Below are 57,671 nucleotides of genomic sequence, written 5' to 3'. Positions count from 1 at the left end.
GTCGCGGTCGGCGGGTGGCTCGCGGGCACGGGCCTCGCCTCCGTCGTCGCCGACACCCGATCCCAGGTCCGTGCCCTGCTCGCCGAGGCGGGCGTCCCGGACCGCGCCGCGCCGGCCGCCTCCGAGCCGGCACGGACCCCACCGACCAGCACCCGACGAAAGGACTGAGCCTTGTCCCACGACACCAGCTCCCACGAGAACGGCGGCCGTCCGGCCGACCGGCCCGAGGCGACGGAGGAGGGGGGCGCGGAGCAGCTGCACTGGGCCGTCTGGTCCGTGTTCGCCCGCCCCGCCGGCGGCGCCGGGGCCCGGACGGCCGGCGACGACGCCTCGGCGGCCACCGAGTTCGACGGCGTGGTCGAGCAGCTGGCGGCCGAGGGCGTGACGCTGCGCGGCGCCTACGACGTCTCGGGGATGCGCGAGGACGCCGACGTCCTCACGTGGCTCCACGGCGACGACCCCCAGGCGCTCCAGTCGGCGGTCCGCCGGCTGCGCCGCACGGAGCTCCTGGCCGGCACCGGGCAGGCCTGGAACGCGATGGGGGTCCACCGGGACGCCGAGTTCACCCGGAACCACTCGCCGTCCTTCGCCCGCGGCGTCGCCCCGGAGGACTGGGTCTGCGTCTACCCGTTCGTGCGCTCCTACGAGTGGTACTACATGAACCCCCAGCGCCGCGCCGAGATGCTGCGCAACCACGGCATGGCCGCACGCGACTACCCGCAGGTCCTCGCGAACACCATCGCGTGCTTCGGGCTCAACGACTACGAGTGGCTGCTCGCGCTGGAGGCCCCCGAGCTGGTGGACCTCGTCGACGTCATGCGGGCCTTCCGCAACACGGAGGCCCGGCTGCACGTGCGCGAGGAGACGCCGTTCTACACGGGCCGCCGGGTGGGCGCCGAGGAGCTCGCGGAGGTGCTCCGATGAGCGCCGAGAACGCCCTGTCGCGGGCCCGGGCGCACGCGCCCGAGCAGTACGACGCCGTGGTCCTCTCGTCCTTCGGGGGGCCGGAGGGGCAGGACGACGTCCTGCCGTTCCTGCGCAACGTCACGCGGGGCCGCGGCATCCCCGACGAGCGGCTCGAGGAGGTCGCCACCCACTACCGGGCCAACGGCGGCGTGAGCCCCATCAACGACCAGAACCGCGCCCTGCGCTCCGCCCTCGAGGCCGAGCTGCTCGGCCGGGGCCTGAGCGTGCCCGTGCTGTGGGCCAACCGCAACTGGGCGCCCTACGTGGCCGACGTCGTGCGGGAGTGCCACGCCCGCGGGATGCGCAAGCTCCTGGTGCTCGCGACCAGCGCCTACTCCAGCTACTCCGGCTGCCGCCAGTACCGCGAGGACTACGGCGTGGCGCTCGAGGAGCTCGGCCTCACGGGGGAGATGCAGGTCGACAAGGTCCACCAGTACTACGACTCCGAGGGCTTCGTGCAGCCCTTCGTCGAGGGCCTCCGGGAAGGCCTCGCGCAGGTGCGCGGGCGTCTCGGCGCCGACGGCGGAAAGATCGCGATCCTGTTCTGCACCCACTCCATCCCCACGACCGACGCCGAGGCGTCCGGGCCGGCGCGGATGGACTTCGAGGAGAACTCCGCCTACGTCGCCCAGCACCTGGCCGTGGCACGGACCGTGCTCGAGCGGGTGGGGCCCGAGGAGCTCGGGGACCACACCTGGGACCTCGTCTACCAGTCCCGCTCCGGGCCCCCGCAGGTGCCGTGGCTCGAACCGGACGTCAACGACGCGCTCGAGGAGGTCGCCGAGCGCGGTGTCGCCGGCGCGGTCCTCGTGCCGCTGGGCTTCGTCTCCGACCACATGGAGGTCAAGTGGGACCTCGACACCGAGGCCCTGGAGACCTGCGAGCGGCTCGGCCTGCCGGCGGTGCGCACCCCCACCGCGGGCACGCACCCGACGTTCGTGGCCGGGCTCGCGGACCTCGTGGAGCAGCGCGTCGCCGGGCGCGCCGCCCCGCCGCGCGTCTCCGCCTGCGCCCGGGGCACGTGGTTCGACGACTGCGCCCCGGACTGCTGCGTCAAGGTGCTGCGCGGCGCCACCGGCCCCCGTCCGACCATGGCGCAGCGACCCGAGGGCGAGCCCCTCCCGGTCGACCTCGACGACGCCGGGGAGGTGCGGTGGGCATGACGGCCGCAGGGCAGGGGCTCCCGGGGTTCCGGGTCGGCACCCGCGGCTCCCGGCTCGCGCTCACCCAGACCACCACGGCGGCCCGCGCCGTCGCGGCGGCGGGCGGGCTGGAGCCGGAGCTCGTCACGATCCGCACCGAGGGCGACGTCCTCACCGGGCCCCTGTCCCAGATGGGCGGCACCGGGGTCTTCGCCACGGCCCTGCGGGCCGCGCTGCTGGCCGGCTCCGTGGACCTGGCCGTGCACTCCCTCAAGGACCTGCCCACCGCACCCGTCCCCGGGCTCGAGGTGGCCGCGGTGCCGGTGCGGGAGGATCCCCGGGACGCCCTGTGCGCCCGTGACGGGCTGACCCTGACCGGTCTGCCCGCCGGGGCGAAGGTCGGCACCGGCTCGCCGCGCCGCGCGGCGCAGGTGCGCGCGGCGCGCCCGGACCTGGAGATCGTCGACATCCGCGGCAACGTGGGCACCCGGCTGGGGCGGGTGGCCCCCGGCGACCTCGACGCCGTGGTGCTCGCCGCCTCCGGTCTCCGGCGGCTCGGACTGGAGGACGCGATCACCGAGCTGATCGACCCGTCCGTCATGCTCCCCGCCCCCGGCCAGGGAGCCCTGGCCCTGGAGTGCCGCACCGAGGACGCCTCCGGCGATGCCCCGCTCGCCGCCGGCCTCGCCGCCGTGGACCACCTGGAGACACGGCTGGCCGTGACCGCGGAACGGGCGCTGCTGACCCGGCTCGAGGCCGGGTGCGCCGCCCCCGTGGGCACCTTCGGGCGGATCGAGGACGGCGAGCTCGTGCTCGACGTCGTCGTGGCCGACCCGGACGGCAGCCGGGTCATGCGCCGCGGCGGTCGCGCCGCGGCGCTCGGCGTCGACGCCGCCCGGGACCTCGGCTTCTGGCTGGGCGACGAGCTGCTCGCCGACGGTGCCGGCCGACTGGCCCGGTTGACGCTCTGAGCCCCGTGCCGCGCCCCGGCCCCGCCGACCGCTCCGCCGACCCCGCCGCCCTGCGCGGCGCCAGGGTCGTCGTCACCCGCTCCGCCGACCGGGCCCGGGAGCTCGTGGGGCTGCTGCGCGGGCACGGGGCCCGGGTCCGGCTCGCCCCGCTGCTGGAGGCCACCCTGCCCCCCGACACCGCTCCCGTGACCGCCCTCCTCGACCGTGCGGCGGACCCGGCGTCCGCCGCACGGACCTGGCTGGCGGTGACCTCGGTGACCACGGTCCGGGCGCTGCGGGCGGTCGCCGGGGACCCGGCCGGGGCGCCGCTGGGCGACCGGCTCGCGCCGGCACGGCGGGCCGGTCTGCGCGTCGCCGCGGTGGGGGACGCCACGGCCGCGGCTCTCGCGGCGGCGGGACTGCCGCCGGACCTGGTGCCCGGCACCGCGCACTCGGCCGCCGGGCTGCTCGCCGACTGGCCGCCGGAGCCCGCTCCCGGCACGGTCCTGCTGCCGCTCTCCGCCCGGGCGCGGCCCGTGCTCGAGACCGGCCTGACCCGGCGGGGGTACCGGGTCCTGACGGCCACGGCCTACGAGACCGTGCCGTGGCCGGCCGCCGCGCCCCTCGTGCGGCCGGCTCCGGACGACGACGTGGCGGAGCTCCACCGGTCGGACCTGCTGGCCGTCCTGGCCGGGGGCGAGGTCGACGCCGTGGTGCTCACGGCACCGTCCCACCTCGCCGAGCTCGTCGGCGGCGACCCCGCGGTCCTGGCGGGCACCGTCCTCGTGGCCATCGGCGAGCCCACGCGCCGCGCCGCCGCCGACCTCGGCCTGCCCGCCGTCGCCGCGGTCCTGCCCACCCCGGAGGGGATCCGCGACGCCCTCGCCCGGGCCCTCGCGGACCCGGGGCGGACCGCCCGCGCCGCGGCGGCGGCACCCGCTCCGACTCCGCCGGACCCGGCACCGCCGACACCGCCGGTACCCGGGCCCCCGGCGCCGGCCCCCGCGGCACCTGCACCGACGACACCGTTCCCGACGACACCGTTCCCGACGACACCGTTCCCGACGACACCGTTCCCGACGACCGAGGAGACGAACTCCGTGACCCACCGAACCCCGCGCTACGACCTGGTCTCCCGCCCCCGCCGCCTGCGCACCACCCCCGCCGTGCGCCGTCTCGCCGCGCAGACCAGGGTCCACCCGTCCGACCTGATCCTGCCCGTGTTCGTCCGGGAGGGCCTCGCCGAGCCGGCCCCGCTCGGCTCCATGCCGGGGGTCGTCCAGCACTCCCTGGACTCCCTGCGCCGGGCCGCCGCCGAGGCTGCGGCGAAGGGCCTCGGCGGGTTCATGGTCTTCGGCGTGCCCGCAGAGCGGGACCCCCAGGGCAGCGCCGGGTGCGACCCCGAGGGCATCCTGAACCGGGCGCTGCGAGCCGTCCGCGCGGAGGTCGGCGACGACCTCGTCGTCATGGCCGACCTGTGCCTGGACGAGTTCACCGACCACGGCCACTGCGGCGTCCTGGCCGACGACGGGACCGTGGACAACGACGCGACCCTGGAGGTCTACGGCCGGATGGCCGTGGCCCAGGCCGAGGCGGGCGCCCACGTGCTCGGCCCCTCCGGCATGATGGACGGCCAGGTCGGCGTGATCCGCTCCGCCCTCGACGAGGCCGGGCACCCCGACGTCGCCGTCCTGGCCTACTCCGCGAAGTACTCCTCCGCGTTCTACGGCCCGTTCCGCGAGGCCGTGGACTCCCAGCTCCAGGGCGACCGGCGCACCTACCAGATGGACCCCGCCAACCGCAGGGAGGCGCTGCACGAGCTCCAGCTGGACCTGGACGAGGGCGCCGACATGGTCATGGTCAAACCGGCCATGAGCTACCTCGACATCCTCCGCGACGTGGCCGAGGTCTCCCCGGTGCCCGTGGCCGCGTACCAGATCTCCGGCGAGTACGCCATGATCGAGGCCGCCGCGGCCAACGGCTGGATCGACCGGAAGGCCGCGATCCAGGAGTCCGTGCTGTCCATCCGCCGGGCCGGCGCCGACTCCGTGCTGACCTACTTCGCCGTCGAGCTCGCGGACTGGTTCCGCGACGAGAACGGCCTCTCCTGACCCCCACCGTCCCCCGAGCCGGCACTCCCGGCGGAAGGAAACAGACAGAACCCATGAGCGTTTCCCAGGAACTCTTCGACCGCGCGCGCAAGGTCATGCCCGGCGGGGTCAACTCCCCGGTGCGGGCCTACGCGTCCGTGGGCGGAACCCCGCCCTTCATCACCGCGGCCAAGGGCCCGTACCTCACCGACGCCGACGGCCGCGAGTACGTCGACCTCGTCAGCTCGTGGGGGCCCGCCCTCGTCGGGCACTCCCACCCGGCCGTGATCGAGGCCGTGCACGAGGCCGTGGAGCGCGGCCTGTCCTTCGGGGCCACGACGCGCGGGGAGACCGAGCTGGCCGAGCTCGTGGTCGAGCGGGTCGGCGCGATCGACGAGCTGCGCATGGTCTCGACCGGCACCGAGGCGGCCATGACCGCGATCCGGCTGGCCCGCGGCGTGACCGGCCGGGACCTCGTCGTGAAGTTCGCCGGGTGCTACCACGGGCACGTGGACTCCCTGCTGTCCGAGGCGGGCTCCGGCGTCGCGACCCTCGCCCTGCCGGGCTCCGCCGGGGTCACCGCGGCCACCGCGGCCGAGACCCTGGTGCTGCCCTACAACGACCTCGATGCCGTGGAGGAGGTCTTCGCCGCGCACCCGGGCCGGATCGCCGCCGTCATCACGGAGGGCGCGCCCGCCAACATGGGCGTGGTCGCCCCCGGCGAGGGCTTCAACGCCGGCCTGCGCCGGATCACCCGTGAGCACGGGGCCCTGATGATCTTCGACGAGGTCCTGACCGGGTTCCGCGTGCACGAGGCCGGCTACTGGGGCCTCACCGCCGCCGGCGAGGACGGCTGGGAGCCCGACCTGTTCATGTTCGGCAAGGTCATCGGCGGCGGCCTGCCGGTCGCCGGCGTGGGCGGTCGGGCGGCGGTCATGAACCACCTGGCGCCCCTGGGCCCCGTCTACCAGGCCGGCACCCTGTCGGGGAACCCGGTGGCGATGGCGGCGGGAGCGGCGACCCTGCGCACCGCGGACCGGATCGCCTACCAGACCGTGGACCGGCGCTCTGCGCAGCTCCAGGAGGCGGTGCGCGCCGCGCTGACGGAGGCCGGGGTCGACCACTCCGTCCAGTCGGCCGGCAGCCTGTTCTCGGTCGCCTTCGGCACCTCCGCCACGGGAGTGCACGACTACGCGCAGGCCAAGGCGCAGGAGACGTACCGCTACCCGGCGTTCTTCCACGCGATGCTCGACCAGGGCGTCTACCTGCCCCCGTCGGTCTTCGAGGCGTGGTTCCTCTCCGCCGCCCACGACGACGCCGCGATGGACCGGATCGTGTCCGCCCTGCCGGCCGCGGCCCGCGCGGCCGCCGAGGCCCGCCCGGCCGCCTGAGCCCGGACCGCGCCGCCGTCCCCGGGAGCGCTCAGGCGTCCTCGGGGCGGCGGAGCGGCCAGGCACAATCGACCACGGCATCCGGCCGGGTCCGGCGGAAGTACTCCTGGAGGCTCGCGGCCTGCTCGGCGGCCCAGCCGATCTGGTCGGCGTGCAGCTCGGCCGCGGGGCGCACCAGCTCGGGGAAGCGGCGGGCCATCAGCACCGCGAGCCGCTCCGTGGCGAGCGAGTCCGCCGCCGAGGTGTGCGCCGCGGTGAGCTCGACGCCGTACTCCTCGCACAGCGCCCCGAGGGTGCGCTTGCCGCGCCGGTACCGGTGCACCTGCTTGTTGAGCACGTAGGGGTCCAGCACCGGGAAGGGCTGCCGGACCTCGACCCCGTGGCGCCGGCCCTCGTGGGCGAGGACCGTGAAGTCGTAGGAGGCGTTGAACACCAGCACGGGCGTGCCCTCGGCGAAGAGGGCGTCCAGGACGCCGGCGATCTCCGCGACCACCTCCGCGGCCGGTCGTCCCTCGGCGCGGGCCCGGTCGGTGCTCACCCCGTGCACGGCCGCGGCCTCCTCGGGGATCTCCACCCCCGGGTCCGCCAGCCACTCCCACTCGTCCGTCACGGCGCCCCCGGCGTCGGTGCGCACCACGGACGCCGTGACGATGCGGGCCGTGTGCGGGTCGCGGCCGGTCGTCTCGAGGTCGAACGAGGCGCGCGGGCCCTCGGTCCACGCGGCGGCCCCGTTCCCGGCGCCGGACGGCCTCTCAAGGTCGAAGAGCACGTCCTGCTCCGCGGCGTCGTCCGGCGCGGGCGGAGCATCCCGCGGCGCGCGCAGCGGGGCGGCGTCGAACAGGGGCAGCTGGTCGGTGGGGCCGGCGGGGCCTGAGGGCGAGGACATGGCTCCCACCGTACCGGCCCCCTCCGACCCGGCACGCACGCCCGGTCCCGGGCGCCGCGTCCCCCGGGACCGGGCGCGGGCCGTCCGGAACGCACGGGCGCGGAGGGCTTAGACCGTCGGAGTCCCGTGATGGGATGAGACCCATGCGGCACTCCGAGGACAGCACCCCCGTCACGAGCTCCGTCGCACCCGGGGCGGGTCCGGTGCGCTGGAACCTCGTGCCCCCGCACGGCTCCGCGCCGGAGCGCACCGCGTGGCGGCCGGGCCCCGAGCAGGAGGAGATCGCCGGGCTCCCGGCCGGCTGCGGGCCCCGGCTCGTGCTGGGCGGCCCGGGGACCGGGCGGACCCGGGTGCTCGTGGAGCTGGCGGCGCGCCGGATCGGCCACGGCCTCGACCCGGACCGGCTGCTCGTGCTCACCCCGTCCCGGCTCGCGGCCGCCCGGCTGCGGGACGACCTCACGGCCGCGGTCGCGGCCACCATGAGCTCCCCGCCCGTGCGGGCCTGGCAGTCCTACGCCTTCGACCTCCTCCGGCGGGCGCAGAACGAGGGCCTGCTCCCGGGCGTCGCGCACGGGCCCAAGCTGCTGTCCGGCCCGGAGCAGGACGTGCTCATCGGCGAGCTCATGGCCGGACACGCCGCGGGGTTCGGGGCCGCCGTCGTGTGGCCGCCGGACCTCCTGGAGGCCCTGGGGACCCGCGGCTTCCGCCAGGAGGTGCGCGAGCTGTTCGACCGGATGTCCGAGTACGACCTCGCCCCCGACGACCTGCGCGCCCTCGCCCGGCGCCTGGAGCGTCCGGACTGGGCCGCGGCCGCCACGCTGCGCGCCGAGTACCTGGCCGTCCGCCGGCTGCGGATGCCGGAGGCCTACGACCCCGCCGTCCTCGTGACCGAGGCCGCACGGGTCCTCGAGGAGCAGCCGGAGTTCCTGCGGGCCGAGCAGGAGCGCCTCGACCTCGTGCTCGTGGACGACCTGCACGAGGCGACGCCCTCGATCCACCGGCTGCTCGCGGTGCTGTGCCGGGGACGCGACACCGTCATGACGGTCTGCACGGACACGGTGGTCCAAGGCTTCCGCGGGGCCCGGCCCGACCTGCTGCGCACCCTCGACGACCGGCTCGCCGAGCCCGCCCGGCCCCTCCGCCGGCACCCCCTGGGCACGAGCCGGCGGATGCCCGGGGCCGTCGCGGAGGTGTGGCGGCGCGTGGCCGAGCGGATCCCCGCCGTCGCCGGGGCCCGGCACCCCCGCGGCCTCCTGCCTGCCGCGGACCCCGAGGACATCGCGGGCACCGCAAACACCGCGGACGCGGCGCACGCCGAGGTCGCCACGGCGGAGGACGCCCCGGACCACGGCATGCGGGACGGCGCGGGAGGCGGCGCGGCGCCGGGGGAGGTCACCACGGTGGTGCTCCCGTCGCCGCTGCACGAGGCCCGCTGGATCGCCCACCAGGTCCTCGAGCGCCACCTCGTGCACGGTGTCCCGCTGGCCGACATGGCCGTGGTCGTGCGCAACGGCCGCTACCTGGAGGGCCTCGAGCGCCAGCTCTCCGCCCTCGGCGTGCCCGTCAGCACCTCCGCGGCGGAGACGCCGGTCCGGGACGAGCCGGCGGTGCGCCCGCTGCTGGGCGCGCTGCGCATCGTGACCGAGGCGGCCGCGGCGTCCGGGGCGGGGGAGGAGGACGCCCACTTCGGCGCCCTCACCGTCCAGGCCGCCGTCGACCTGCTGAGCTCCCGGATCGGCAACGCCTCCCCGATGGACGTCCGCCGGCTGCGCCAGCGGCTCCGGGCGGAGGAGCTCGCCGCGGGCGGCCTCCGCACCAGCGACGACCTGCTCGTGGAGGCCCTCGTGGCCCCCGGGGCGCTCGACGCCGCCGGGGTGCGCTCCGTGCCGGCCCGCAGGATCGCCCGGATGCTCACGGCCGGCACCCGCGCCCTCCGGGAGGAGGGCGCCACGGCCGAGACCGTCCTGTGGGCGCTGTGGGAGGCGGCCGGGGTCGCCGAGTCCTGGCGTCGGCGCGCGCTGGAGGGCGGCCCCGCGGGGGAGCGGGCCGACCGCGACCTCGACGCCGTGGTGGGCCTGTTCGAGTCGGCCGAGCGCTACGTCGACCACCTGCCCGGCGCGAGCCCCGCACAGTTCCTGGACTACGTCGACAACCAGGACCTGCCCATGGACACCCTGGCCGCCCGCGCCCCGACCGACGAGACGGTCGAGATCATGACGCCGGCCACGGCCGCGGGCCGGCAGTGGCCGGTGGTCTTCGTCGCCGGCGTGCAGGAGGGCGTGTGGCCCAACACCCGCCTGCGCGGGCAGCTGCTGGGCGCGGACCTGCTCACGGACGCGCTCGACCTCGGCGTCGAGCAGGCCGCACGGGTCACCCCGGTGACCCGGATGCGCGAGGTCCGCCACGACGAGCTGCGCTCCTTCTCCGCCGCGGTCTCCCGCAGCTGCGGGACGCTCGTGGTCACGGCGGCCGCCGGCGAGGACGAGCAGCCCTCGGAGTTCCTGGACCTCGTCGACCCCCCGGGCTCCCGGCCCGGGGACGGCGCCCGAGCCGTGGTGGACGCCCCGCGGCCCATGACGCTGCGCGCCCTCGTGGCCGAGCTGCGGCAGTGGGTCCAGCTGCACGAGGAGGACCCGGTGCGCTCCGAGGCCGCCGCCCGGCTGCTCCACCGCATCGCCGCCTCCCCGCGACCGGTGCCCGGCGCCCACCCCGACACCTGGTGGGGCGCGGCGGAGCTCTCCAGCACGGCGCCCGTCTTCGACGACGGGGTCCCCGTGCCCGTCTCCCCGTCCCGGATCGAGACCATCCACCGGTCTCCGCTCGACTGGTTCGTGGCGGCCTCGCGGGCCGAGGCCGCCACCGACCTCAGCCGCAGCCTCGGCTCGCTCGTGCACGCCATCGCCGAGGAGCTGCCGGAGGCGCCGGGCGCCGAGCTCGTCGCCGAGCTCGAGCGCCGCTGGCCCACGCTGGGGCTGCCGGACACCTGGGAGTCGGCGGTCCAGCTCGAACGGGCCCGGCAGATGCTGCGCAAGTTCGCCCAGTACGTGCTGGACGCCCGCGGCAAGCACGGCCGCCGGCTGGCCTCCGTGGAGGGCGCGTTCAGCGTGCTCGTCCAGGGGCGGGCGCGCGACGCCCTGCTCCGGGGCCGCGTGGACCGCCTCGAGCTCGACGAGCAGGGCCGCTACGTCGTCGTCGACCTCAAGACCGGACGGAACCAGCCGGCCGGGGCGAAGATCGCCGAGCACCCGCAGCTGGCGGCCTACCAGGTGGCGCTGACGGCGGGGGCGGGCTCGGCCATGGTCGCCGGTGCGGACGAGACCGTCCTGGAGCTGCCCGGCGGCACCGTGACGGAGCTCTCCGGCGGCGCCCTGCTCGTCCAGCTCGGCACCCGGGCCAAGTCCCCGTCCGTGCAGCAGCAGGACCCCCTCGACCCGGACGCCACATGGGCGCGGGAGCTGATCACCCGGGCCGCGGAGCTCGTGGCCGGGGAACGGTTCACCGCCCGCCACGACCAGGCCGAGGGCGCCTTCAACGGTCACGGGTGCAAGCTGCCGCAGATCTGCCCGCTGTGCGCCGAGGGGCGGCAGGTGAGCGAACCGTGAGGACGGACCCCGGCCCCATCCCACCCCGACAGCAGGAGACGACAGCGCCCATGACCGGCACCCCCGCCGACGGCACCCCGCCGGAGACGGCCGAGCACCCCTACGGCGGCGTCGAGCCCCGGTACAGCCCCGAGGAGCTCGCCGACCTGCTCGGCGGCAACCGGCCCACGGCCCAGCAGTCCGCGGTGATCTCCGCCCCGCTCACCCCCCGGCTGGTCGTCGCGGGCGCGGGCTCGGGCAAGACCGCCACCATGGTCGACCGCGTGGTCTGGCTCGTGGCCAACGGCGTCGTCGCCCCGGACCAGGTGCTCGGCGTGACGTTCACCCGCAAGGCCGCCGGCGAACTGGGGGAGCGCATGCGCTCCCGGCTCGCCCGGCTGCGCGCCCAGGGGCTCGTCACGCCCGCCGGCGGCGAGGAGGACGACCTCCCGGCCGCGCCCCAAGACCCCACCGTCAGCACCTACCACTCCTACGCCAACACGCTCGTGCGCAACTACGGGCTGCGGATCGGGATCGAGCCGGACACCACGCTGCTGGGCCAGGCCCGCACGTGGCAGCTCGCCGCGCAGACCGTGGAGGCCTGGACCGGGGAGCTGCTCGAGACCATGCCCGCGAAGTCGACCATGGTCGGGGCGGTCCTCGACCTCGCCTCGGCGTGCGCGGAGCACCTCGTGGACCCGGCGGACGTGGAGCGCTTCGCGTCCCAGCTGCTCGGCGCGCTGGCCACCACACCCCCGGGGCGCCGGAAGAAGACCCTGGGCGCGCAGCTGAAGAAGGTCGAGGACAACCAGCGCACCGCGTGGGTCCTCGCCGAGCTCGTGGCCGACTTCTCCCGGCGCAAGCACGAGGCCCAGGCCATGGACTTCGGCGACCTCCTCTCCGCCGCGGCCCGGCTGGCGGAGCAGGACACGGCCGCCCGCCGGACCGAACGGGAACGACACCGGGTGGTGCTGCTCGACGAGTTCCAGGACACCTCGCACGCGCAGCTGCGGCTCTTCGCCGCCCTCTTCGGGCACGGTCACTCCGTGATGGCCGTGGGCGACCCCCAGCAGTCGATCTACGGCTTCCGAGGGGCCTCCTCCGGGCAGCTGTTCGGCTTCTACGACTCCTTCCCGGTCGCGCCCGGCCAGGACGGGGAGCCCAGCTTCCTCACCACGGCGTGGCGCAACGACGCGAGCATCCTCGACGTCGCCAACACCATCGCCGCGCCCCTGCGGACCCTGCCCGAGTGGGCGCGCAGCCGGTCCTCCCTCTCCGTCCCCGAGCTCACCCCGCGGCCCGGCGCGGGCACCGGCCGGGTGCGGATCAGCCGGTGGGCGACCGACGTCGAGGAGGCCGTCGCGCTCGCGGAGCGGGTCCGGGCCCGCCGGGAGAAGCACCGCGGCGAGCCGGAGGAGGAGATGCCCACCATGGCGGTGCTCTGCCGCAAGCGCTCCCAGATCGAGCCCGTGCGGCGGGAGCTCGCCGCCCGGGGGATCCCCTACGAGGTCGTGGGACTGGGCGGTCTGCTCAGCACCCCCGAGGTCTCCGACGTCGTCGCGACCCTCCGGGTGCTGGACGACCCCGGCCGCTCGGACGCCCTCGTGCGTCTGCTCGCGGGCGCCCGCTGGCGGATCGGGACCCGGGATCTCATGGCCCTCGCCGACTGGGCGTCCCACCTGGAACGCCGCCGCACGGAGGCCGCGCAGGCCGGCCGGGCCGAGGACCTCGAGAGCCCGGTGACCGAGGAGGAGGCCCAGGAGGACGCCCTCGTCGAGCCCGATCTCTCCGACCACGCGTCACTGATCGAGGCCCTGGAGACCCTCCCACGGCCCGGCTGGTCCGCCGCGCACGCCCGCACCCTGTCCGGGACCGCGCGGGAGCGCCTGACCAGGCTGCGGGCCGAGCTGGACCACCTGCGCTCCTACCTCTCCGACGACCTGCCGAGCCTGCTCCACGAGATCGAGACGGTCCTCGGGCTCGACGTCGAGGTGGCCGCGCACCCCCACCGGTCCGTCCACCAGGCGCGGCGCAACCTGGACGCCTTCCACGAGGCCGCGCAGTCCTTCACCGCGTCCTCCGCGACGAGCGACGTCTCGGCCTTCCTCGCGTGGCTCGACGTCACGCTCGCGGAGGAGAACGGGCTCGAGCCCGGCCCCGACCGCACGCGGCACGACGCCGTGCAGCTCGTCACGGTCCACGCCTCCAAGGGCCTCGAGTGGGACCACGTCTACGTCCCGGGCCTCAACGCGGGGAACTTCCCGACCGACAAGCCCTCCCGCTGGACCCTCGACACCGGCACCCTGGCCTGGCCGCTGCGCGGTGACGCCCGGTTCCTGCCGCAGTGGGCCGTGGACACGACCGACCTCAAGGCCCTCGAGGAGTCCCACGCGGAGTACCTGGAGCTCGCCGCCCAGCACGCCGAGGACGAGGAGCGCCGCCTCGCCTACGTGGCCGTGACCCGGGCCCGGGAGGTCCTGGAGCTGTCCTGCACCGCGTTCCGGGGCACGGCCGCGAAGAGCCAGGGGCCCTCGGCGTTCGTCGCGGAACTGGCGCCGCTGACCGAGGGTCCCGAGCCGCCCGTCCGCCTCGGTCCCTGGGCCGAGGTGCCGGAGGGGGCGCGCAACCCGGCCGCGGCGACCGTGCTGAGCGCGCCGTGGCCGTACGACCCCCTGGAGGGTCCGGAGGTCACCGAGACCGTGACGGACGAGAGCGGGCAGAGCGCCGTGCGCGTGAGCCCGCCCCCTCACCTCGGCCGCCGGGCCGTGCTCGAGCGGGCCGCCCGCGCGGTGCGGGAGCGCGGGTTCGAGGACACCGCCGACCTCGACGTCGAGGACCTGCTCGGCGTCGCGGAGCGGGACGGGCTGACGCCCGACCCCCGCCGGTGGTCCGAGGAGGCGAAGATCCTGCTGGCGCGGCACGAGGACGGCCGGACGGAGCGGACCGTCCCCATGCCGTCCCACGTCTCGGCGTCGACCCTCGTGGCGCTCGCGCGCGACCCGCTCGAGGTCGTGTCGGGCCTGCGCCGGCCCATGCCGCGCCGGCCCGGCACCGCGGCACGGCGGGGCACCACGTTCCACGCCTGGATCGAGCAGTACTACGGCAGCTCGGCGATCTTCGACGTCGGGGAGCTGCCCGGAACCGCCGACGACTACGTCGACGCGGCCTACGACCTCCCCGGGCTCGCCGCGACGTTCCGGTCGAGCCCGTGGGCGGACCGCCAGCCGTTCGCGGTGGAGTTCCCCCTCGAGACCCCGATCGCCGGGATCACCGTCCGGGGCCGGGTGGACGCCGTCTTCCGCAACGGCGACGGCACGTGGGAGCTGGTCGACTGGAAGACGGGGCGGGCGCCTTCCGGGCGGGAGCTGCGGGAGCGCTCGGCGCAGCTGGCCGTGTACCGGCTCGCGTGGTCCCGGCTGCGGGCCGTCCCGATCGAGGACGTCACCGCCGCCTTCTACTACGTGGCCGAGGACCGGGTGGTCCGCCCGCACGACCTCTCCGGGGCCGAGGAGCTCGAGGCGGTGGTCCGGGAGGCCTACGACGTGGTGCTGCGCCCCTAGTCGGGCCTGCCGTCGGGTCCTGCCGGCGGCGTCCGGCAAGAGGGGGCCCCGGGCGCGCCGGCCGGGGCGGTGTCCTCGGGGCCGCGGTCCGGGGCCGGATCCTCGGGGGCGTCGTCCTGCACCGGGGCCGCAGGCGCGGTCTCCGGCGCGGTTCCCGGCGCGGCCGCACCCGGTGCCGGCTCGGGGCGCCGGGCGACGTCCTGCTCGAGCGTGGCGAGCATCTGCTCCGCGTCGGCGACCAGGTCCGGGGCGCCGCGGTCCACCCCGCGCACCAGCCACTGCGCGAGGGCCAGCTCCGCGTCCAGCCGGGCCCGGTCCAGCAGGTGCCGGTCCGGTTCCCGGTCGGGCGCCTGGAAGGACGTGCGGCGGCAGGCCGCGGCGTAGGCCTCGAGCACTCCGTCGGCGAGGCGCGCATCGCGCGCCGCGAAGAGCCACGCGAAGTCCTCGGCGGGGTCGCCCACGTGCAGATCGGTCCACCCGGTCACCCCGCGCACCCGCCCGCAGGAGATCACGAGGTCGTCCTCCTGCAGGTCGCCGTGGACCACGCGCGGCTGGAACCGCCACACGGCGCGGTCCTCCAGGACCCGCTCCCACCGGTCCAGCAGCGCGGCCGGCACGCGCTGCGTGTCGGCGGCGCGGCGCAGCTCGGTGAGCCGCCGCAGCCGGCACTGCTCGGCGGTGTAGCCGGGCAGATCGGCGTCCAGGACCAGGGCCGGCGGCAGCGCGTGGATCGCGGCCAGCAGCCGTCCGAGCTGCACGGCGAGCGTGGGGGGCGGTTCGGCGCTCGGCACGTGCCGGTGGTGCTCCGGGTCCGGCTCCGCGGCCATGCGGGCGAGCGCGTCGATGTCCAGCGGGGCGCCCTCGATGTGGGAGTGCACGAAGGCGTGCAGGTCCCCGTGGGCCACGGAGCCCGCGGCGGTGGGGACCAGGAACGGGAGACGGGACCGGACGGCGGGGGTGAAGGAGCGCAGCACGAGGTGCTCGGTCTCCAGGCGCACGCTCGCCTCGGGGCTCAGCGGGGACCGCACCCGCCAGTGCCGGCCGGCGGCGTCGACGACCACGGCGGACCGGAAGTCGGCGTCGTCGTCGGGGGAGGGCCCCACCGCCACGGGCGCGAGTCCGGGGACGCCTGCGGCGGCGACGGCGGCCAGGTGCTCGAGGGACGTGCTCACGGCGTCCACCCTACAAGAGGCCCGCCGGTGAGCACGGCGGTCGTCCCCGTCCCCACCCTGCCGGGCCCGGGGCGCGGCCGGGTCGCTACAGTGGAGTCGTGCCCGCCTCCAGCCTTCCCGAGCCCGTCCCCGGCTCCCGCCCCGTGCCCGCCCCCGAGCGTCTCGCGCCGGCCCGCCTGCCGTTCGCGGCGACGGCCTTCGACCGCGACGCCGTCGACCGTGAGCTCCAGGACGTGCGCGTGCTCGCCGCGCAGGACCCCGCCACGCTCGTGCTCGTGCTCGCCGGCGGGCTCGCCCCCGTGGCCGGCGACGCCCTCCTCCTGGTGCCCGCGGCGGAGCTCCCGGCCGTGCCCCACGACCCCCGCCGGCCGGAGGTCTACCTGGGCCGGCTGCCCGGTGCCGACGGAGCCCGCGGCCCCCGGGTCCTGCTGCGGGCCGTCGCCGCCCCCGAGCCGGGGGGAGAGGACGCCGCGGCGGAGCCCTTCGCGGTGCCCGAGCCCCTCGTGGCGGCCGTGACCGCGTTCGCCGCGGCCCGGGGCGAGGAGGAGCTGCGCTGGGCCGGTCTGCGCGAGCTGGGTCCGGTGCTCCCGGCCGAGGACACCTCGCTGCTCGTCACCGCCCAGTCCGTGGGCCTGTGGCACCGGGACCACCCCCGGTGCCCGCAGTGCGGGGAGCCCACCGAGGTGATCCGCTCCGGATGGGCCCGGCAGTGCCGCAACGACGACTCCCTGCACTTCCCGCGCACCGACCCCGCGATCATCGTGGCGGTGAGCGACGGCCATCCCGATCCGGCGCGGGAACGACTGCTGCTGGGCCGCTCGGCGCTCTGGAAGGGCGACCGGTTCTCGACCCTCGCCGGGTTCGTGGAGCCGGGGGAGTCCCTGGAGCAGGCCGTGGTCCGCGAGGTCGCCGAGGAGGCGGGCCTGACCGTGGGGGACGTGCAGTACCTGGGCTCCCAGCCCTGGCCGTTCCCGCGCTCCCTGATGCTCGGCTGCCGGGCCGTGGTGCACTCCGGCTCGGCCGTCCCGGACGGCCAGGAGATCCTGGAGCTGCGCTGGTTCACGCGGGCGCAGCTGCGGGAGGCGGCACGCACCGGGTCGGTGACCCTCCCCGGGCGGGTCTCCATCGCGCACGCGCTCATCGCGCACTGGCTCGGCGAGGACCTGCCGGAGACCGCGTGGTGACCGGGAGCGAGGCCGTCACGGACGTGGAGTCGACCCTCGAGGAGCGCATCCTCGCCGGCCTGGACCCCGAGCAGCGGGAGGTCGCGACCGCACTGCGCGGTCCCGTGTGCGTGCTCGCGGGCGCCGGCACGGGCAAGACCCGGGCCATCACCCACCGGATCGCCTACGGCATCGCCACGGGCGTCTACACGCCGCAGAAGGTCCTGGCCCTCACGTTCACGGCCCGCGCCGCCAACGAGATGCGCAACCGGCTGCGCGGCCTCGGGGCCGCCGGGGTGCAGACACGCACGTTCCACGCCGCCGCCCTGCGCCAGCTGCAGTACTTCTGGCCCCAGGCCGTCGGCGGACCCCTGCCCGGGCTCGTGGAGCACAAGGCGCGGCTCATCACCGAGGCCGCGCAGAACATGCGCCTGTCCACGGACCGCGCGGCCGTGCGGGACCTCGCCGCCGAGATCGAGTGGGCCAAGGTCTCGATGCTGACCCCCGACACCTACCCGGCCCGGGCCGCCGGGCGGGACATGCCGCTGAACTACGACGTGCGCACGGTCCAGCGCCTGTACCAGTCCTACGAGGAGCTCAAGACCGACCGGCACCTCATCGACTTCGAGGACGTCCTGCTGCTCACGGTGGCCGTGCTCGAGGAGGACGAGCGCGTCGCCGCGACCGTGCGCGAGCAGTACCGGCACTTCGTCGTCGACGAGTACCAGGACGTCTCCCCGCTCCAGCAGCGCCTCCTCGACGCCTGGCTCGGAGGCCGGGACGACGTCTGCGTGGTCGGCGACGCCTCCCAGACGATCTACTCCTTCACCGGCGCGACCTCACGGCACCTGCTCGAGTTCCCGTCCCGGCACCCGCAGGCACGGGTGATCGAGCTCGTGCGCGACTACCGCTCCACCCCGCAGGTCGTGGAGACCGCCAACCGCCTGCTCGCCGCCCGCCGGCCGGCGCGGGGGTCGACCCCCGGCGCCTGGGCCACCCCGCTGCGTCTCGTGGCGCAGCGCCCGGACGGGCCGCCCCCGTCCTGGAACGAGTACGCGGACGACGAGGCCGAGGCGGCGGGGACGGCCGCACGCATCCAGGACCTGATCGACGACGGGGTGCCGGCGGCCGAGATCGCCGTGCTCTTCCGCACCAACGGGCAGTCGCAGGCCTTCGAGACCGCGCTCGCGGAGGCCGGCATCGGCTTCCAGCTGCGCGGCACGGAGAGGTTCTTCAACCGGCCGGAGGTCAAGCAGGCCGTGGTCCAGCTGCGCACGGCGGCGCGGGCCGCCGAGGCCACGGACGAGCCGACGCGCCTGGTGCGCGACATCCTCTCCTCCCTGGGCTACTCGGACCGGGCGCCGCGCTCCACGGGCGCGGTGCGGGAGCGGTGGGAGTCGCTGGCCGCCCTCGTCTCGCTCGCGGACCGGATGGCGGCGGAGGCCGCGGCCCGCGAGGAGCAGTTCGTCCTGCCCGCCTTCGCCGCGGAGCTCGAGCGGCGCATGGCCCAGCAGGACGCCCCCGTGATGAACGGGGTGACGCTGGCGTCCCTGCACTCGGCCAAGGGCCTGGAGTGGGACGCCGTGTTCCTGGCGGGGCTCAGCGAGGGCCTGATGCCCATCGGCTTCGCCGAGACCGCGGACGAGATCGACGAGGAGCGCCGGCTGCTGTACGTGGGCATCACGCGGGCCCGGGAGCACCTGGTGCTCTCCTGGACCCTGTCCCGCACCCCGGGCGGGCGGCCCACGCGCAAGCCCTCACGGTTCCTCGACGCCCTGCGCGGAACGGACGGGCCCCGCCCGCCCCAGCACCGGTCCCGCCCGCGCGGCGCCCGCGCTCACTCCTGATCGAGTCCGCACAGGCACCGGCTCCGGTCCAGCTCCGGCCACGACACCGCGTCCGGCCACGGCGGGACGAAGAGCGCCGCGTGCCGGGCCCCGCCCCGCTCCCGGGCCGCGGGCCCGTGTCCGCGGTCGTCGTCCTCGCACAGCGAGGCCAGGGCCACCGCGAGCACCTCGACGGCCAGCCGGACCGCGACGGCCTCCGCGTGGGCCGGGGCCGCCCACGCGGCGAGGACGGCGGCCGGGCCGTGGGGCGCCGCACCGGGCTCCCTGCCCTCGAGCGTCGCCCGCACGCAGTCCGGGCAGGGCCGGTGCGCCCAGGCCACGGTGGGCCAGCGCAGGAGGACACCGCCGGCGCGGTGCAGCGACACCAGCGGGTGCCGGGGGTCGATGCCCGCCCACGAATCCGCTTCCACCGGCCCGGGCAGGGGCCGGCCGACCGGGGGAGCGGCCAGGAGCGCGAGACTGTGCACCACGACGGTGCCCGGCAGCAGGGCACCGGGGAACAGTTCCGGCGCGCTGACCGGGGCGCACCGGGGATCGAGCTCGCGCAGCCTCCGGCGCAGGGCCGCCTCGCGGGGACGGCCGACGTCCGCGGGCCGGTACGCCCCGGTCCCGAGGTCGGCGGCCGTCACAGGCGCGGTGTCGTTGACGTTGAGCCCGAGCACGCCGCAGCGCAGCAGGCGTACGGCCAGCGCCGCGGCGAGGCCGTCCAGGCCCAGGAACAGGACGTGCACCTCGTCGGGACGGGGACGCTCGAGGCAGGACGGGCGCTGGCCCGGGTCCTGGTGGTGTCCCGGACGGGCGCCGGGGAACGGGGTGGTGGGCACGGGAGGCCTTCCGGGACGAACGGGCGGGACGTCGCCACTGTCACCCGGGCCGCGCCCGCCGCGCCCCCGCCGACGGGCCGTGCACAGTCCACGTCGCCGGACCGTGCACACGAGCGGGCCGCGTTTCGCGGCCCGCGCCCGCGACGTGTTCAATGGCCCCATGCCCGTACCGTCGCAGCCCGAGGTCGTCGTGCGCCGCTCCGCCCGCCGGCGCAAGACCGTGTCCGCCCACTGGAGCGAGGACACGGTGGTGCTCTCGGTCCCCCAGACGGCCACCCGGCGGGAGATCGAGCACTGGACCCGCGAGCTGGTGCCCCGGGTCGTGGAGCGCCGGCGCCGTGAGGCGGCCAAGGGCGCCGATCGGCGCTCCGACGACCGTCTCCTGCAGCGGGCCCAGGAGCTGTCCCGGCGCCACCTCGACGGTCGCGCCCGGCCCTCGGACGTGCGGTGGTCGGGTCGGCAGCACACCCGGTGGGGCTCCGCGACGCCCGCCACCGGCGTCATCCGGATCTCGGCGCAGCTCCAGGAGGCCCCGGAGTGGGTGCTCGACTTCGTGCTGGTGCACGAGCTCGCGCACCTGCTCGAGGCCGACCACAGCCCCCGGTTCCGGGACCTCGAGGCCCGGTACCCCCTGGCCGAGAGGGCCCGGGCCTTCCTCGACGGCGCGGCGTGGGCGCACCGTCGCGCGGACGGCGCCGAGGCGGATCAGCGGGAGCCGTCCCCGTCCTGAGGGCCGTCGCCCTCCGGCCGCCCGGCGTCGCCCTCCGTGCCGGGGCCGCCGTCCGCGCCGGGCCCCTCGTAGCCGCCGGAGAGCAGCCGCTGGAGCGCGGCGTCGACCTCGTCCTCGGAGGCGGTGAGCAGCCCGCGGCGCTCGGTGAAGCCCGCGGGGTCGTCCAGGTCCTCGTCGGTGGGCAGCAGCTCCGCGGCGTCCCACAGCCCGTCCCGGTCCTGCACGCCGCGGCGCTCGCCGACGTACTGCCAGAACTGCGCGGCCTCGCGCAGCCGGCGCGGCCGCAGCTCCAGCCCCACGAGGGAGCCGAACGCGTGCTCGGCGGGCCCGCCGGAGGCGCGGCGCCGCCGGACGGTCTCGGACAGGGCCTCCGCGGAGGGCAGGTTGGCGGTCGAGGCGACGGTCACCACGTGCACCCAGCCCTCCACGAGGGCGAGCACCGTCTCGAGCCGCTGGAGCGTGACCTCCTGGTCGGGGGTCTGCTGCGGGGCGAAGATCCCCGAGCTCAGGGCCTCCTGCATGCTCGAGGGGTCCATCGGGTCGATGTCCCGCGCGGCCTCCTCGATGCGGGCCATGTCGATGTGGATCCCCGCGGAGAAGCGCTTGACGAGGTCCAGGATGTGCTGGCGCAGCCACGGGTTCGCCGCGAACAGCCGGACGTGGGCCGCCTCGCGCACGGCGACGTAGAGCATGATCTCCTGCGCCGGGATGTCCAGGCCCTCGCCGAAGTCCTTGATGCTGGCGGGCAGCAGCCCGGACCGGCCCTCCGCGAGCGGCAGGCCGATGTCGGTGGAGCACAGCACCTCGCGGGACAGACCGCCGATGGCCTGGCCCAGCTGGATCCCGAACAGCATCCCGCCCGCGCCGGCGAGCATGCCCGAGGCCCCGCCCATCATGGCGGAGAGCTCGGGGGGCAGCTGCTGGGTGAGGGCGTCCGTGAGCGCCTTCGTCACGGACTCCGCGACCGGGCCCGTCATGTCCTTCCAGGTCTCCTGGGTGGCCTCGATCCACTCCGCGCGGGACCACGCCTGGGGCAGGATCGAGGGCTGTCCGAAATCGGTGTGGTCGGCCAGCCACAGCTCGGCGAGGCGCATCGCGTCCTCGACCGCCCCGCGCTGGGCGGGGGTCACGGACGGGTCGCCGCCCTCGGCGGCGATCCGCCGGGCGTGGTCGTGGGCGAGCTTCCAGTTGACCGGCCCCTCGGACGCCCCGGCGCCCATCATGGACTGGATCTGCTGGAACATCATGGACATCGCCTGGGGATCCACCGGCACACCGGCGCGCTGGAGGTCCTCGGGGCTCATCCCGCTCTGCCCCATGAGACGCTCGAGCATCTCCTGGAAGGGGTCCTTGGGGCCGTCGCCGGAGTCGTCCCCGGGGTTGTTCCCGGGTCGGTCGTTGGGAGGCTGGGGAGTCATGGGTCCACCGTTCTTCGGTCGGGTCGGGGGATCGGGCGGCACGGGCGCGCCCGACGTCTCTGCTCCCAGCGTAGCGAGCACCGGACGGGGCCGACCATGGGCCAACTCCCAGTTCGCTGGAAGCTCAGGGGAGGGTCCCGCACGATAAGCTGAACCGTCCGGACCGGGTGGCCTCACCGCCTCCGGTCCCACCGACGACGACCGCCGAGGACCGCCCGTGACCGCTTCCCCCCGCCCGCGCCGTGCGCTGCGCCGCCGCGGCCTCGAGTCCTGGGCGCTGCTCGGGTCCGCCGGGCTGCTGCTGGCCGGGACGGTGCTGCCCGCGCCGTTCGTGATCGAGGCTCCCGGCCCCACGTTCAACACCGTGGGGGAGCACGACGGCCGGCAGCTGCTGGGGGTCTCCGGCGCCCCGACCTATCCGAGCGAGTCCGTCCTGGACCTGACCACGGTCTACGTCACCGGGGGGCCCGACAAGAACGTCAACGTGCTCACCGTCCTCGGGTCCTGGCTGGACCCGTCCGCCTCCGTCGTGCCGGCCGACACCCTCTATCCCCGGGACGTCTCCGACGAGGAGGCCGCCCAGCACAGCATGCTGGCCATGAGCACCTCGCAGGAGGACTCGATCGCGGCGGCGCTGACGCACCTGGACCAGGACTTCGACACCCGGCTCTCGGTGCAGGGGACCGTGCCGGGCGGCCCCGCGCAGGGGGTGCTCGAGCACGGCGACGTCCTGCGCGGCGTGGACGGGGAGCCGGTCACCGCCCTGGCGTCCCTCAAGTCGGCCCTCGACGCGGCGGGGGAGCGGGGCGTCACCCTGCAGATCGAGCGCGCCGGGGCCCCGCGCGAGGTCGAGGTGGACACCGTGCGCGACGAGGCGTCGGGGAACTGGCAGCTCGGCGTGTACCTCCTGCCCGCCTACGAGTTCCCGATCGACGTGGACTTCGAGCTGGACGAGGTCGGCGGGCCCAGCGCGGGGCTGATGTTCGCCCTGGGGATCGTCGACGAGCTGACCCCGGGCTCGATCGCCGGGGACCGGCACGTGGCCGGCACCGGCACCATCACCCCGGAGGGGGAGGTGGGGCCCATCGGCGGCATCCGGCAGAAGCTCGAGGGAGCCGCCGCTGCCGGGGCGGAGGTCTTCCTCGCCCCGGAGGGCAACTGCGCCGAGGCCCAGGGACACGTCCCGGAAGGGCTGACGGTCCTGTCCGTGCGCACCCTCGACGACGCCGTGGCCGCGGCCGAGGCGGTCGGGGACGGCGGGGACCTCTCGGCGCTGCCGGCGTGCGCCGCCGGATGACGGCCGCCGCGTGCACGATTGCACCCCCGAGAAGCCCGCGGGCAGAATGGACAGGGTGCCCCGGCGACCCGCCGGCGGCGCTCCTCCCCGCAGCATCCCGCACCCCACGACTTCACGCACCACATCTGACGAACGACGCCGATTGCAGAGGTAACCAGTGACCGCCGGACCAACAGCCCCCCGACCACCGAGGCAGCAGCCAGCAGGACAGCGGCGGAAACGGGGTGCGCTGTGGCCGACGGTCGTGGTCGTCCTGGTCCTCGTGGCCGCCTTCGTGGGACTGACGCAGCTCTACACGGACGTCCTGTGGTACGACCAGCTGGGCTACCTCAGCGTGTTCGTCACGGAGAACGTCACGAAGATCATCATCTTCGTGGTCGCCGCCGTGCTCGTGGCGGCGCTGATGTTCGCCAGCCTCTTCCTCGCCTACCGGAACCGGCCGATCACGGCCGAGTCCATCGTGGACGACAACCTGCGCCGCTACCAGGAGGCCCTGGAGCCGGTCCGCAAGATCGTCATGGTGGTCGTTCCCGTGCTCTTCGGGCTCTTCGCGGCGAGCACGGCGATGACGCAGTGGGACACGGTGCTGCTGTTCCTCAACCAGGAGCCGTTCGGCCAGGAGGACCCGCAGTTCGGCCTCGACCTCGGCTTCTACGTCTTCACGCTCCCGTTCCTGCGCTTCCTCATCGGCTTCCTCGTCTCGGCGATCCTGCTGGCCGGCGTGGCGGGGATCCTCATGCACTACGTCTACGGGGGCATCCGGATCACCGAGCGGGGGCTCAGCACCACCCGGGCCTCTCGCGTCCACCTCGGGGTGCTGGCCGCGCTGTTCCTGCTGCTCCAGGCCGCGAACTTCTGGCTGGACCGGTACTCCACGCTGCAGTCCTCGTCCGGGACGTGGACGGGTGCCCTGTACACCGACGTCAACGCCGTGATCCCCACCAAGGCGATCCTCGCGGCGGCCGCCCTGATCGTGGCGATCCTGTTCGTCGTGGCGTCCTTCATCGGCCGCTGGCGGCTGCCGGTCATCGGCACCGCCATGCTGCTCGTGGTCGCGGTGGTGGCCGGCGGGATCTACCCGTGGATCGTCCAGCGCTTCCAGGTCACGCCCACGGAGCAGGCCCTGGAGAACCAGTACATCCAGCGCAACATCGACCTCACCCGCTCGGCCTACGGGCTGGACGCGGCCGAGGTCATGCCGTACGACGCCACCACGGAGACCGAGCAGGGCGCGCTGCGCCAGGACACCGAGACGACGTCGAACATCCGCCTGCTGGACCCCAACGTGGTCTCCGCCGCGTTCTCCCAGCTGCAGCAGTTCCGCCCGTACTACCAGTTCCCGGACACCCTCAACGTGGACCGCTACGAGATCGACGGCGAGGTCCAGGACACCGTCATCGCCACCCGTGAGCTGAACCCCGACCAGAACCAGGGGTGGTTCAACCAGCACGTGGTCTACACCCACGGCTACGGCGTGGTCGCCGCCTACGGCAACCGGGTCGAGGTCGACGGCAAGCCGCAGTTCATGCAGGCCGGCATCCCCTCCCGGGGCGTGATCTCGGACGACTACGAGCCGCGCATCTACTTCGGGGAGAACTCCCCGACGTACTCGATCGTCGGCGGCGCGGAGGGCGACGAGCCCCTCGAGCTGGACCGTCCGCAGACGGCCGGCGACCAGGCGGGCGACGCCAAGACGACGTTCGCCGGCAACGGCGGGCCCAGCATCGGCAACTTCTTCAACCGCCTGGCCTACTCGATCAAGTTCCAGTCCTCGGACATGCTGCTCTCGGACGCCGTGCGCCCGGAGTCGCAGATCCTCTACGACCGGGACCCGCGCGAGCGCGTCGAGAAGGTCGCCCCGTACCTCACGGTCGACGGCGCCCCGTACCCGGCCATCATCGACGGCCAGGTCCAGTGGATCGTGGACGCCTACACCACCTCCGACGCCTACCCGTACTCGACGCCGTCGGTGCTGCAGGAGGCCACGCAGGACACGCAGACCGCCCAGGGCGCCGCCGCGACCCTGCCGCCGGAGCGGGTCAACTACATCCGCAACTCGGTCAAGGCCACGGTCAACGCCTACGACGGCACCGTGAACCTGTACGCGTGGGACGACGAGGACCCGGTGCTGAAGGCGTGGCAGAACGTCTTCCCCGACACGCTCCAGCCCTACTCCGAGATGTCCGCGGACCTCATGGCGCACGTGCGGTACCCGCAGGACATGTTCAAGGTCCAGCGGGAGCTGCTCAACCGCTACCACGTCACCGACGCGAACAGCTTCTACGCCAACGACGACGTCTGGTCCGTGCCCAACGACCCGACGCAGGACACCGACGTGGCCCTGCCCCCGTACTACCTGTCGATGCGGATGCCCGGTGAGGACGAGGCCAACTTCTCGCTCACCACCTCGTTCATCCCGCAGCAGTCCGAGACGGGCAACACCCGCAACGTGATGTACGGGTACCTGTCCGCCAACTCCGACGCCGGGACCGGCGAGGAGGGGGTCAAGAGCGACGAGTACGGCACACTGCGCCTCCTCGAGCTGCCGCGCTCCTCCGTGGTGCCCGGCCCCGGCCAGGCGCAGAACCTCTTCAACTCGGACACGGACGTCTCGACGGAGCTGAACCTGCTCCGCCAGGGCGCCTCCGAGGTCATCAACGGCAACCTGCTCACCCTGCCCGCGGGCGGCGGCATGCTCTACGTCCAGCCCGTCTACGTCCAGTCCTCGGGCGACGCCGCGTACCCGACGCTGCGGCGCGTGCTGGTCGGCTTCGGCGAGGAGGTGGGCTTCGCGCCCACCCTGGAGGAGGCCCTCGACGAGGTCTTCCAGGGCGACTCCGGCGCGCAGACGTCGTCCGGGGCGGGCGTCGACGACGCCGAGGCCGGGAGCCCGGACGGGGCCGGCGAGGACGGGGCGGAGTCCCCGGCCGGCGGCAGCCTCGAGGACGCCCTCAGCGACGCCAACCAGGCGATCCAGGAGTCCGAGGAGGCCCTGCAGGAGGGCGACTGGACCTCGTACGGTGAGGCCCAGCAGCGGCTCCAGGACGCCATCGAGCGGGCGCTCGAGGCGGACGGCGTCGTCGCCCCCGAGGCGGAGGGCGCCCTCGCCCCCGAGGAGCCGGCCGAGCAGCCCGCCGGGTAGCCGATTTGCGGGTCCACCCCGCGGCACGTATAGTCATACATGTCGCCGCGGGGTGGAGCAGTTCGGTAGCTCGCTGGGCTCATAACCCAGAGGTCGCAAGTTCAAATCTTGCCCCCGCAACTTCCAGAAGGCCCCCGGACCACCACGGTCCGGGGGCCTTCGTCGTGCCCGGGGTTCTCCCGGGCAGCGAAGAGGCCCCACGGCCGCGGCCGTGGGGCCTCTTCCCGTTCCCGGCGAGGGGCTCGCCTCAGACCTCTTCGGAGGAGACGATCCGCTCGGCGTTCCTGGACTTCAGGGCCGCGAGACGGGCCTCGATCTCGGTCTGCTGGCCGAGGGACTCGAGGGACTCGAACTGCGCGTCCAGGGAGGACGCGGCGAGCTCCTGCTGGCCGAGGACGCGGGCCTCCTCGCGCCGGATCTTGTCCTCGAACCGGGACACCTCGCTCGTCGGGTCGAGCACGTCGAAGGCCTTCAGCGCGTCCTGGACCTGCGACTGCGCCTGGACCGTCTTCTGCCGGGCGTTGAGCTCGTCCCGCTTGTTGGACAGCTCCTGGAGCTTGCCCCGCATCTTGTTGAGCCCGTCCTTGAGCTTCTCCACGACCTCGGTCTGGGCCTGGATCTGCGGCTCGGCGCCGCGGGCCTCCGTCTCGTACTGGATCTGGCGCTGGAGGGCGACCTTGGCGAGGTTGTCGAACTTCTGGGCCTCGGAGGCCTTGCCGGCCCCGAGGTACTCCTCGGCCTTGTTCGAGGCGGCCAGGGCCTTGTTGCCCCACTCCTGGGACTCGCGCACGTCCTCCGCGTGGTCCTGCTCGAGCAGGCGCAGGCTGCCGATGGTCTGCGCGACGGCGGCCTCGGCCTCGCGGATGTTCTCGGTGTAGTCGCGCACCATCTGGTCCAGCATGAGCTGCGGGTCCTCGGCGGCGTCGATCATGGCGTTGATGTTGGCCTTCGCGAGCTGGGCGATGCGGCCGAAGATGGACTGCTTGATCATGGTTCCTTCTCTCTGGTGCTTCCCGGGAGGGCCTCCCGGGGTCGTGGGCCGGACAGGGGTCGTGGGACGGGCAGATGGGTGGGCCGGGCCGCGCCGGGGGGACGGGCGCCCGGCGGGCGGGATCAGAAGCTGCCCCCGATGCCGCCGCCGAAGCCGCCGCCCCCGCCGAAGCCTCCGCCGAAGCTGCCGCCGAAGCCGCCGCCACCGCCACCGCCGCCGAAGCCGCCGCCGCCGTTGAGGATCGAGCCGAGGAGGATGCCGCCGAGCATCGCGCCGCCCATGCCGCTGTTGGAGCGGCCCCGGTGGCCGCCCATCCCCATGGGCGTGCCGAAGCCGCCGGAGGAGAAGGAGTCGACGTCGCGCTGCGCGATGTACTGGGCCTCGCCGGCGAGACGGACGGCCTCGTTGGCGCAGGTGAGCGCCTCGGAGGGGTCCGACTTCCGGGTCCGCTGGGCGGCCTCGAGGTAGCGCTCGGCCTCCGCGAGGCGGGTGCGGGCCTCCGGGCCGACACCGCCGCGGCGGGCCCAGATGTACTCGCTCGCCGAGCTCAGCTGCGCCTGCGCGGAGACGAGGGTGTGGGCGAGGGTCTCCCGCGCGGAACGGTCGCGGTCGTTCTGGGAGCGCACCGACGCGAGCCCCTTGTCGAGCTCGTCCTTGGCCACCGCCAGGCGACGGCTCAGGCCGAGCGGATCGATCCGGCCCGCGCCCATCTGCTCCTCGACGGTGCGCAGGACGGCGCCGACGCCGGCGACCGCTCCCGCGAGCTCCGGGTTGGAGCCGCGCCGGACGAGGGCGTCCGCCTCGGCGACGTCCCGCTGGGCGATGGTCACCGCGTCCTTGAGGGACTCCTCGGCGTGGGCGAGCTCGGTGGCCGCGTGCTCCACGGCGTCGAGCAGCCCGCCGGCCTGCCCCACGCCCTCCTCGGCGGCGCGGATGTCCAGCACGGCGTCGCTCGTGCGCCCCGCGGCGAGGTCCGTGCGGGCCTCCTCGACGGCGGTGTCCACGAAGTCGAGCCGGTCCCTGGCCTGCTCGATGTTGTCCTTGACGGGGGCGAGGGCGGTCTCGTTGTAGTGGACGGTCAGCTCCCGCAGCCGGGCGTCGGCCGTGGCGAAGCGGGGACGCACGGCCTCGGCGTGGCGCTGGACGTCCTCGAGGGCCTGCGGGGCGCGGGACTCCAGCCGGCGCAGCGAGCTGAAGGCCTCCTGGTGCTCCTGGAGGGGGCGCTGGGCGTCCTGGGAGCGGGCGATGATCTCGCCGAGCCAGGCCCGCTGCTGCTCCTCGGTGTCGAGGATGTGGTCCTCGAGCTGCTGCTGGAGGGCGAACGAGGCCTGCATGTGCTTCTTGGCGTCCCGGATGGCGCGGCGGAACGGCTCGACCTCCTCGTCCCCGTACTGCAGCTGCGCGAAGGCCAGCTCCTGCTCGGAGTGCTGGATGGCGTTGTCGGTGGCCACGAGCAGCTCCCCGGCCCGCTTGCGCAGCTCCGGCACCGGGACGTCCTGCACGGGACCACCGGGGCCCTGCGAGGCGTCCTGGCCGCCGGGCCCGCCGTGCGGGGCGGACTGCTGCTGCCGGCGCTTCTTGTTGCGGGAGGCCATGCCGTAGACCGCGAGCCCGCCCAGGCCGAGCGCCCCGAGGCCGAGCAGCCCGAAGCCCGCCCCGCCCCCGTCGGAGCTGTCCTCGGTCCCGGCGGGAGCGCCGGAGAGCTCCGCCTCGATGCCCTCGACGGCGCCCTCGACGGCGCCGTCCCAGTCGTCGGCCGCGAGCGCCGGCGTGATGTACTGCCGGCTGATGCGCTCCTGCTGCTCGGTGCTCAGGGGCCCGGTCGAGTACGCGGAGAACCGCTGCTGGCGGTCCTCCGTGGCGACGACCAGCACCGCGTCCGAGCTGCCGAGGTCGTTGAGCTCGGCGAAGTCCTGCAGCCACGCGTCGGGGTCCGAGGGGTCGGTGAAGGAGTCGACGAAGACCGCGGTCAGGGTGATGCCCTCCTGGGTGGCGAGCTCGCGCACGTCCGAGGCCAGCGCCGAGGGGTCGTCCAGGACCCCGGCCTCGTCGACGATCCGCTCGCCAGGGGGCACGTCCACGGGCGGCTGGGCGACAGCGGCTCCGGCGGGGACGAACAGGGCGAGCGTCAGGCCGCAGCCGGCGACGGTCCTGCGGGCAATGGGGCGCCAGTGCATGATCTCCCTCACGTGGTCGGTGCTCCTGATTCTAGGACGGGGGTGCCACGGCGTGGTGATCGGCACCGGGCCTACGCGCAGGGCGAAAGCACATGGCGGCTGATGACCTCCCGTGGGCGCCCGGCAGCCCCTCGGGGGCTGTCCGGACGGCGTCCGGGGCGCGACCAGCGTTCTCAGCGTCGTCTCAGTGCGGGCGTGGATACTTGGGGGCAAAGCCGCCCGCGCCACCCCCGCCCGCACCGGGGCCGGCCGGGCCCGTCCCTTTCCAGGAGGAGACCCCCATGTCCGAGCCCCGAGACCCCCGTTCCGGTGCCGACCCCCAGCTCACGCAGCCCCTTCCGCCGGTCACCGGCCGTCCGGCCCACGACCCGTGGGCGTCCGGCGCCGAGCGGGACGCGCGCCCCGTCTACGGGCCGCGCCCCGGAGCCGGCGAGCAGGACGGGGGCCCCTTCCCGGGCGCGTGGCAGGGCGGCGGGGACCCCGCCGCCCAGCACCCGTGGGGCCACGGCGCCGGGAGCGGCGCCGGGTCGCGCCGGGAGCGGCGCCGCTTCTCGGGGGGCTCGCTGGTGACGGGCATGGTCCTGGCCGCAGTGGTCGGGGCGGGGGCGGCCGTGGGCACGGACGCCCTGCTCGACGGCGGCGGTGCGGCGCCGGCCGCGGGCGGGTCCACGACCAGCTCGATCATCGTCAACGACCAGGACGAGGTGAACGCGGTCACCGCGGCGGCCGTGAAGGCGTCCCCCTCCGTGGTGACGATCTCCGCCTCCGGCGGCGGCCAGAACGGCTCCGGGTCCGGGGTGATCATCGACGACGAGGGGCACGTCCTCACCAACACGCACGTGGTGACACTCGACGGGACCACGAGCAGTCCCTCCCTCGAGGTGCAGCTCGACGACGGCCGCGTGCTCCCGGCCGAGGTGGTCGGCACCGACCCGCTGTCCGACCTCGCGGTCCTGAAGGTCGACGCCCCGGGGCTGACCCCGGCGGTCCTGGGCTCCCTGGACGACGTGAACGTGGGCGACACGGCCATCGCCATCGGCGCGCCGCTGGGCCTCGCGGGCACGGTGACCGACGGGATCGTCTCCACCCTCAACCGCACCATCACGGTCGCCTCCTCCGCCGCGCCGAGCGCGCCGTCGGAGGGCGAGAGCGGCGAGCAGGGCGACGGCAACGACTTCTTCTTCAACCTCCCCGACGAGGACGGCGGCTCCGGCGGCCGCTCGCAGGGCTCCTCGCCGTCGGTGTTCCTCAACGTGATCCAGACCGACGCCGCCATCAACCCCGGCAACTCGGGCGGGCCGCTGATCGACACGGACGGCGAGGTGATCGGGATCAACGTGGCCATCGCCTCGGCCGGCTCCAGCGCGGAGGCCGGCAACATCGGGGTGGGCTTCTCGATCCCGGTCGACACCGCGAAGCGGGTGGCCGAGGAGATCATCGACGACGGCCGGGCCACGCACGGCTACCTCGGCACGAGCGTGAGCGCCGCTCCGGGCGCGGAGGGCCGCAGCCAGGCCTTCTCCGACGGCGCCGCGGTGCAGCAGGTCGTGCCCGGCTCGCCGGCCGACGACGCCGGGCTGGAGGTGGACGACGTCATCACGGAGTTCAACGGCCACCGCATCCAGGACGCGAACTCCCTGACGGCGGCCGTGCGCGAGCTGCCCGCCGGCGGCACCGGGACGATGACGTTCTCGCGCGGCGGCGAAGAGCGCACCGTGGAGGTCACGGTCGGCGACGCCGACGAGCAGTAGCCGGCGGCCGGACGGCCGGTCCCTGCGCGGGCGCTCAGTTCCCGGCGCCCGCGAAGCCCAGCTGGCGCCAGGCCTCGTAGACGGCGATGGACGCCGAGTTCGCCAGGTTCAGCGACCGGCGGGCCGGCAGCATGGGGATGCGGACCCGCGCGGTGACGTGCGGGTCCGCCTTCACCGCGGCGGGCAGGCCCACCGACTCGGGTCCGAACAGCAGCACGTCCCCGGGGCGGTAGGCCACGTCCGTGTGCGAGATCTCGCCGTCGGTGGTGAACGCCCAGACCCGTTCCGGGGCCAGGGCGGCCCAGGCCGCGTCCAGGTCCGGGTGGACGGTCAGCACCGCGAGGTCGTGGTAGTCGAGGCCGGCCCGGCGCAGGTGCGCGGAGCCGAAGTCGAAGCCCAGCGGCTCCACGAGGTGCAGCTCGGCCCCGGTGACCGCGGCGAGGCGGATGGCGTTGCCGGTGTTGCCCGGGATCTCGGGGGTGTGGAAGAGGATGCGGAGCATGACCGCCAGTCTACGGACGCCCGGCGCGCGCCCAGGCCGGGCCCCTAGACTGGCGGGCGTGCCGCACGAGCCCGTCTACCTCGACCACGCCGCCACCGCGCCGCTGCGCCCCTCCGCGCTCGCCGCGGTCGCCGAGCAGCTCGCGCGCGGCGGCAACCCCTCCTCGCTGCACCGGCCCGGCCGCGCGGCGCGCGCCGTCGTGGAGCAGGCCCGCGACGAGGTCGCGGCGGCGCTGGGCGCGGACCCCGTCGAGATCGTCTTCACCTCCGGGGGCACCGAGGCCGACAACCTGGCCGTCCAGGGCCTGTACCGGCACCGGCGCGGGCAGGACCCCCGCCGCCGGCGCATCCTCGCGTCCTCCGTGGAGCACGCCGCGGTGGCCGACACCGTGGAGTGGCTGGCCGCCCACGAGGGCGCCGAGCCCGTCTGGCTGCCCGTCGACGCGACCGGCCGGGTGGATCCGGCCGCCGTCCGGGCGGAACTGGCCCGGGACCCCGGCTCCACCGCGCTGCTGACCGTCATGTGGGCGAACAACGAGGTGGGCACCGTCCAGCCCGTCGCGGAGCTCGCCGCGCTCGCGGAGGAGTTCGGGGTCCCCTTCCACTGCGACGCCGTGCAGGCCTTCGGCTCCCTGCCCGTCGACGCCCACCTGCCCGGGCTCACCACCCTGGCCGTCTCCGCCCACAAGCTGGGCGGTCCCGTGGGCGCCGGGGCCCTCGTGGCCGGGCGCACCGTGGGGCTGGCGCCCGTCCAGCACGGCGGCGGCCAGGAGCGCACGGTGCGCTCCGGCACCCTCGACGCCGCCGCGCTCGCCGGTTTCGGCGTGGCGGCGCGGGAGGCCGCCGCGGAGCGGGAGGCCGAGGCGGAGCGGCTCGCCGGGCTGCGCGACCGGCTGGTGGAGGGCGTGCGCCGGATCGTGCCCGACGCCGTCCTGCGCGGCCCGGAGGACCCGGAGCACGCGGGTGCCCGGCTGCCCGGGAACGCCCACTTCACCTTCCCCGGCTGCGAGGGGGACTCGCTGCTGTTCCTGCTGGACGGCGCCGGGATCGCCTCCTCCACCGGCTCGGCGTGCCACGCCGGGGTGCCCCGCGCGTCCTCCGTGCTGCTGGCCATGGGCCTGGACGAGGCCACCGCGCGCGGCGCGCAGCGCTTCAGCCTGGGCCGCACCAGCACCGCCGCCGACGTCGACGCCCTCCTCGCCGCCCTGCCGGAGGTCCACCGGCGCGCGCTGCGCGCCGGGCTCTCCGGCGCGGCGCCGGCCTGAGCCCGGGCCGGCGGGGAGCGCGGGGGACGCCCGCCGGCCCGGGGAATACCGGCCCGCCGCGCCCCGTTGACGACACGGACCACGAACCCCGGCACCGACCCCCGACCCCTCACCCCTGGAGACGATCTCACCGTGCGAGTACTGGCAGCCATGAGCGGCGGCGTCGACTCGGCCGTGGCGGCGGCCCGCGCCGTCGACGCCGGCCACGACGTGACGGGAGTCCACCTCGCGCTCTCGCGCACGCCCGGCACCCTGCGCACCGGCTCCCGGGGCTGCTGCACGATCGAGGACTCCCGGGACGCGTGGCGCGCCGCCGACGTCCTCGGCATCCCGTACTACGTGTGGGACTTCTCCGAGCGGTTCCAGGCCGACGTCGTCGACGACTTCGTGGCGGAGTACGCGGCCGGGCGCACCCCCAACCCGTGCCTGCGCTGCAACGAGAAGATCAAGTTCGCCGCCCTGCTCGAGAAGGCCCTCGCCCTGGGCTTCGACGCGGTGTGCACCGGCCACTACGCCAAGGTGGTCGAGGACCCCGACGGCCGCCGGGAGCTGCACCGCGCCGCGGACTGGGCGAAGGACCAGTCCTACGTCCTCGGCGTGCTCACGGCCCAGCAGCTCGAGCACGTGCTGCTCCCGCTGGCCGAGACCCCGTCCAAGGCCGAGGTGCGCGCCGAGGCGGCCCGCCGCGGGCTGTCCGTGGCGAGCAAGCCCGACTCCCACGACATCTGCTTCATCCCCGACGGCGACACCCGCGGCTGGCTCGCGGAGCGCATCGAGATGACCGAGGGGGAGATCAAGGACGTCGACGGGAACGTGGTCGGCACCCACCCCGGAGCCAACGCGTTCACCGTGGGCCAGCGCAAGGGCCTGCGGATCGGCACCCCCGCCCCCGACGGCAAGCCGCGCTTCGTCCTGGAGATCCGGCCGAGGACCAACGAGGTCGTCGTGGGCCCGCAGGCGATGCTGGCCGTCGACGAGCTGCGCGGGATCCGCCCCTCCTGGGCCGGGGCGCCCGTGCCCGAGGCGGGCCCGCTCCTGCGCCCCGGGGCCGCGGCCGGGACGGCGTCGGACCCGTTCCCCGTCCTCGCCCAGGTCCGGGCGCACGGGGACCCGGTCCCCGCCCGGGCCCGCCTCGAGCTCGTCGAGGGGCCCGGCGGCGACCCGGTGCCCGAACTCGTGGTCCGCCTCGAGGAGCCGATGCGCGGCGTGGCCCCCGGCCAGTCGGTCGTGCTCTACCAGGGCACCCGGGTCCTCGGCCAGGCCACGGTGGACCGCGCCCACTCGCTGGCCCGCCCCGACGTCGCCGCCCGGCCCGGTCCCGCCCGGCCCGATCCCGCCCGATAGACTGGCCGGCATGAACGCACCGCACCCCCACGCCTCCGCCGGCGTCCGGGCCCACCAGGACTTCGACGCCGACGCGTCCTCGCTGCAGGGCCGGGCCGACCCCCGCGTGCTCGCCGAGCTGCAGTCCATCCGCGGCACCATCGACAACATCGACGCGGCCCTGGTGCACCTGCTCGCCGAGCGGTTCAAGGCCACCCAGCGCGTCGGCGTCCTCAAGGCCACCCACGGCCTGCCCGCCGGCGACCCCGACCGGGAGTCCGCCCAGATCGGACGTCTCCGGGCGCTCGCGGCCTCCGCGCAGCTCGATCCGGAGTTCGCGGAGAAGTTCCTGAACTTCATCATCAGCGAGGTCATCCGCCACCACGTGGCCCTCTCCGAGGACCACCGGCGGGAGGACGACGACCCCTCGTGACGCCCCACGCCCCCGCCGCTCCCCGGCGCGCCGACCCCGACGTCCCCGGCGTCGTGGGCACGGCCCTCGGCGCGATGCCCGGCACCGACGTCGTCGAGTCCGTGACCCTGCTGCGGGGCGAGCTCGGGGCGCCCCACATCTCCTTCCTGCCCGTCCTGCCGGCCCGGGGTGCGGCCGCCGACCCCGTCGCCCGCACGGCCGCGGTGCTCGACCAGCTCCACGCGGACCGGCAGCCCCACGGGCTGCGCGTGTCCGGGGTCCCCGGCAAGGACTCCCGGTCCGCACGGGCGCTGCTGGCCGGTGACGTCAACGTGCTGGCCGACGTGATCGGCGCCGAGAGCGGCCCCGACGACGCACCGGTCAAGACCCAGTTGTTCGGCCCGCTCAGCCTGGCCGCCCGGCTCCACCTGCACGCGGGGGAGCGGGCGCTCAAGGACCACGGCGCCCGCCGCGACATCGCCGACTCCCTGGCCTCCGGCGTCCTCGAGCACGTCCGGGCGGTGCGCGCCGCGGCGCCCGGGCGGGACGTCCTCGTCCAGCTGGACGAGCCCGAGCTCGCCCGGGTGCTCGCGGGAGGCCTGCCCACGATGAGCGGCTACCGGACCCTGCGCGCGGTCCCCGCGGCGGAGGCCCGGAGGTCGCTGACCACCGTGGTCGAGGCCTGCCGGGAGGCCGGCGCCGCCGCCGTCGCCCTGCGGCTGCCCGCCGGGGTCGATCCCCGGCTCGCCCGGGAGATCGGAGCGGACGCGGTGCACGTGCCCGCCCCCGCCGGTTCGGCGCACGAGTGGGAGCCGCTCGCCGCGCTCGTCGAGGACGGCCTGCAGCTGTGGCTGGGCCTTGTCCCTGTGCCCCCCGGACCGGCAGGCGCCCGGGCGCTGGCCGCGGACGTGTGGTCCGTGTGGCGGGACCTCGGGCTGCCGGCCGGGGCCCTCGACCAGGTCCGGATCACACCGCGCGAGGAGCTCGACGCCCTGGGTCCCGCCGAGCTGCGCGACGTCCTCGCGCGGGTCACCGAGACCGCCTCGGCGCTGGCCCGGACCGCCGCCGAGGACTGAGCCCGTCCACCCGGCGGACCGACACACTCCGCGCCGAGGTGCGGGGCGGGCCGCGATCGGCCACAATGCAGGTGGACCCCGGTCCACCACCACGCCCCGGACGCCCCGGGCCACGGCGGTCCCCGCCCACTGCGGGTCCGCCCCACACCACCGGAGAGGCGATGAACGCGCGAATACTGGTCGTCGACGACGACGCCGCCCTGTCGGAGATGATCGGGATCGTCCTGACCGCGGAGGGCTTCGAGCCCGTCTTCTGCTACGACGGTGCCACCGCCGTGGACACCTTCCGGGCCGTGCGCCCGGACCTGCTGCTGCTCGACCTCATGCTCCCGGGCAAGGACGGCATCCAGGTCTGCCGCGAGATCCGCACGATCTCCGACGTCCCCGTCGTCATGCTCACCGCGAAGTCGGACACCGTCGACGTGGTCCGGGGACTGGAGGCCGGGGCCGACGACTACGTGCCCAAGCCGTTCAAGCCCGCCGAGCTCGTGGCCCGGGTCAAGGCCCGCCTGCGCCCCGTCGAGCGCGCCAACTCGCAGGAGCTGCGGATCGGCGACCTGACCATCGACGTGAGCGGGCACAGCGTGCACCGGGGGGACCACGAGATCGGCCTCACCCCCCTCGAGTTCGACCTGCTCACCGCCCTGGCGCGCGCACCGCACCAGGTGTTCTCGCGGGAGATGCTGCTCCGCGACGTCTGGGGCTACCAGCACGCCGCCGACACGCGGCTCGTCAACGTCCACGTGCAGCGGCTGCGCTCCAAGATCGAGCGGGACCCGGAGAGCCCCGAGATCGTGGTCACCGTGCGCGGCGTCGGCTACAAGGCGGGCACGTCCGCCCGATGACCCCGCCGGACGCCGCCGCCTCCCCCCGGCGCCGTGGGCCGGCCGGGGCCGCGACCCGACGGCTGCGGCTGGGCCGGCTCCTCCTGGCCCGCCGCTGGCGGCAGTCCCTGCAGTTCCGGGCCATCGCCGTGTCCCTGTCCCTGACCGCGCTGGCCTTCTTCGTCACGGGCAGCTTCCTGTCGCACCAGATCGCGGACCGGCTGTTCACCGAACGGCTGGACCAGGTCCTCGCCTCGGCCACCGCGGACTTCGAGCAGGTGCAGGACAGCTTCGACGCCTCGGACGCCTCCGACCGCGACGAGCTGCAGGCGCTCGTCGCCTCGACCCTCGGCTCGCTCTCGGTGGACGGCGCGGAGACGGAGCGCTGGATCCTGCTCCCGATGGACTTCACCAGCGGGCAGACCCTCATCCCGGCGCAGAGCCAGAGCCCGTGGATGACCTCGAGCACCGTGCCCCCGGAGCTGCAGGAACGCCTCGCGGAGCAGGACGGCGTGTTCTGGCAGCCCGCCTCGGTCCGGATGACGGAGAACGGGGAGGAGGCCCCCGTCATCGTCGTGGGCACGGTGGTGGACCTCTACCAGAACAGCCGCTACGGGCTCTACCTCGTCTACGACTTCTCCGAGCCGCAGCGCACCCTCGACGCGATGCACGCGGTGCTGCTGCTGTCGGTGGTCGTCCTGCTCCTGCTCGTGGGCGCGATCGTCTGGTACGTCACCCGCGAGGTCGTCCGTCCCGTGTCCAGCACCGCCCGCGTGGCCGAGCAGCTCGCCGACGGCGACCTGGGCGTGCGGATGCCCGTCAGCGGCTCGCACGAGGTCGCCCGCCTCGCCCGGTCCTTCAACCGGATGGCGGACAGCCTGCAGGATCAGATCACGCAGCTCGAGCAGCTGTCCTCGATGCAGCAGACCTTCGTCTCCGACGTCTCCCACGAGCTGCGCACCCCGCTGACCACGGTGCGGATGGCGGCCGAGGTGCTCTTCAACGCCCGCGAGGACTTCGACCCCGTCAACCGCCGCTCCGCCGAGCTGCTCTACCACCAGGTGGACCGCTTCGACTCCCTGCTGGCCGACCTGCTGGAGATCTCCCGCTTCGACGCGGGCGCCGCGCGCCTCGAGGTGGCCAACGTCGAGCTGTTCTCGGTGGTGCACGACGTCGTGGAGGCCGCCGCCCCGCTCGCCGTCTCCTCCGGCTCCACGGTGCGGGTGCGCTCGGAGCTGTCCCGTTGCACCGTGCAGGGGGACCAGCGACGGATCGAGCGGATCCTGCGCAACCTCGTGGTCAACGCCCTCGAGCACGGCGAGGGCCGGCCCGTCGACGTCGTCGTCGGGGCCTCCGACGTGGCCGCGGCCGTGGCCGTGCGCGACCACGGCATCGGGATGACCGAGGAGGAGGCGGCCAAGGCGTTCAACCGCTTCTGGCGCGCGGACCCGGCCCGCGCCCGCACCACCGGCGGGACGGGGCTCGGCCTCGCGATCGCCACCGAGGACACGCGGCTGCACGGAGGCCGGCTCGACGTGTGGGGCGAACCGGGGGAGGGCGCGTGCTTCCGGCTCACCCTGCCCCGGACCCGCGGACGGCGGCTCGCGCCCGACGACGAGAGCCCGCTCGGGCTGCCCCCCGACGCCGACGCGTACCCCGAGACGGCTGCCGTGACGAGGACGGGGTCCCTGGCCCTGGCGTCCGCGGCCCCGCCGGAGCAGGCGCCCCCCGCCGGGGCGGCGCAGCCGACCGACGTGGAGGAGGACCGGCCATGAGCAGGACCCGGCGGCTGACCCGCACGGCCGTACTGGCTCTGGCCGCGGCCGTGGCGATCGGCGGCTGCGGAGCCATTCCCCGGACGGGACCCGTGCACCGGCACGCCGAGCCCACCCGGACCGCGGCCCAGCCCACCTACGACGTCGCACCGGCCGGCCCCCGGGACGGGGCGACGCCGGAGCAGGTCGTGCGCGGCTTCCTCGCGGCCGGGACCGGCGTGGCCGACGACTACTCCGTGGCCCGCGAGTACCTCACCCCGGAGCTCGCCGGCACCTGGCACCCCGACGCGCGCACCATCGTGCACCGCGGCGACGCCTCGCCCGTGCCCCGGCTCGAGGACAACGAGTACCGCGTGAACCTCGAGGTGGAGAGCGTGGTGGACGGCTCCGGCGTGATCGAGCGCAAGCCGGCGGGGGCCACGGAGGTGCTCGACTTCGACGTGGTCCAGGTGGACGGCCAGTGGCGGATCTCCGACGCCCCGGACGCGACGGCGCTCACCCGGCCCGACTTCGAGGACATCTTCGAGCCCCACCACCTGTACTTCGCGGACGAGGACCTGTCCAACGTGGTGGTCGACCCCCGGTGGTTCCCGGACCGGGTGCCCGTGTCCACGTCGATCGTGCGCGCCCTGCTCGGCGGCCCCGCGCCCTACCTGCGGGGAGCCGTGACCTCGGCGTTCCCGCCGGGGACCACGCTGGCGCGCTCGGCGGTGCCCGTGCGGGAGGGCACCGCCACCGTGGAGCTCAGCGTGCCCGACTTCGACCCTGCGAACATCGAGATCAACCGCCGGATGCACGACCAGCTCTCGCTGAGCCTCAGGTCGCTCACCGCGGTGAACGACGTGGAGCTGCTCGTCGACGGGGCGCCCGTGGAGCTGGGCGCGGGGTGGACGGACACCGCGCCGGTCCAGGACGTCACCGTCCCGTCCCGGCAGGTGGGGCTGCACGACGGCGAGCTCGTGTTCTACCAGGGCGGCCAGACCGAGATCGTGGCCGGGATCCCCCCGCTGGACGGCCACCACCCGTCCAGCCCCGCGATGGACGCCGCGGCCGAGCACTTCGCGTTCGTGGACACGGGCACGGGCTCCCTGGTGACCGTGACCCGGGACGGGGCGCCCGTGGAGCGCTTCAGCGGGACCGGCCTGACCCGCCCGAGCTTCGACGAGCACGGGTGGGTGTGGACCGGGGACTCCGCCGGGACCGTCCGGGCCGTGCGCACCGGCCCGAGCGCCGGCGACCCGCTGCGCGTCGAGGCCTCGTGGCTATCGGCGCGGACCGTGACCTCCCTGCGGATCTCGCGCGGGGGTACGCGCGCGCTCGTCGTCACCGAGGACGACGGGGTCTCCCAGATCTGGCTGGCCGGCGTGGTCCGCGGGCCCGACGGGACCCCGCGCCGGCTCAACGAGCCGTACCGGGTGGCCGCCGACGTCGACGTGGACGCGGCACTGTGGCTCAGCGACCGGGAGTTCGTCGCGGCCCCGCTCGACGGCACCGGGTCCGTCCGACCCCGCATCTACGACGTGTCCGGGCGGTTCCGGGAACTGCCCGGTCTCGTCGGCCTCACCGGGCTCAGCGGCGGCAACGGCACGTCCTCCGTCTACGCCGTGGCCGGCGGCACCCTGCACATGCTGACGGGCAACGCCTGGGCACCGCAGAGCGAGGACGTGCTGGACACGGCCTTCGCCGGCTGAGGACCGCCGCCCGTCCGTGGTCCACAGCCCCGGCAGTGCGGACGGGGGACGCCACCCGGTCCGGGGCGGCGGGCACGGACCAGGATGGGCGCATGCCCGCGACCCCGCCCTCCGCCCGCGCCCTCGACCGGGCCGCCGCACGGGTCCTCGACCGTCTGGCCGAGGCCGCCGAGGTGCTCCTGCCCGTGGAGTGCGCCGTGTGCCGTGCCCCGGGGGCCGCCGTGTGCCGTGCCTGCCGCATGGTGCTGCGCCGGTCCTGCGCCCGTCCCTTCGAGGCGTCCTCGGCCGCGCCGCTGCTGGAGCCGACGCTGCCGGTCGTCGCCGCCGGGCGCTACGCCCACGGACTCGCCACGTGCCTGCTCGCGCTCAAGAACACCGGCCGCACCGATCTGGTCCCCGTGCTCGCCGCCTGCCTGGCCACGGCCCTGCACCGCGCCGCACGGGACTGGCCGCCCGGGCCCGTGCTGCTCGTCCCGGTGCCGACCAGCCCGGCGGCCCTGCGGCGCCGCTGGTTCGACCCCGTGCGGCTGCTGCTGGAGGACTGCGCGCGCCGCGGCGTGCTCCCCGCGGGCACGGTCGTGAGCCGCGGACTGCGGCACCGCGGGAGCGGCACCCTGCTGCCCGGGCCGGCGCAGAAGCGGCTGGGCACCGCGGGCCGGCGGGCCCGGCCCACCGGGTCCATGCGGTGCGCCGCGGCGCCGGGCGCCCGGTGCGTCGTCGTCGACGACGTCCTGACCACGGGCGCGACCCTCGGGGAGGCCGCCCGTGCGCTGCGGGCCGGAGGGGCCGAGGTGGTCGGTGCGGTGGTGCTCGCGGCGGTGCGGCCCCCGGCGGTTGCGCTCACCGCTGATTCGGTCCCGGCCCCGCCGCGGCCTGGTGAATATCCGAGGTGATTCAACTAACGTTGAGTCACGGGACGCAACAATCCTCCCGGGTGGGCGGCCCCATCCGCCCACGTCACCCCCGAGATTTGGAGGGCATCATGGAACTGAACGTCATGGGACGCAACGTCGCCGTACCGGAGCGGTTCAAGGAGTACGCCGCCGAGAAGGTCGTCAAGTTCGAGGAGCTGGGCGAGAAGGTCCAGCGCATTGATGTCAAGGTCACGAAGGACCACGCGCTGCCCGGCCACCAGGGCATGGGCGTGGAGATCACGGTCTCCGGCCGCGGCCCCGTCCTGCGGGCCGAGGCGCGCGGCGACGACAAGTTCGCCGCCTTCGACGAGGCTTACAGCAAGCTTCTCGAGCGCCTGCGCCGGGCGCGCGACCGCCGCAAGGTGCACCGCGGCGCCCACCGTCCCACGGCCGTTCACGAGGCCACCGGCACCCTGCCCGTGGTCCCGAGTTCCGGACCCATCTACGCCACCGCCGCGGAGCTCGCGACCGCCGAGCAGGAGGCGTTCGACCAGAGCGTGAGCCTCACCGACGCCGTCACCCCCGTCGAGATCCGGCGCAAGCGGTTCCCGGCCTCCGAGCTGAGCGTCGACGAGGCCGTCGACCACATGGAGCTCGTCGGCCACGACTTCTACCTTTTCGTCGACAAGGAGACCGGGGAGCCCTCCGCGGTCTACCGCCGCAAGGGCTGGAGCTACGGCGTCATCAGCCTCAGCGACAACGGCGAGGAGTCCGAGGAGAGCGTCCGGGCGTACCAGCCCGAGCCCGCCCGCTGATCGCGCCCCCATGACGGCGGGGCGGTCCGGCTGGGTGCCGGCCGGGTCCCGCCCCGGAAGAGCCCGGTGGTTGCGGCCGCCGGGCTCGTCCGTGCCCGAGGACCGGGACCGGCTCCCGTAGACTGGAGCGGGTGCCGGACACCCCCCCCATCAGTCCCAGCACGGCAGTCGAACACGAGGAGCGTGTGCACGTGGCGTCATTCCTGGAGAAAGTCCTCAGGACCGGAGACAAGAAGGTCCTGACGAGGCTGCGGTCCTACACGACCGCCATCAACAGCCTCGAGGACAGCTTCGGGGAGCTCAGCGACGCGGAGCTGCGCGCCGAGACGGACGCCTTCCGCGCCCGCGTGGCCGACGGCGAGTCGCTGGACCGGCTGCTGCCCGAGGCCTTCGCCGTGGTCCGGGAGGCCGCGTCCCGCACCCTGGGCCAGCGCCACTACGACGTCCAGCTCATGGGCGGCGCCGCCCTGCACCTCGGGAACATCGCCGAGATGAAGACCGGTGAGGGCAAGACCCTCGTCGCCACGGCTCCCGCCTATCTCAACGCCCTCTCCGGCAAGGGCGTCCACGTCGTCACCGTGAACGACTACCTGGCCGAGTACCAGGCCAACCTCATGGGGCGCGTCTACCGGTTCCTGGGCATGGAGACCGGCGTGGTGCTGGCCAACCAGGACCCGGCGACCCGCCGCCAGCAGTACGTCGCCGACATCACGTACGGCACGAACAACGAGTTCGGCTTCGACTACCTCCGCGACAACATGGCGTGGAGCCCCGACGAGCTCGTGCAGCGGGGCCACAACTTCGCGATCGTCGACGAGGTGGACTCCATCCTGATCGACGAGGCCCGCACCCCGCTCATCATCTCCGGGCCGGCCTCCGGGGAGGCCAACCGGTGGTACACCGAGTTCGGCCGTCTCGTGCAGCGCCTCGACGCCGGCACCGACTACGAGGTGGACGAGAAGAAGCGCACCGTGGGCGTGCTCGAGTCCGGGATCGAGAAGGTCGAGGACTGGCTCGGGATCGACAACCTCTACGAGGCCCAGAACACGCCGCTCATCGGCTTCCTGAACAACGCCATCAAGGCCAAGGAGCTCTTCCGCGCCAACAAGGACTACGTGGTGCTCAAGGGCGAGGTGATGATCGTCGACGAGCACACCGGCCGCATCCTCGCCGGCCGGCGCTACAACGAGGGCATGCACCAGGCCATCGAGGCGAAGGAGGGCGTCGAGATCAAGGCGGAGAACCAGACGCTCGCCACGGTCACCCTGCAGAACTACTTCCGTCTCTACGAGAAGCTCTCCGGCATGACGGGAACCGCCGAGACCGAGGCCGCCGAGTTCATGAACACCTACGGGCTGGGCGTCGTGTCCATCGAGACGCACCGTCCCCTCGCCCGCATCGACCGTCCCGACCTCGTCTACAAGAACGAGGTCGCGAAGTTCGCCGCGGTGGTCAAGGACATCGAGGAGCGGCACGCGAAGGGCCAGCCCGTCCTGGTGGGCACCGTGTCGGTCGAGAAGAGCGAGTACCTCTCGAAGCTGCTCGCCCAGCGCGGCGTCCGCCACGAGGTGCTCAACGCGAAGAACCACGCCCGGGAGGCCGCGATCGTCGCGCAGGCCGGCCGCAGGGGCGCGGTGACCGTGGCCACCAACATGGCCGGCCGCGGCACCGACATCATGCTCGGCGGCAACGCCGAGTTCAACGCCGTGGACCGGATGCGGGAGAAGGGGCTGGACCCGCAGCGGGACGCGGAGGAGTACGAACGGGTGTGGCCAGAGGTGGCGGCCGCGTGCGAGGAGGAGACGAGGGCCGAGCACCAGGAGGTGGTCGCCGTCGGCGGTCTCTACGTCCTGGGCACCGAACGCCACGAGTCGCGGCGCATCGACAACCAGCTGCGCGGACGCTCCGGGCGCCAGGGGGACCCGGGCGAGTCCCGCTTCTACCTCTCCCTCGCGGACGACCTCATGCGGCTGTTCAACGCCGGTGCGGCGCAGCGGCTCATGGCGGGAGCACCGGACGACACCGCCCTGGAGCACAAGATCGTCTCCCGCGCCATCGCCTCGGCGCAGAGCCAGGTCGAGGGACGCAACGCCGAGCAGCGCAAGAACGTCCTCAAGTACGACGACGTCCTCAACCGTCAGCGCGAGGCGGTGTACCGCGACCGCCGCCGGGTCCTCGAGGGCGACGACCTCAAGGAGCAGATCGCCCAGTTCGTCGACGAGGTCGTCTCGTCCACCGTCGAGGACCGCACGGCGGTCGGCCATCCCGAGGACTGGGACCTCGACGGCCTGTGGGAGTCCCTGCGCACGATCTACCCCGTGACCCTCACGGTCGACGAGGTCGTGGAGGAGGCCGGGGGCCGCACCCGGCTCACGGCGGAGTTCCTGCGCGAGCAGATCCTCTCCGACGCGCGCCTCGTCTACGACCAGCGGGAGGAGGAGGTCGGCGCGGAGGCGATGCGCAACCTGGAGCGGCGCGTGCTGCTGTCGGTCATCGGGCGCAAGTGGCCCGAGCACCTCTACGAGATGGACTACCTCAAGGAGGGCATCGGCCTGCGCGCCATGGCCCAGCGCGACCCCCTCGTGGAGTACCAGCGCGAGGGCTACGCGATGTTCCAGGAGATGATGGGGGCGATCCGCGAGGAGACGGTCTCGACCCTGTACCGGATGGAGATCCGCCGCCAGCGCGTGGGCGCCGACGGCGGCCCCGTCGACCTGCAGATCCCGCGCCAGCCCAGCTTCCTGCAGTACACCGCGCCCGCGGAGACCGGTGGGACGCAGACCCGCACGGAGCCGGTCGGGGCGGGCGGCGGCGCGGACGAGGCGGACGAGGTGGACGCCGCGGACGCGTCCCCGAACCGGGCCGGGCGCCGGGCCCGCGCCCGGGCCGCGAGCGCCGAGTCCTCCGAGGGCTGAACGGGCCGGGACGGGCGGCGGTGGACCCGCCGACCTCGAGTCAGCCGACCTCGAGCTCGGTGACGCTCCAGCCCCGGCCCAGGCGCTCCAGGCGCATGGCCACGGCCCGGCTGCGCCGCGGCTCGACCACCACGAGGGCCACCTCGTAGACGCCGCGGTCCACCCGGCAGACCCGGCACCTGCGCACGTGGGGATTGCGGTGCAGCTCCTGCAGCGCGGCCTTGCCCTCGAACTGCTCCTGCAGCAGCCGGAGCATCTCGGCGCGCTGCTGGAAGCGCTCCACGATCTCCGGGGTGCTCCAGCGGCTCAGCTGCGCCGCCGGCCGGCTCCCGCCCAGCACCTCCACGGCCGCCTGGCCGATGGACCGGGCCAGCGCCGTCACTCGGCCCAGCTCGTCCGCGGCGTCGTGGCCCAGCACGCGCGTGGCGCCCCACGTGTACCCGCCCGGGGCCGTGGGCGGCGCCGGACGGGACCGGCGGGCCGGTGGGCCTGCTGCCGGGCGTCCGGGTGCGGGCGCGACCGGACGGGCGACCGGGTCGGAACCGGCGGCGGGTGCGTTCATGACGGGCCTCCTGGGAACGGTGCTGCGGTGGGTCGGTGTTCGGGTGCTGCCGAGCCGGGGCGCGGGCAGGTCAGGGACCTCCGGCGCCTGGCACCAGGAGCCGCTGGCCCGGCAGGAGCCGGTGCGGCCCGTCCACGAGCACGTGCCGGTTCAGCTCGTACCAGTGGGGCCACGCGCGGGCGATCTGCTCCTCGGAGGCCTCCGGCCCCAGACTGGCGGCCGCCAGGGACCACAGGGTGTCCCCGCGCACGACCGTGACGGCGCCGTCCACGGTGCGCTCCACCGCCGGCGCCGGGGCCCGCGGGCCGCAGGGAGCCGGCGCCGCCGGAGGAACGGGGGAGGGTTCCCCGCCGAGTCCCGGGCCGGGCCCGACGCCCGGGTCGAGGCCGGGTTCGAGGCCGGGTTCGCGGCGGGGGTCGTGGTCGGCGCCCGTCCCGGACGCCCCGGACCCCGAGGGCTGCTCCGGGGCCCGAGGATCCGGGGCAGGGGCCTCCTGCGCCGCTGCCCCGGTGTCCCAGAACGGGGAGGGCGTGTCGTCGGCGATCGCCCCCGGGGCGGCGAGGAGCTGCAGACCCAGGGCCGTGGCCGCCGCGCGGCGCAGCAGGGCGGGGGAGCACCTCCGGCAGAGCCCGGCCAGGCGCTGCCAGCGGCGGCGATCGGCCAGCACCGCGAGCACCGCGAGGGCGGCGGCCAGGGTCCAGGCCACGACCAGTGCGCAGCCGACCGCGGCCGCCACCAGTCCGATCAGCGCCCCGGTGTCCGAGCCTCCGGCGGGACGGCCGACGTCGGGGCCGGTCAGGACGGCGCCACAGACCGCGGTGGTCAGACCCAGGGCGGGAACCAGGAGCACCGACCACAGCGGAGCAGCAGCGGTGCGTGCGGGTCGTGCCGTGCCGTCCATCTCGTCCCCACCCCATGGAGTTGGATCTCATTTGACTGTTTTTGATGTTGTTTGACGCGTTTTGACATTGTTAGCACTCGCTGGCAGCCGGTGTAAAGGGTGCCGCGGGCCGCGGTGGACATGACGTTCCTTGACCGGCCCGGGACGGACGCCTACGTTGAGGCCCTGCGCGACCGGACGGTCCGGGCGGCGGAAGGGGAGGCCCTGCAGTGCGCTGGGAGCAGCTGTTCGCGGACATGGAGGCCCAGCTGGCCTCGGTGCACCAGCTGGGCCTGGAGGAGGAGGCCGCGGAGCAGGCCCGTGCGGAGTACTCCCGGGTGCGCCTGGCGGACCGGCTGCGCCGGCGGCAGGGCGAACCCGTGCGGGCCCTGCTCGCGGGGTCCGTGCCGGTCGAGGGCCGGGTGCGCACGGTGGGGTCCGGCTGGGTCGCCCTCGAGGACCGGGGGACCGAGCACCTGGTGCCGCTGGGGGCCGTCCTGTGGTGGGAGTCCCTCGGCCGGGGGTGGGCGTCCGGCGACGACCCGGTGGCGCTGCGGCTCGGCCTGGGGCACGCGCTGCGCGCCCTCGCCCGGGCCAGGGCCGGGGTGCGGATCCGGCTCGCCGGCGGCGGACCGCTCGGCGAGCTCGACGGGACGGTCGACCAGGTGGGCGCGGACTTCTTCGACCTGGCCCTGCACCCCGACGACGACTACCGGAGGCGGAGCAGCGTGACCGCACTGCGCGCCGTGCCGTTCCCGGCGCTGGTCTGCGTGACCTCGCTCGCGGCGGGGTGAAGCGGCCGCCGGGGTCGACCCGGTGGATCAGTCCAGTGCGCCCGAGCGCACCGCCTCCGCGGTCCGTTCGTACCCCCGGGCGATGTACTCCTCCAGCTTGGCGGTCTCGACACGCCACTGGCCGCGTCCGCCCACCTGGATGGCGGGCAGCTCCCCGCTGCGCACGAGAGCCCTCGCCTGCGTCGCCGAGATGTTGAGGATCTCGGCGACGTCCGCCAAGGTCAGGAAGCGCTGCTGCGCCATCCTCCGCCTCCTTGCTCGTGGTTGCTCTCCCGTTCCAGTCTGCCACCGAACGGACGGAGCGGCCCCCCGTCCACATGCGGCGCCGTCACCACCCCGGCACGGCGCGCGGGGTGGCCCGGACACGACCCTGTCCCCAGTTGTGCACCGACCCGTTCCCGCGGCACCACGCCCGCGGGCACAATGTGGTCGACGAGCGCGGTCCCCACGGCCGCGCCGAGCATCGAGAGAGGCGGTCGCCGATGAGCGGCACGGTCAGGGGCACGGACGCCCCGTCGGTCCGGTTCCGGAGACCGACCTGGCGGGACCCCCGGCTACTGACCGGGCTGCTGCTCGTGCTGCTCTCCGTCGCCGGGGTGACCGCCGTGGTCTCCGCCACGAACCGGACGGACCCCTACCTGGCGGCGGCCCGGGACCTCGAGGTCGGCCAGGAGGTGACCGCGGAGGACGTCGTGGCCGTCGACGTCCGGCTGCAGGACGCCGCGGACCTGTACGTCCCGGCCGACGCCGCGCCCGGGCCGGGCACGGTCGCCACGCAGCGGATCCCGGCGGGCCAGCTGCTGCCGGGGAACGCCCTGGGCACCGCGGACCGGCTGGACCGCAAGCCGGTGGCCGTCCCCGTGGACCACCCGCTGCCCCAGGACGCCGGGGCCGGCTCGCGCGTGGACGTCTGGGTCGCCGCGCAGAAGCCCTCGGGCCGAGGCCACGAGCCGGCGCGCCTGCTGCTTCCCGCGGCCGAGATCGCCGGGGTGCAGGCGGAGGAGACCGCCCTCGGCGCCGGCCGCGGCACCGTGGTGCACGTGCTGGTCGAGGAGGACCCGATGGAGGAGCTCGTGGACGCGCTCGGCAACGACGCCCGTGTCACGCTCGTGTGGAACCCCGCGGGCGGCCGGTGATGGTGCTGCCGGTCATGGCCCTCGGGGTCTCGACCTGGCCACTCGTCGACGGGATCGAACGGCTGCCCGGGCCGGTCACGGTGGTGCGCCGCTGCCTCGACCTCACGGAGCTGCTGGCCGCGGCCCGTGCCGGACTCGGCCGGGCCGCCCTCGTCGCGGAGGGCGCCGAGGACCTCACCGCGAGCCTGCTGGAGCAGATCCGGCTCGGTGGCGCGGCGCTGCTGGTCCTGGAGGGCCACGACCACCGCCGCCTCGCCGGCCTGGGCGCCGTGGTCGTCCCGGAGCACGCTACCCCCGAGGACGCCGCCCGCCTCGTCGAGGAGGCTGTCGCCGCCGCGGCGGGCGCACCGACCACCGTGGGCTACGCCGACGTCGTCGCGGCGGGCCGCGCGGACGCCGCGGCCGGCGCGGACCCCGGGGGCCTGGAGGACCTCGGCGGCGCGGAGCCGTCCGGCCCCCGGGGCGCCGGGCGGATCGTGGCGGTGTGGGGTCCCACGGGAGCGCCGGGCCGGACCACGGTGGCCGTCAACCTCGCCGCCGAGATCGCCCTCCTCGGGCAGGACACCGCCCTCCTCGACGCGGACACCTACGGCCCGTCGGTGGCCGCGGCCCTCGGCATGCTCGACGAGGCGGCGGGTCTGGCCCAGGCGTGCCGCCTGGCCGACCAGGGCCGGCTCGACGGCGCGGCCCTGCGCCGGACGGCGGCCGACGTGGCCGTCGCGGGGCGCACCGTCCGGGTGCTCACGGGCCTGACCCGTCAGGACCGCTGGCCGGAGCTGCGCTCCAGCGCCGTCGCGGCCGTGCTCGAGCGCTCGGTGCAGGAGTTCGGCACCACGGTCGTGGACTGCGGCTTCGCGCTGGAGGCCGACGAGGAGCTCACCGTCGACACCATGGCTCCTCGCCGGCACGCCGCGGCCCTCACGGTCCTGGAGCGCGCGGACGTGGTGGTGGCCGTGGGCGCCGCGGACACCATCGGCGTGCCGCGGCTGGTCAAGGGTCTGCCGGACGTCGCCGCGGCCGCGCCCGGCGCCCGGCTCGTCGTCGTCGTCAACAAGCTGCGCCGCTCGGCGGCCGGACGCTCCCCGGAGCTGGGGATCCGCGAGGCCTGGGCGCGCTTCGGTGCCGGCCCGGCGGTCGAGCTGTTCGTGCCGTGGGACCCGGAGACCTTCGACGAGGCGCTGCTGGCGGGGGCCGTCCTGGCGGAGACCGCGGCGGGGTCGGCAGGGCGCGCCGCGTTCCGGACACTGGCCGGCAGGGTGCTCGCCGACGCCGGGGAGGCGGAGGCGGAGGGGGACCCGCTCGTGCACGGTACTAGGCTGGGCGGCAGGATCGGGGCCTGGTTGCGGCGCTGATCACGGGGGGCGCCGTCCGGGCCCTCCCCACCAGCGACCACCGGAGGCGATGTGGCGTTCACGGAACCGCTCAGGGACACCCAGGACTTCGGGCCCGGGGACTACGAGTGGCTGCACCTGCTCGTGGGGGACTGGCAGCTCATCTCCGACCTCGCCTTCGGCGACCTGATCCTCAGCTTCCCCGCCGACTACATCCCGGCCGCGGGCAGCGGCAACGGCCGCGGCATGCCGGCCCCCGGCAGCCCGTTCCGGGTGCTCGCCCACGTGCGCCCCGCGACGGGGCCCACGGTCTTCCACAAGGACATGGTCGGCGAGCTGCTGCCCGAGGAGCTGAGCGGGCCCCTGCGGGCCGCCTGGGTCGGCCGGCGGGTCGAGCGGGTGCGCCCCCCGGGGGAGGGGGCCCGCTCCTCGGACCCGGTCAAGGTGGTGCCGCTCGTGCGCAAGGGGCGGACGCTCGCCCTGCTGACCCTGCACGCAGGGCGGGCACTGGGGCACGTGGCCTCGCGGCAGGAGGTCGTGTACCGCGAGACCGCCGACGCGCTGCTGCGGATGGCCAACGGGGGCCTCTGGCCGGACTTCTCCGCCCCGACGGGGTCGCGCCGGGGCGCGCCCCGCGTCGGGGACGGGGCGATCCGGCTCGACGCCGAGGACCGCGTGACCTACGTCTCGCCCAACGCGGAGTCGGCGCTGCGCCGGCTGGGGATCGACGGCGAGCTGCTCGGGGAGCGGCTCATGGACCTCGTGACCCCCGTGCTGGGGCCGGGGGCGGACGCGGACGAGACCCTCGCCCCCGTGCTCAGCGGGCGGACGGCGTGGCGCACCGAGGTGGAGGGCACGCGTGTGAGCGTCAACTTCCGCTCGGTCCCGCTGCGGGACCGCTCCGGCCGGCTCGGCGCCGTGCTGCTCTGCCGGGACGTCACGGAGCTGCGCCGCCGGGACCTGGAGCTCGTGTCGAAGGACGCGACCGTCCGGGAGATCCACCACCGCGTCAAGAACAACCTGCAGACGGTCTCGGCGCTGCTGCGCCTGCAGGCCCGGCGGATGACGACGGACGAGGCGCGGCACGGTCTCGAGCAGGCCATGCGCCGTGTCGCGACCATCGCGATGGTGCACGAGACGCTCTCCCAGGGATTCACGCAGAACGTGGACTTCGACGAGCTCATCGCCCGGCAGTTCCGGCTCGCGGCGGAGGTGGCGGCCCCCGAGCAGACGGTGCACACCCGGATGATCGGCGAGTTCGGCGAGCTGCCGACCCGTCTGGCCACCCCGCTGGCGCTCGTGATCAACGAACTCGTCACGAACGCCGTCGAGCACGGCCTCGCCGGCCGGACCGGCACGGTGACCCTGGAGGCGTCCCGCGTGCAGGACGAGGACGGTGCCGGTCAGCTGCTCGAGGTCGTGGTGAGCGACGACGGCGCCGGGATGGGCGACGTGGTCATCGAGGAGTCCGGGGCCGGTGCCTTCCGCAGGGCGGGCAGCGGCGAGGGGCTGGGGATGCAGATCGTGCGCACCCTCGTGGCGGGCGAGCTCGGGGGCTGGATCCGCTGGGTGCCGCGGCAGGGCGGGGGCACCGAGGTGACCGTGTGCGCCCGGCTCGACGACTGATCCGGGGGCGGCCCGGGAAGCGGCAAGGACCGGGACCCCGCAGGGTTCCCGGTCCTCGGCGCGAGCGGAGCGCTCAGGAGGCGCGGCGGGCGCGGGCGGCGCGGCGCTTGAGGGCGCGGCGCTCGTCCTCGCTCATCCCGCCCCAGACGCCCGCGTCCTGGCCGGACTCGAGGGCCCACTGGAGGCAGGTGTCCATCACCGGGCAGCTGCGGCACACGGCCTTGGCCTCCTCGATCTGCAGAAGAGCAGGTCCGGTGTTGCCCACGGGGAAGAACAGCTCGGGATCCTTCTCCAGGCATGCTGCGCGGCTACGCCAATCCATGGTCAGCGATCGCTCCTTTCAAGGGCGGGTCCCGGCGGCGCAGGGCAGAGGGATCCTGCGGCAGCGGCGTCCGGGACAAGAGAAAAGGCCCATTCGCACGGGCCTTGTGAAGAACTGTCGTCCACTTTCCCACGCCGGAGGGGTGTGGACAAGGGTTTGGGGGCCGCGTCACACCCCGTTCGGTGAGTCGTTGCTCACAGGACGCCCGGCGCGGACGGCTCCGGGATCCCGGCGGCGGCCCGCCCCGGCGGCCGGCGGACTAGGGTGGCGGGGAGCGCCGCAGCCCGCGCCCGCCGCACCGCCGGAAGGAGAACTCCATGACCGTCCCCTCCCAGGGTGCCCGGCCGGGCGAGGTCGTCGTCCTGACCGGCGTGGTGCTGCTCGAGGCCCTGGTCCTCGCGGGCGCCGCGCTGCGCCTGGTCTGGACCCTCCTGTTCGGGGAGCCCCTGACCGCGGGCGGCACGGTCTTCCTCACGGCGGTGTTCCTCGGGGGCGCCCTGTGGCTGCTGCGCGTGGGCCGGGGCCTCTGGCGCGGCTTCCGGTGGCCCCGCGCGGCCGCGCTCGTGGTCCAGCTCTTCCTCCTGGTGCTCGCCTACCCCCTGCTCCGGTCGGGGCAGTGGGGGCCAGGGCTCGCGACGGCCGCGCCGGCCGTCCTCGTCCTCGTCCTGCTCTTCCGTCCGGGCGTGCTCGCCTGGACGAGCCGCACCGTCCGGTAGCGGGCCCGCCCGCCCGGTCCGTCGCCGCCCGGGGCGCGCCCGCCCGGGACCGGGCGGGCCGGACCAGTACAGTTGAACCGCCCGCGCCCGTCGACGTCGTGCCCGGCCCCCGTCCCCTCCCGTCGAGCAGCCCCGAACAGGTGGTCCCGTGACTCCCCGCCGCATCGTCATCGTCAGCCGCATCTTCGCGCCCGAGCCGGCCGCCGCGTCCTTCCGGCTGCGGGCCCTGGCCCGTGGGCTGACCGAGGCGGGGGCTCAGGTCACGGTCCTCACCACGCGCCCGCCCGCCGGAGCCGTGGTCGAGCCGGAGCCCTACCCGGTGCGCCGGTGGCCCGTCCTGCGCGACCGGTACGACTACGTGCGCGGCATCGTCCAGTACCTCAGCTTCGACGTCCCCGTCCTCTTCCGGCTCCTGGCCACCCGCGCCGACCTCGTGGTCAGCGAACCGCCTCCCACCACGGGGATGGCCGTGCTCGTGTCCTCGTTCCTGCGGCGGCGGCCGTACGTCTGGTACGCCCCGGACATCTGGACCACCGCGGCCGAGAAGATGGACGTCCCCGCCCCGGTGAAGCGGGCCATGCGCGTCATGGAGACCCTCGCGGCCCGGCGGGCCGCCGGCGTGCTCACCGTGTCCGAGGCCATGGGCCGCGAGCTGCAGTCCGTCACCGGCGTGGAGTGGGAGAAGGTGCTCGTGGCGGAGAACGGCATCGACACCGACGTCTTCCGCCCCGACGGGCCCGTGGCCGAGCCCGCCGCCCCCTACTTCGTCTACGCCGGGTCGATGTCCGAGTGGCAGGGCGCCGACGTCTTCGTCCGCGCCATGCCCCGGGTCCTGGAGGCCCACCCCGGCGCCCAACTGCGTTTCTTCGGCCGCGGCTCCGACATCGACCGGGTGCAGGAGATCGCCGAGCGGCTCGCGCCCGGGAGCGTGCTCTTCGAGGGGTTGCGCCCCGCCGCCGAGACCGCCGAGTGGACCCGGGGCGCCGTCGCCGCCCTGGGCGCAGTGCTCCCGGGCATTGGCTACGACTTCACCAAGCCCACCAAGATCTACGCCGCCGCGGCGTGCGGGACGCCGGTCGTCTACGCGGGGGCGGGGGTCGCCGCCGAGCTCGTGGAGGACAACGCCCTGGGCGCGGTCGTCGACCACGACGCCGACGCGGTGGCCGGGGCCATGATCGCCGCCCTCGACCGCCGGCTCGACCCCTCGCGGGCCGAGGAGGACGCCCGGGAGCGCCGCCGGCGCGCCGCGTGGGCGGCCGAGAACGCGTCCCTGGCGGCCTCCGGCCGCGTCGCCGCCGAGTGGCTGCTCCGGGGCTTCCCCGACTGATCAGGTACTTTGGTACGCAGCGCACGCCCGGCGCGCCCGTGCCGCCCCCTTTCCGGCCGGACGCCGGCCGGGCCCACCAGGACACCAACCTCAGGAGTTTGCCCGTGAACGCAGATCTCGTCGTCGTAGGCTCCGGCCTGTTCGGCCTGACCGTGGCCGAGAGGGCCGCCAACGAGCTGGGCCTCGACGTGGCCATCATCGACCGGCGCCCCCACATCGGGGGCAACGCCTACACGGAGAACGAGCCGCAGACCGGGATCGAGGTGCACCGCTACGGCGCCCACCTGTTCCACACCTCCAACGAGCGGGTCTGGGACTACGTCAACCGCTTCACCGACTTCACGGACTACGTGCACCGCGTGTACACGCGGCACCACGACGAGGTCTTCCCGATGCCGATCAACCTCGGCACGATCAACCAGTTCTTCCGCGCGGCGTACTCGCCGGCCGAGGCCCGGGCGCTGATCCAGGAGCAGGCCGGGGAGCTCGCCGGGACCGACCCGCAGAACCTCAACGACAAGGGCATCCAGCTCATCGGCCGGCCGCTCTACGAGGCGTTCATCAAGCACTACACGGGCAAGCAGTGGCAGACGGACCCCAAGGACCTGCCCGCCTCGATCATCAACCGGCTCCCCGTCCGCTACACCTACGACAACCGGTACTTCAACGACAAGTACGAGGGCCTGCCGGTGGACGGCTACACCGCGTGGCTCGAGCGCATGGCGGACCACCCGAAGATCGACGTCCGGCTGGACACCGACTTCTTCGACGAGGGCCACGACTACTCCCGCTCCGCAGTGTCCGGGCAGGTCCCGGTCGTCTACACCGGCCCCGTGGACCGCTACTTCGACTACTCCGAGGGCGACCTCTCGTGGCGGACCATCGACCTGGAGCAGGAGGTCCTGCCGATCGAGGACTTCCAGGGCGCCCCGGTGATCAACTACCCGGACCCCGACGTGTCCTTCACCCGGATCCTGGAGTTCCGCCACTTCTACCCGCAGCGCGACTACACCACGGACGCCACGGTCATCATGCGCGAGTTCTCCCGGTTCGCGGAGAAGGGCGACGAGCCGTACTACCCGGTCAACACCGCGGTGGACCGCGAGAAGCTGCTGAAGTACCGCGATCTCGCCCGCGGCGAGGACAACGTCCTCTTCGGCGGCCGACTCGGCACGTACAAGTACCTGGACATGCACATGGCCATCGGGGCCGCGCTGTCCATGGTCGACAACAAGCTCAAGCCCCACTTCACCGGCGGGGCCACCATCGAGAGCGGGGGAGTGGACGCGTGACCGCGACGACCCAGGACACCGACCGGACCGGCACCGAGGGCACCTCCTACCGGGTGCTGCAGGAGCTGGTCTTCCCGGCGAAGGACCGCTTCCCCACCCAGCCGCTCTACCTGGACTCCCGGGCGGACACGGGCACGGCCGTCCAGCAGGAGGACACGAAGGAGCAGCGGCCCCAGATCGTGGTCAACGTGGCCTCGGACGCCGCGGCCACCAGCGGCGTGGCGATCCTCGGGCGCACGTCCGTGCGCGTGCCGGCCCGCAGCACCGTGTCCTTCGCCACGTACTTCAACGCGTTCCCGGCCAGCTACTGGCGGCACAACACCCACCTGCGGGAGGTCGTGCTGCGGGTGCGGACCACGGGGCGCGGCACGGTGAACGTGCACAGCTCCAACGCGCGCGGCGAGTCCGTGCCCGTGTCGGTGCACGAGGTCTCCGGCGCCGACCGGCTGACCGAGGTCGTGCTGCCCCTGACGGCCTTCGCCGACGGCGGGTGGTACTGGTTCGACGCCACCGCGGGGGACCAGGAGCTCGAGGTGCTGGGCGCCCAGTGGCTGGGCGACGGCACGGGCACCACCGAGGGCTCCGTGACCCTCCAGATCACGACCATGAACAAGCCCTCCTACTGCCTCACCAACGCCCGCCTCCTCGACGAGCAGCGGGAGAACCTGCCCCAGGTCGCGCAGGTCGTGATCGTGGACCAGGGCAACCAGAAGGTCGTCGACGAGCCGGGCTTCGCCGAGGTCCAGGCACGCTTCGGCGACCGCCTGCGGGTCATCGACCAGGGCAACCTGGGCGGGGCCGGCGGCTTCGCCCGCGGCATGTACGAGGCCGTCCGCGCCGACAGCACCTACGTGCTGCTCATGGACGACGACGTCGAGATCGAGCCGGAGGCCGTGCGCCGGATCAGCGTGTTCGCCGACTTCTGCAAGCGCCCCACGCTGGTCGGCGGGCACATGATCGACCTGCTCAACCCGACGAAGATCCACAACTTCGGCGAGGCCATGGACCCCTACAGCTTCCAGTACGGCCCCGCGGGGGAGGGCGTGGAGATCGGCCACGACTTCCGGCACAGCAACCTGCGCGGCACGGCCTGGATGCACCGGCGGATCGAGGTGGACTACAACGCGTGGTGGATGTGCCTGATCCCCACCCAGGTCGTCCGCGAGATCGGCCTGGCCCTGCCCGTCTTCATCAAGTGGGACGACGTCGAGTACGGCATCCGCGCCAAGGCGGCCGGCTACCGGACCGTCTCCCTGCCCGGCGTGGCCGTGTGGCACCTGGCCTGGGCGGACAAGGACGACACCATCAGCTGGCAGGCGTACTTCCACAAGCGCAACCAGCTCGTGGCCGCGCTGCTGCACTCCCCGTTCGACCGCGGCGGCGAGGTGCTCGGGCGCAACGGGATCAAGGACCTGCGGCACCTGCTGTCCATGCAGTACTTCGCGGAGGAGGCCCGGGTCCTGGCCCTGCGGGACGTCCTGGCCGGGCCCGAGGCCCTGCACGAGCTGCTGCCCCAGCGCATCCGCGACGTGCGCCGGATGATGACCCAGCACTCCGACGCCGTCTACCAGGCGGACCTGGACGCGTACCCGACGGTCGCCTCGGCCAAACCGCTGCGCACGCGGCGGCTCTCCGCCCCGCACGGGCTGAAGGTCCTCACCTCCGCCACGACCGCCGTGGTGCGCCACCTCGCCGTGCGCCCGCAGGAGCAGGCCGAGCAGCACCCCCAGGTGCACCTGCCCTACCAGGACGCTCGCTGGTGGCGGCTCGCCCGCTACGACAGCGCCCTCGTCTCCGCCTCCGACGGCACCGGCTACACGTGGTACAAGCGCTCGCCCCGCGAGGCCCGTGCCCTGATGGCGGAGTCCCTGCGGCTGCACGCCCAGCTGGCCCTGCGCTGGCCGGAGCTCTCCCGCCGCTACCGCGCCGCCCTGCAGGAGGTCACCTCCATGGAGGCCTGGGAGGCGACCTTCCGCGAGCACTCGGAGATCGGCGCCTGATGCCGGCGGCCACGGTCGTCCGGAGGCCGTCCCCCGGGACGGGGCTGCCGGCGGTGTTCCGCCAGCGCTACCTGCTGAAGCTGCTGGTCGACAAGGAGCTGCAGATCCGCTACCGGGGCACGGTCCTCGGGCTGCTGTGGTCCTACGTCAAGCCGGGGATCCAGTTCGTGGTCTTCTACGTGGCCCTGGGCATCTTCCTGGGCTTGGAGCGGGGGATGGAGAACTATGCCGTGTACCTGTTCTCCGGGATCATCCTGATCAACTTCTTCTCGGAGTCCTTCGGCAACGCGGCGCGCTCGATCGTGGCCAACGCGAGCCTCATCAAGAAGATCTACCTGCCCCGGCAGATGTTCCCCGTGGCGTCCGTGTGGGTCGCCGCCGTGCACCTGATGCCGCAGCTGGTGGTCATGCTCCTCGCCGCCCTGATCGTGGGCTGGTCGCCCACGTGGATCTCCCTGCTGGCCGTGCCCGCGGCGCTGCTGATCGTGGGTCTGCTGGGGGCCGGGCTGGGCATGCTCTTCGGCGCGGCGAACGTGTTCTTCCGCGACGCCGAGAACTTCGTGGACCTGATCGTCATGGTCAGCACGTGGTCCGCCCCGGTGCTCTACGCGTGGACGATGGTCCGCGACGTGCTGGGCCCGGTGTGGTTCGCCGGGTTCATGCTCAACCCGCTGACCGTGGCCGTGGAGCTCTCGCACGCCGCGTTCTGGCTGCCGACCACCACCCCCGGCGCCCACGAGGTGCCGCCCCACCTGTTCTCCCTCTGGACGCCGGTGGCGCTGCTCGTGGTCACGGTCATCATGGTCCTGGGCGACCTGATGTTCCGGCGCCTCGAGGGCCGATTCGCGCAGGAGCTGTGACGATGAGCACCGACCGCACCGCACCGCCGGCCGAGCCCGCCGTGGTCGCCCGGCACCTGGCCAAGGAGTTCTCCCTGCGCCACGCCCGCTCCCTCAAGGAGACGGTGATGTGGCTCGCGCGGGGACGGCGCCAGGACATCTCCAACCGCTTCCGCGCCCTGGAGGACCTCAGTCTCAGCATCCGGCCGGGCGAGAGCGTGGCGCTCGTGGGGCTCAACGGCTCCGGGAAGTCCACGTTCCTCAAGCTGGTCTCCGGTGTGATGAGCCCCGACGGGGGCTCGCTGGAGGTCAACGGG

At 74.8% G+C, this 57,671-nt stretch carries 45 protein-coding genes, 1 tRNA gene and 1 pseudogene (2 of these 47 cut by a window edge); 36 read left to right on the top strand and 11 right to left on the bottom strand.

The features are described from left to right. The 7 genes and pseudogenes from hemG to hemL form a co-directional block, all read left to right on the top strand. A protein-coding gene (hemG, locus tag Q0817_RS03020) for a protoporphyrinogen oxidase (RefSeq protein ID WP_298583774.1) crosses the window boundary here: on the top strand, positions 1-168 show its 3' portion. It extends 1,368 nt beyond the left edge of the window; 168 of the gene's 1,536 nt are visible here — the last part of the coding sequence; the start codon falls outside the window, past its left edge; it ends in the stop codon at positions 166-168. A 3-nt stretch (positions 169-171) separates the two neighbouring features. Further along, complete coding sequence (hemQ, locus tag Q0817_RS03015; RefSeq protein WP_298583766.1) at positions 172-924, top strand: hydrogen peroxide-dependent heme synthase; 753 nt, start codon at positions 172-174, stop codon at positions 922-924. Continuing rightward, positions 921-2,129, top strand: coding sequence for a ferrochelatase (locus tag Q0817_RS03010; RefSeq protein WP_298583761.1), 1,209 nt, complete (start codon positions 921-923; stop codon positions 2,127-2,129). Before hemQ ends, Q0817_RS03010 begins: the two co-directional genes overlap by 4 nt. Continuing rightward, entirely contained in the window at positions 2,126-3,079 is a 954-nt protein-coding gene (hemC, locus tag Q0817_RS03005) for a hydroxymethylbilane synthase (protein ID WP_298583754.1), read from the top strand. The genes Q0817_RS03010 and hemC overlap by 4 nt, the downstream gene beginning before the upstream one ends. A gap of 5 nt (positions 3,080-3,084) precedes the next feature. Further along, positions 3,085-3,915, top strand: a pseudogene (locus Q0817_RS03000) (uroporphyrinogen-III synthase); the annotation flags it as partial. A 243-nt stretch (positions 3,916-4,158) separates the two neighbouring features. Further along, entirely contained in the window at positions 4,159-5,169 is a 1,011-nt protein-coding gene (hemB, locus tag Q0817_RS02995) for a porphobilinogen synthase (RefSeq protein WP_298584484.1), read from the top strand. A 53-nt stretch (positions 5,170-5,222) separates the two neighbouring features. After that, positions 5,223-6,539 carry a glutamate-1-semialdehyde 2,1-aminomutase gene (hemL, locus tag Q0817_RS02990; protein ID WP_298583749.1) on the top strand — a complete coding sequence of 439 codons (1,317 nt, stop codon included), beginning with the start codon at positions 5,223-5,225 and terminating at the stop codon, positions 6,537-6,539. Between the two features lie 31 nt (positions 6,540-6,570). Here hemL and Q0817_RS02985 read toward each other — a convergent pair whose 3' ends face one another. Continuing rightward, positions 6,571-7,425: a 3'-5' exonuclease gene (locus tag Q0817_RS02985; protein ID WP_298583743.1), complete on the bottom strand. Its 855-nt coding sequence runs from the start codon at positions 7,423-7,425 to the stop codon at positions 6,571-6,573. Positions 7,426-7,568: 143 nt separating this feature from the next. Here Q0817_RS02985 and Q0817_RS02980 point away from each other — a divergent pair, with 143 nt between their 5' ends. Both Q0817_RS02980 and Q0817_RS02975 read left to right on the top strand, forming a co-directional pair. Further along, positions 7,569-11,027: an ATP-dependent DNA helicase gene (locus Q0817_RS02980; RefSeq protein WP_298583737.1), complete on the top strand. Its 3,459-nt coding sequence runs from the start codon at positions 7,569-7,571 to the stop codon at positions 11,025-11,027. 50 nt (positions 11,028-11,077) lie between these two features. After that, positions 11,078-14,566, top strand: coding sequence for an ATP-dependent DNA helicase (locus Q0817_RS02975; protein ID WP_298583730.1), 3,489 nt, complete (start codon positions 11,078-11,080; stop codon positions 14,564-14,566). Here Q0817_RS02975 and Q0817_RS02970 read toward each other — a convergent pair. Then, positions 14,563-15,738, bottom strand: coding sequence for a phosphotransferase (locus Q0817_RS02970; protein WP_298583724.1), 1,176 nt, complete (start codon positions 15,736-15,738; stop codon positions 14,563-14,565). The genes Q0817_RS02975 and Q0817_RS02970 overlap by 4 nt on opposite strands. Positions 15,739-15,836: 98 nt before the next feature. Between Q0817_RS02970 and nudC the strand changes: the two genes are divergently transcribed. Then, on the top strand, positions 15,837-16,922 hold the full coding sequence (nudC, locus tag Q0817_RS02965; RefSeq protein ID WP_298583722.1) for an NAD(+) diphosphatase: 1,086 nt from the start codon (positions 15,837-15,839) through the stop codon (positions 16,920-16,922). Further along, positions 16,916-18,748, top strand: coding sequence for an ATP-dependent helicase (locus Q0817_RS02960; RefSeq protein WP_298583720.1), 1,833 nt, complete (start codon positions 16,916-16,918; stop codon positions 18,746-18,748). Before nudC ends, Q0817_RS02960 begins: the two co-directional genes overlap by 7 nt. Here the strand turns inward: Q0817_RS02960 and Q0817_RS02955 are convergent. Continuing rightward, on the bottom strand, positions 18,739-19,572 hold the full coding sequence (locus Q0817_RS02955) for a ThiF family adenylyltransferase (protein ID WP_298583719.1): 834 nt from the start codon (positions 19,570-19,572) through the stop codon (positions 18,739-18,741). The genes Q0817_RS02960 and Q0817_RS02955 overlap by 10 nt on opposite strands. A 160-nt stretch (positions 19,573-19,732) precedes the next feature. Between Q0817_RS02955 and Q0817_RS02950 the strand changes: the two genes are divergently transcribed. After that, positions 19,733-20,302 (top strand): M48 family metallopeptidase, encoded by a 570-nt coding sequence (locus Q0817_RS02950; protein WP_298583717.1) that lies wholly within the window; start codon positions 19,733-19,735, stop codon positions 20,300-20,302. Here Q0817_RS02950 and Q0817_RS02945 read toward each other — a convergent pair. Then, positions 20,278-21,720 carry a zinc-dependent metalloprotease gene (locus Q0817_RS02945; RefSeq protein ID WP_298583715.1) on the bottom strand — a complete coding sequence of 481 codons (1,443 nt, stop codon included), beginning with the start codon at positions 21,718-21,720 and terminating at the stop codon, positions 20,278-20,280. The two genes, Q0817_RS02950 and Q0817_RS02945, sit on opposite strands and share 25 nt — an antisense overlap. 217 nt (positions 21,721-21,937) lie before the next feature. Between Q0817_RS02945 and Q0817_RS02940 the strand changes: the two genes are divergently transcribed. From Q0817_RS02940 to Q0817_RS02930, 3 genes are all read left to right on the top strand, one after another. Then, positions 21,938-23,017, top strand: a complete 1,080-nt coding sequence (locus Q0817_RS02940; protein WP_298583713.1) for a PDZ domain-containing protein — start codon at positions 21,938-21,940, stop codon at positions 23,015-23,017. Positions 23,018-23,174: 157 nt separating this feature from the next. Then, complete coding sequence (locus Q0817_RS02935; RefSeq protein ID WP_298583712.1) at positions 23,175-26,159, top strand: UPF0182 family protein; 2,985 nt, start codon at positions 23,175-23,177, stop codon at positions 26,157-26,159. 46 nt (positions 26,160-26,205) lie between these two features. Further along, positions 26,206-26,279, top strand: a tRNA-Met gene (locus tag Q0817_RS02930). 127 nt (positions 26,280-26,406) lie between these two features. Here the strand turns inward: Q0817_RS02930 and Q0817_RS02925 are convergent. Both Q0817_RS02925 and Q0817_RS02920 read right to left on the bottom strand, forming a co-directional pair. Next, entirely contained in the window at positions 26,407-27,150 is a 744-nt protein-coding gene (locus Q0817_RS02925; RefSeq protein ID WP_298583709.1) for a PspA/IM30 family protein, read from the bottom strand. Positions 27,151-27,272: 122 nt separating this feature from the next. After that, positions 27,273-29,339, bottom strand: a complete 2,067-nt coding sequence (locus tag Q0817_RS02920) for a TPM domain-containing protein (RefSeq protein WP_298583707.1) — start codon at positions 29,337-29,339, stop codon at positions 27,273-27,275. A 269-nt stretch (positions 29,340-29,608) separates the two neighbouring features. Between Q0817_RS02920 and Q0817_RS02915 the strand changes: the two genes are divergently transcribed. After that, positions 29,609-31,078 carry a S1C family serine protease gene (locus Q0817_RS02915; RefSeq protein WP_298583705.1) on the top strand — a complete coding sequence of 490 codons (1,470 nt, stop codon included), beginning with the start codon at positions 29,609-29,611 and terminating at the stop codon, positions 31,076-31,078. A gap of 34 nt (positions 31,079-31,112) precedes the next feature. Here the strand turns inward: Q0817_RS02915 and Q0817_RS02910 are convergent, their stop codons facing one another. Next, positions 31,113-31,580, bottom strand: coding sequence for a tRNA (cytidine(34)-2'-O)-methyltransferase (locus Q0817_RS02910; RefSeq protein ID WP_298583703.1), 468 nt, complete (start codon positions 31,578-31,580; stop codon positions 31,113-31,115). A 58-nt stretch (positions 31,581-31,638) separates the two neighbouring features. Between Q0817_RS02910 and Q0817_RS02905 the strand changes: the two genes are divergently transcribed. The 10 genes from Q0817_RS02905 to secA all read left to right on the top strand — a co-directional run bounded on the left by Q0817_RS02905 (position 31,639) and on the right by secA (position 44,529). Next, complete coding sequence (locus Q0817_RS02905; RefSeq protein ID WP_298583702.1) at positions 31,639-32,844, top strand: cysteine desulfurase family protein; 1,206 nt, start codon at positions 31,639-31,641, stop codon at positions 32,842-32,844. A 132-nt stretch (positions 32,845-32,976) separates the two neighbouring features. Next, positions 32,977-34,188 carry a tRNA 2-thiouridine(34) synthase MnmA gene (gene mnmA / locus Q0817_RS02900; RefSeq protein WP_298583700.1) on the top strand — a complete coding sequence of 404 codons (1,212 nt, stop codon included), beginning with the start codon at positions 32,977-32,979 and terminating at the stop codon, positions 34,186-34,188. A gap of 10 nt (positions 34,189-34,198) precedes the next feature. Further along, the gene (locus Q0817_RS02895; protein ID WP_298583699.1) at positions 34,199-34,600 is read left to right on the top strand and encodes a chorismate mutase; all 402 of its coding nucleotides are present in this window, start codon (positions 34,199-34,201) and stop codon (positions 34,598-34,600) included. Continuing rightward, a complete protein-coding gene (locus tag Q0817_RS02890) occupies positions 34,597-35,655 on the top strand; it encodes a hypothetical protein (RefSeq protein WP_298583697.1) in 1,059 nt (352 codons plus the stop codon). Before Q0817_RS02895 ends, Q0817_RS02890 begins: the two co-directional genes overlap by 4 nt. A gap of 161 nt (positions 35,656-35,816) precedes the next feature. Then, on the top strand, positions 35,817-36,500 hold the full coding sequence (gene mtrA, locus Q0817_RS02885) for an MtrAB system response regulator MtrA (RefSeq protein WP_017833623.1): 684 nt from the start codon (positions 35,817-35,819) through the stop codon (positions 36,498-36,500). Further along, positions 36,497-38,254: an MtrAB system histidine kinase MtrB gene (mtrB, locus tag Q0817_RS02880; RefSeq protein ID WP_298583693.1), complete on the top strand. Its 1,758-nt coding sequence runs from the start codon at positions 36,497-36,499 to the stop codon at positions 38,252-38,254. Before mtrA ends, mtrB begins: the two co-directional genes overlap by 4 nt. Continuing rightward, positions 38,251-39,945 (top strand): LpqB family beta-propeller domain-containing protein, encoded by a 1,695-nt coding sequence (locus Q0817_RS02875; RefSeq protein ID WP_298583690.1) that lies wholly within the window; start codon positions 38,251-38,253, stop codon positions 39,943-39,945. Before mtrB ends, Q0817_RS02875 begins: the two co-directional genes overlap by 4 nt. A gap of 92 nt (positions 39,946-40,037) precedes the next feature. Further along, the gene (locus tag Q0817_RS02870) at positions 40,038-40,838 is read left to right on the top strand and encodes a ComF family protein (protein ID WP_298583688.1); all 801 of its coding nucleotides are present in this window, start codon (positions 40,038-40,040) and stop codon (positions 40,836-40,838) included. Between the two features lie 89 nt (positions 40,839-40,927). Continuing rightward, the gene (gene raiA, locus Q0817_RS02865; RefSeq protein ID WP_298583686.1) at positions 40,928-41,614 is read left to right on the top strand and encodes a ribosome hibernation-promoting factor, HPF/YfiA family; all 687 of its coding nucleotides are present in this window, start codon (positions 40,928-40,930) and stop codon (positions 41,612-41,614) included. Positions 41,615-41,805: 191 nt separating this feature from the next. After that, complete coding sequence (gene secA, locus Q0817_RS02860) at positions 41,806-44,529, top strand: preprotein translocase subunit SecA (protein WP_298583684.1); 2,724 nt, start codon at positions 41,806-41,808, stop codon at positions 44,527-44,529. Positions 44,530-44,569: 40 nt separating this feature from the next. Here the strand turns inward: secA and Q0817_RS02855 are convergent, their stop codons facing one another. Next, positions 44,570-45,091, bottom strand: coding sequence for an Rv3235 family protein (locus Q0817_RS02855; RefSeq protein WP_298583682.1), 522 nt, complete (start codon positions 45,089-45,091; stop codon positions 44,570-44,572). A 70-nt stretch (positions 45,092-45,161) separates the two neighbouring features. Then, positions 45,162-45,992, bottom strand: coding sequence for a LysM peptidoglycan-binding domain-containing protein (locus Q0817_RS02850; RefSeq protein WP_298583681.1), 831 nt, complete (start codon positions 45,990-45,992; stop codon positions 45,162-45,164). Positions 45,993-46,201: 209 nt separating this feature from the next. Here Q0817_RS02850 and Q0817_RS02845 point away from each other — a divergent pair, with 209 nt between their 5' ends. Further along, positions 46,202-46,765 (top strand): hypothetical protein, encoded by a 564-nt coding sequence (locus Q0817_RS02845; RefSeq protein WP_298583679.1) that lies wholly within the window; start codon positions 46,202-46,204, stop codon positions 46,763-46,765. A gap of 27 nt (positions 46,766-46,792) precedes the next feature. Here Q0817_RS02845 and Q0817_RS02840 read toward each other — a convergent pair whose 3' ends face one another. Then, entirely contained in the window at positions 46,793-47,008 is a 216-nt protein-coding gene (locus Q0817_RS02840; RefSeq protein ID WP_017833632.1) for a helix-turn-helix domain-containing protein, read from the bottom strand. A gap of 239 nt (positions 47,009-47,247) precedes the next feature. Between Q0817_RS02840 and Q0817_RS02835 the strand changes: the two genes are divergently transcribed. Genes Q0817_RS02835 through Q0817_RS02825 form a run of 3 tightly spaced genes read left to right on the top strand, consistent with a single transcriptional unit; the run spans position 47,248 to position 50,858 of the window. Then, the gene (locus Q0817_RS02835) at positions 47,248-47,901 is read left to right on the top strand and encodes an SAF domain-containing protein (protein WP_298583677.1); all 654 of its coding nucleotides are present in this window, start codon (positions 47,248-47,250) and stop codon (positions 47,899-47,901) included. Continuing rightward, positions 47,877-49,253 (top strand): P-loop NTPase, encoded by a 1,377-nt coding sequence (locus tag Q0817_RS02830; RefSeq protein ID WP_298583675.1) that lies wholly within the window; start codon positions 47,877-47,879, stop codon positions 49,251-49,253. The genes Q0817_RS02835 and Q0817_RS02830 overlap by 25 nt, the downstream gene beginning before the upstream one ends. Before the next feature lie 51 nt (positions 49,254-49,304). Beyond that, on the top strand, positions 49,305-50,858 hold the full coding sequence (locus Q0817_RS02825; RefSeq protein WP_298583673.1) for a sensor histidine kinase: 1,554 nt from the start codon (positions 49,305-49,307) through the stop codon (positions 50,856-50,858). A gap of 73 nt (positions 50,859-50,931) precedes the next feature. Here Q0817_RS02825 and Q0817_RS02820 read toward each other — a convergent pair whose 3' ends face one another. After that, complete coding sequence (locus Q0817_RS02820) at positions 50,932-51,180, bottom strand: WhiB family transcriptional regulator (protein ID WP_017833636.1); 249 nt, start codon at positions 51,178-51,180, stop codon at positions 50,932-50,934. Positions 51,181-51,497: 317 nt separating this feature from the next. Here Q0817_RS02820 and Q0817_RS02815 point away from each other — a divergent pair, with 317 nt between their 5' ends. The 6 genes from Q0817_RS02815 to Q0817_RS02790 all read left to right on the top strand — a co-directional run. Further along, a complete protein-coding gene (locus Q0817_RS02815; protein WP_298583662.1) occupies positions 51,498-51,896 on the top strand; it encodes a hypothetical protein in 399 nt (132 codons plus the stop codon). A gap of 148 nt (positions 51,897-52,044) precedes the next feature. Continuing rightward, entirely contained in the window at positions 52,045-53,223 is a 1,179-nt protein-coding gene (locus tag Q0817_RS02810; protein ID WP_298583660.1) for a glycosyltransferase family 4 protein, read from the top strand. A 104-nt stretch (positions 53,224-53,327) separates the two neighbouring features. Beyond that, positions 53,328-54,515, top strand: coding sequence for a UDP-galactopyranose mutase (glf, locus tag Q0817_RS02805; RefSeq protein WP_298583658.1), 1,188 nt, complete (start codon positions 53,328-53,330; stop codon positions 54,513-54,515). Continuing rightward, positions 54,512-56,515 (top strand): glycosyltransferase, encoded by a 2,004-nt coding sequence (locus Q0817_RS02800; RefSeq protein ID WP_298583657.1) that lies wholly within the window; start codon positions 54,512-54,514, stop codon positions 56,513-56,515. The genes glf and Q0817_RS02800 overlap by 4 nt, the downstream gene beginning before the upstream one ends. After that, on the top strand, positions 56,515-57,375 hold the full coding sequence (locus Q0817_RS02795) for an ABC transporter permease (RefSeq protein WP_298583652.1): 861 nt from the start codon (positions 56,515-56,517) through the stop codon (positions 57,373-57,375). Before Q0817_RS02800 ends, Q0817_RS02795 begins: the two co-directional genes overlap by 1 nt. 2 nt (positions 57,376-57,377) lie before the next feature. Further along, on the top strand, positions 57,378-57,671 hold the beginning of the coding sequence (locus Q0817_RS02790) for an ABC transporter ATP-binding protein (protein ID WP_298583646.1). It continues 474 nt past the right edge of the window; the window shows 294 of its 768 coding nt (coding positions 1-294); it begins with the start codon at positions 57,378-57,380; its stop codon lies beyond the right edge, outside the window.

It is taken from the genome of uncultured Kocuria sp. (assembly GCF_947500125.1).
Lineage (GTDB): Bacteria > Actinomycetota > Actinomycetes > Actinomycetales > Micrococcaceae > Kocuria.
Note: the sequence above shows the minus strand (reverse complement) of the source record. Positions and strands in the feature narration are given on the sequence as shown.

Excerpts from the sequence above, each read along its gene's own strand:
- Q0817_RS03010 (WP_298583761.1), top strand. The coding sequence starts at position 921 with ATGAGCGCCGAGAACGCCCTGTCGCGGGCCCGGGCGCACGCGCCCGAG.
- hemC (WP_298583754.1), top strand. The coding sequence starts at position 2,126 with ATGACGGCCGCAGGGCAGGGGCTCCCGGGGTTCCGGGTCGGCACCCGC.
- hemL (WP_298583749.1), top strand. The coding sequence starts at position 5,223 with ATGAGCGTTTCCCAGGAACTCTTCGACCGCGCGCGCAAGGTCATGCCC.
- Q0817_RS02985 (WP_298583743.1), bottom strand. The coding sequence starts at position 7,425 with ATGTCCTCGCCCTCAGGCCCCGCCGGCCCCACCGACCAGCTGCCCCTG.
- Q0817_RS02980 (WP_298583737.1), top strand. The coding sequence starts at position 7,569 with ATGCGGCACTCCGAGGACAGCACCCCCGTCACGAGCTCCGTCGCACCC.
- Q0817_RS02975 (WP_298583730.1), top strand. The coding sequence starts at position 11,078 with ATGACCGGCACCCCCGCCGACGGCACCCCGCCGGAGACGGCCGAGCAC.
- Q0817_RS02950 (WP_298583717.1), top strand. The coding sequence starts at position 19,733 with ATGCCCGTACCGTCGCAGCCCGAGGTCGTCGTGCGCCGCTCCGCCCGC.
- Q0817_RS02945 (WP_298583715.1), bottom strand. The coding sequence starts at position 21,720 with ATGACTCCCCAGCCTCCCAACGACCGACCCGGGAACAACCCCGGGGAC.
- Q0817_RS02925 (WP_298583709.1), bottom strand. The coding sequence starts at position 27,150 with ATGATCAAGCAGTCCATCTTCGGCCGCATCGCCCAGCTCGCGAAGGCC.
- Q0817_RS02915 (WP_298583705.1), top strand. The coding sequence starts at position 29,609 with ATGTCCGAGCCCCGAGACCCCCGTTCCGGTGCCGACCCCCAGCTCACG.
- Q0817_RS02910 (WP_298583703.1), bottom strand. The coding sequence starts at position 31,580 with ATGCTCCGCATCCTCTTCCACACCCCCGAGATCCCGGGCAACACCGGC.
- Q0817_RS02895 (WP_298583699.1), top strand. The coding sequence starts at position 34,199 with ATGAACGCACCGCACCCCCACGCCTCCGCCGGCGTCCGGGCCCACCAG.
- mtrA (WP_017833623.1), top strand. The coding sequence starts at position 35,817 with ATGAACGCGCGAATACTGGTCGTCGACGACGACGCCGCCCTGTCGGAG.
- mtrB (WP_298583693.1), top strand. The coding sequence starts at position 36,497 with ATGACCCCGCCGGACGCCGCCGCCTCCCCCCGGCGCCGTGGGCCGGCC.
- Q0817_RS02875 (WP_298583690.1), top strand. The coding sequence starts at position 38,251 with ATGAGCAGGACCCGGCGGCTGACCCGCACGGCCGTACTGGCTCTGGCC.
- Q0817_RS02870 (WP_298583688.1), top strand. The coding sequence starts at position 40,038 with ATGCCCGCGACCCCGCCCTCCGCCCGCGCCCTCGACCGGGCCGCCGCA.
- raiA (WP_298583686.1), top strand. The coding sequence starts at position 40,928 with ATGGAACTGAACGTCATGGGACGCAACGTCGCCGTACCGGAGCGGTTC.
- Q0817_RS02855 (WP_298583682.1), bottom strand. The coding sequence starts at position 45,091 with ATGAACGCACCCGCCGCCGGTTCCGACCCGGTCGCCCGTCCGGTCGCG.
- Q0817_RS02850 (WP_298583681.1), bottom strand. The coding sequence starts at position 45,992 with ATGGACGGCACGGCACGACCCGCACGCACCGCTGCTGCTCCGCTGTGG.
- Q0817_RS02840 (WP_017833632.1), bottom strand. The coding sequence starts at position 47,008 with ATGGCGCAGCAGCGCTTCCTGACCTTGGCGGACGTCGCCGAGATCCTC.
- Q0817_RS02835 (WP_298583677.1), top strand. The coding sequence starts at position 47,248 with ATGAGCGGCACGGTCAGGGGCACGGACGCCCCGTCGGTCCGGTTCCGG.
- Q0817_RS02820 (WP_017833636.1), bottom strand. The coding sequence starts at position 51,180 with ATGGATTGGCGTAGCCGCGCAGCATGCCTGGAGAAGGATCCCGAGCTG.
- Q0817_RS02815 (WP_298583662.1), top strand. The coding sequence starts at position 51,498 with ATGACCGTCCCCTCCCAGGGTGCCCGGCCGGGCGAGGTCGTCGTCCTG.
- Q0817_RS02795 (WP_298583652.1), top strand. The coding sequence starts at position 56,515 with ATGCCGGCGGCCACGGTCGTCCGGAGGCCGTCCCCCGGGACGGGGCTG.